The organism is Colwellia sp. MB3u-55 (assembly GCF_014076785.1).
In the GTDB taxonomy this organism is placed as follows: Bacteria; Pseudomonadota; Gammaproteobacteria; order Enterobacterales; family Alteromonadaceae; genus Colwellia_A.
On sequence record NZ_JACGUS010000116.1, the window covers coordinates 57,672 to 115,342 of the forward strand.

Genomic DNA, 57,671 nt, shown 5'->3' on the forward strand with positions numbered 1-57,671 from the left:
CAGCTCTTACCACTACCCCCTTTTTCGCCACCTACTAAAATCATCATAATATAAAATGTCCTTACCTCTTGTTGTAACATTTGCTGTTGTAACATTCGCGTCGAGGATTAATTATAGTGCAACTATTTTATTTTGCATTTTCATTTTCTAAGCGTAGTGCTAATTCAAAATAACCATTCGGTTGCTTAAGACAGCGGATCACTGTGCCATATAAATTTTGGCTATCGGGGTTGGCTACCTTAAAAACTACGGTCACTTTAGTTTGTAGTGGAATGACATGGTCGCAATCGAGCTTCAAGCCACCACGCGAAAAGTCCAAACAAGTAATTTTTCGTTGCACGGTTTGTTGCTGGTCATTTACCCAACGTATATCAACTAACTCTTTTTCCATATCTAAGCGAAAAGATTGTCGTCGCTCGTCGTCGCTGCTCTGATTGGGTTCAGGTTCGTTCATCTAAAGCTCCTTCTATTATTTATTCTTTATAATTCACCGTGTTCAGCAAAAGAGTAACACTGATTACCGGCAACAATAATGTGATCGAGTACTTGTATATCAATTAAGCTTAGTGCCTGTTCTAGTCTTTTGGTAATTTGTTTATCAGCAATGCTCGCTTCGGCAATACCCGAAGGATGATTATGCGCTAAAATTACCGCGACGGCTTTTTGTTTTAACGCCTGCTCAACCACTATTCTGGGGTAGACTGCTGCCGCATTAATAGTGCCAAAAAATAATCGTTCAAAGGTTAATACTTGATGCTGGCTATCGAGAAACATTACCGCAAAGACTTCTCTGCTTTCACCACGTAATTCACTGATCAAGTAATCTCTTGTCACCTGTGAAGAGCTTAACGCAGTACCTTTTTGCAATTGCTCGCTAAGATAACGCTTTGACATCTCCAAACACGCTTGTAACTGTACATATTTCGCCACACCTAAACCATGATGTTGACAAAACTCTTGCTCAGTTGCGCGATAGATGGCGGCAATACTGCCAAAACTTTTTAAAAGCTGCTGAGCTAGCTCAACTACATGGCATCCCTTTACTCCCGTGCGTAAAAATATAGCCAATAATTCTGCATCACTTAAACTGCTAGGTCCTTTGTGTAGTAGCTTTTCCCTGGGTTTTTCATTTTCTAACCAATCTTTTAACATCACCGCATCCTTGCAAAGCAAATTTGTAAATGGGCAAATTAATGGTATCTTATCGCCACTTACCGTTATTAAGACTAGCAGTTTATGCAAATTTTACAGGGGAAAAAAATAGTTCTGGGTATTACTGGCGGTATTGCTGCCTATAAAACGCCAGAATTAGTGCGTCGTTTAAAAGATAATGGCGCAGATGTTCGTGTAGTGATGACAACAGCGGCGAAAGCTTTTATCACCCCACTAACATTACAGGCCGTTTCTGCCAATGGCGTTTCAGACAGTTTGCTTGATAGCCAAGCAGAATTAGCTATGGGGCATATAGAATTAGCAAAATGGGCAGACTTTATCTTAATTGCACCAGCGACAGCCGACGCAATTGCCCGTATTACCTGCGGCATGGCGAATGATTTATTGACTACAATATGTTTGGCAACAAGTGCGCCAATTGCTATCGCTCCAGCGATGAATCAACAAATGTGGCATGCGGCAATAACTCAAGAAAATATTGCCAAACTTATTTCACGAAAAGTTGCCATATTTGGTCCTGGCTCAGGAGCACAAGCTTGTGGTGATGTTGGTTTAGGGCGAATGTTAGATGTTGACCCTTTGGTTAACCATGTCTGTCAATTTTTTCAACCCGCGTCGAAGATTGCTCAGGTAAATTTATCAGGTCAACGTTGGGTGATCACAGCAGGACCAACGCGTGAAGCTATAGACCCAGTTCGCTATATTTCAAATCATAGCTCAGGAAAAATGGGTTATGCCATCGCACAAGCAGCACAATTAGCGGGTGCAGAAGTACAAATAATATCGGGCCCCGTCAGTATTGCCGTTCCCCATGGTTGTAAAAAAATAGCGGTGGAAAGTGCATTACAAATGCACCAGCAAGCGCTTGAACTCGCTAAAAAAGCTGACGTTTTTGTTGCCTGTGCCGCGGTTGCTGATTATCGAGTTAGTGAAGTAGCAACGCAAAAAATTAAAAAATCAGCCGATGAAATGCAACTTGTTTTAGTGAAAAATCCCGATATTGTTGCCGATGTTGCTGCTTTATCTGTAAAACCTTTTACCGTCGGTTTTGCCGCTGAAACACAAGATGTCGCATATTATGCGCTTGATAAATTAAAAAGAAAAAATCTTGATATGATTGCTGCCAACAATGTTGCGCTGTCAGGACAAGGCTTTAATAGTGATGATAATGCCTTAACGGTTTTCTCCAATATAAATAAAACGGAACTACCGTTAGCATCGAAAAAAATACTTGCCGAGCAATTAGTACAACTAATTTCGCAACATTATATTGAAAAAAAATAAGAGAACGATTTATGACCGCAGCGCAAAAACCTAATCGCAAACAACAAATTTTAGAGTGTTTAGCAAAAATGCTAGAAACTTGTCCTGGCCAGAGAATAACGACCGCCAAACTTGCTGCTGAAGTGGGTGTATCAGAAGCTGCGCTTTATCGCCACTTTCCTTCTAAAGCGCGTATGTTCGAAGGTTTAATTGATTTTATTGAAGAATCAACGTTTTCACGGGTGAATTTAATCCTCAGTGATCACAAAGAAGCTTTGGTGCGTTGTCATCATATTTTGCATGTATTGTTGGTTTTTTCAGAGCGTAATCCTGGGATGTGTCGTATCTTGGCTGGTGATGCGTTAATGGGCGAAAACGAAAGATTACGAACACGTGTTAATCAGTATTTTGAAAAATTAGAAACGCAATTTAAACAAGTCTTACGTGAACGAAAATTGCGTGAAGGTAAGAGCTTTAGCATTTCAGAGCAAGCATTAGCAAATATTTTAGGCGCTTATGTTGAAGGAAAAATTAGCCAGTATGTTCGTTCAGGTTTTACCAAGAAGCCTAGCGAAGATTTTAATGATCAATGGCAATTTTTAATGGCGGGTAAGTAAGTTTCGCGTAAAAATGCGACGACATAACCCTGAGCAATACAGATTTCAGTAAGTTAATAACCTAATAAGTATTAAAATAAAATTAAGGAAAAAATGTGAGTGATTTATCACAGCTTCATCCCATGCATTTATGGCAGTTATTTGAAAAAATATGCAGTATTCCTCACCCTTCAAAGCATGAGCAAAAAATATCAGCTTGGATCCAAGCTTGGGCAAAAGAGCAAGGTTTAGCGGTAAAAGAAGACGCCGTTGGTAATATTTTTATTAAGAAGCCAGCTACAGCGGGTATGGAAAACTGCCAAGGTGTTATTCTACAAGCGCATATGGATATGGTTCCACAAAAAAATGCTGATACCGTTCATGATTTTTTAACCGATGCTATCAAACCTTATACGGTTGAAGAAGCCGATGGACAATGGGTTACAGCAGAAGGTACCACCTTAGGCGCTGATAATGGTATTGGCTTATGTTCAGCTTTAGCCGTTTTAGCAAGCGATGATATCGCTCATGGCCCTTTAGAAGTTTTAGTAACCATAGATGAAGAAGCTGGCATGACCGGCGCTTTTGGTTTGGAAGCGGGCTGGTTAGAGGGCGATATTCTAATTAATACCGATTCTGAACAAGAAGGTGAAATCTATATGGGGTGCGCCGGTGGTATTGACGCCGAAGCTACCTTTAAATTGATTTTTGAAGATGTTACCCAAGATTTTACTTCATTTACCTTATCTCTTTCAGGTTTAAAAGGTGGACATTCTGGGGTAGACATCGATACGGGTCGTGCCAATGCAAATAAACTTTTAGTGCGATTTTTGCTCGACGCAAGCCAAAATTTTGATTTGCGTTTAGTGGATTTAAATGGCGGTAGCTTGCGTAACGCTATTCCTCGTGAAGCTGATGCCAGCTTTGTTATTGCAGCAAAAGATGTGAGCGCTTTTAAACTTAGCCTAGACGATTATTTAGACAGGTTACGCGCAACATTAGGCAGTATTGAAACCGATATCGAGATGTTACTCATTTCACCAGAGGTTTTCGACCAGTGTTGGAGTCTTAAAACACAGTCGTTAATTTTAAACGCCCTTAACGCTTGCCCCAATGGTGTTATTCGCATGAGTGACGATATTGAAGGTATTGTAGAAACATCGCTTAACTTAGGGGTTGTTCGCTGTAAAGGGCGTAACTTTATCGCTATGTCGCTTATTCGTAGTTTACATGACGATGGTCGATTACTGGCCGAGTCTATGGTGAAGTCAGTCTTTACATTAGCAGGAGCAAAGGTTGAATTTTCTGGTGCTTATCCCGGCTGGAAGCCTAATACAGATTCAAAAATTATGAAAACCGTCCGTGATACTTACCAGTCACTTTTTAATAAAGTGCCTGAGATTATGGTTATCCATGCCGGTTTAGAATGTGGTTTATTTAAAAACGCTTATCCAAATTGGGATATGGTTTCGTTTGGCCCCACCATTAAATTTCCTCATTCACCTGATGAAAAAGTGAATGTCGAAGCCGTTGGGCTTTATTGGCAGTTACTGGTAGAAGTCTTGAAGAATATTCCAGCAAAAGCTTAGTTTTTCTGTTGTTATGTTGAAGATGTCACCTTACTTTTAATCAAGTAAGGTGCATAATTTCAACATAATACGGTTTAAATCAAAACAAGTGTTGTTAGGCTAAGGTCTAATAAACTTTTTCTGGTAAAACCGTATACTCAAAGAAGAAAGTTTTAAGGATTAACTTATGTTCCAGCCAGAAAAAATAATAGTTGCTGACGATCACCCTTTATTTAGACAAGCGTTATTAGCCGCGCTCGATGTTAAGTTTAATAAAACCCAGTGGTTAGAAGCACAGACAATCGAGCAACTTGAACAACAACTCGCTAATAATACCGACAGTGATTTAGTCTTGTTAGACTTAAATATTCCTGGCGCTCATGGTTTTAACACTTTAATTCATGTGCGTAATCATTTCCCGCAAATACCGGTAGTGATGATCTCGGCTCATGAAGATAATGATACTATTCGTAAAGCGATGGAATATGGCGCAGCGGGTTTTGTACCTAAATCGACGCCCGTTGAAACTATTATTTACGCGATTCAACAAATATTAGCGGGAGAAGTATGGGTACCAGAAAGCTTTGCTCAAGCGAGTAAAGGTGATGGTGAAAGTAATATTGCTGAGCGTGTGGCGAGTTTAACTCAACAGCAATACCGCATTTTAATGATGTTTGCCCAAGGCTTATTAAACAAGCAAATTGCTTACGACCTTAATGTCTCAGAAGCGACTATTAAGGCGCATGCTACCGCTATCTTTCGTAAACTCAATGTTCGTAACAGAACGCAAGCCGTTATTGCTATTGCACCACTGAATGTTGCTGAGCCAAATATTAATCACTAAGCGCAATTATTAACAATTATCAGTAATAGCAATGGGCTATTGCTTGTTAGTGTTCAACCCACTAATTAATCACTCGCAGCGACTTGTAAAAGCAACCATCAACAACCGCTGGTGATAACGATTACTCAGAATAATTATCTTGTAACTTCTTCGCTAGCAGTGCACTCATCATTGCGCGCAGCGCTGCTGGCTTAACCAGTTTTCTCATAAAGCCAACATCAGCTTTATGAGTTTTTTCTTCAATGTCACTATCGATAGTCGCTGTAATTAATATGGCCGGAATATAATGATTACTGCTTGCACGTAACGCTTTAATAAGGGTTAAGCCGTCTTGATTATTATTAAGCTGGTAGTCGACTAATAAAATTTCAACTTCATTTTGATGCTGTGCAAATATTGCAATTGCCTGCTCAAAAGACTCAGCCGATAGCACGTTACACTGCCAAGCACTGAGCAGTTCTGTCATGCCATTAAGTACATCAGGGTCGTTATCAATACACATTACCGTAACGTCTTTTAGACCTATTTTATTGACTGGCTGCTCAATTTTAATATTAAATTGTCGATGAGCTTTAGTGATAGCGAGTGAGAATTTACACCCTTGCTGCTCTTTTGATGTTAACGACAGCGGGTGTCCTAATAATTTTGCAAAGCTTTGGGTAATATTAAGACCCAATCCTAAACCTCTGCTGGCATGACTTGGATTGTTTTCTAGTTGAGTAAATTGCTCAAAAACAATTTTTTGTTTTTCAAGTGGAATACCTGGACCGTTGTCCAATACTTGCAGAATAACTTGCTGACCAAGAGTACGCGATCCTAATAAAACTTTACCCGGACTGGCGTAGCGAAAGGCATTGCCAATTAAGTTCTGTAAAATACGGCGTAATAAATTACGGTCTGAAGTAATCCAAGCTTTACAAGAGACCACTTTAAATTCAACTTGATATTCAGCCGCCGCCGCTGAGAATTCTTGCGCCAAATCTTTAAATAAATCATCCACTGAAAATGTGGTGAGATGGGTGGTGATATTACCGCTTTCAATACGTGCTATTTCAGCTAAGTCGGCCAGTAAGTCGTTAGCAACTTTTAAAGAATGATCGATGTTTTTGACTTGTCTTAATTGGCTTTCGCTTAAACTGCCTTGGCTACTCAAGGCTGAGGTAAATAATCTTGCAGCTTCCAATGGCTGCATTAAATCATGGCTGCAGGCTTTGAGATAGAGGCTTTTTTTAATATGTGCTTGTTCAGCCTTCTCACGAGCAGCATCTAAATCTTCATTGGTTTTTTCTAATTTTTTAGTGCGTTCGGTAATAATGGCCTCTAAATCAACATTGGTATCTTTTAATACTCTTTCAGCATTTTTATAGGCGGTAACGTCAGAAAACAACATGACAAAGCCACCACCGGGTAAAGGGTTACCTTGAATTCTGATCACTTGGCCGTCAGGGTGTTCACGTTCAGAGCTGTGAGGGCTTCCGTTTCGTAAATACTCTAAACGTTTTTCAACTTGCCGACTAATTTCACCTTCGCCGCAAAGACCACGCGAGGCGTTGTAACGAATAAGGTGCTTTATCGGGCAGCCTTTGTAAATTAACTCTTTAGGGTAAGAAAATAAATCAATATATTTATTGTTCCAAGCGACTAGTTTTAGCTCATTATCGACAATAGAAATACCGTCACTGGCGTTTTCTATTGCGCTTTGTAATAAATTTTGACTGAATTTACGCTGCTGGCTCGAAGCATCTTCAACTAATACCGCAATTTCGTCGAGGGCAATATCGCGTCCATCTAAAGCCGAAGATAAGACTAAACGTGCTGAAGATGCCCCCATAACACTTGCCAGCGTATTTTCAGTATGCAGTAATAACTGTTGATTATAATCTTGATGAGTAACCTCTTTTTTCACAACACCTTGCTTAAAGTGTTTAAAACTAATTTTTGCTTTTCCTTCGCCAACAAAGCGCGAGACAAGTACTTCTAAATCACGTTCATCAATATGGCGTTTTTTCTGTGAATTGAGTAGTTTAGGTGCTTGCCACTCTAAAAATAGCGATGCCTGTACCCGCTCTTGCACACTTTGGCGACTGACTTGTGATAATGCCCACATTACAAACATATTAATCGTTAAGCTAAGCAGGCTAACGGTGGTATTAGCCGATAATAAGCCGCCGGTAAAAGGCTGCTCGTATAAGCCAAATTGTGGAATGAAATTAAGTAATAACCACATTGAAAAACCAATTAAAATACCCGCATATACCCCGGTTAAGCTTGCTCTTCGCCAGTAAAATGCCGCAACAAGTGCTGGGGTCAATTGCGCAAAAGCTCCAAAAGCAATTTCACCTAACGAGCTTAGGGTATCGGGTGACGTCATCAAAAACACCCCGTAGCCTAGTAAAATAACTAGAAAAACAAGTGCTTTACGAATGTTAAGCAAGCGAATTCGAAATTCATCAAAATCAGTGTTTTTAGCTTTGCTAGCACGAAAAATATAAGGGAAAACTATTTCATTACTCAGCATCGTACTCAGCGCAATCGAAGAAATAATCACCATAGAGCTGGCAGCAGAAATAGCACCTAGAAAAGCAAACAGTGTTAACCAGGTTTGTTGTTGATGCCAAGGTAAAAATAAAACATAAGCATCTGAAGGGACACTATCACCCAAGAGCATTTGGCCCGCGATACCCAGTGGTGCAGCGAAAACCGCAAAAACTAATAAATAAAGCGGAAATACTTTTCGACTGAGCTTAGTATCTTTTGGGTCTTTAAGTTCAACGACCATGACTTGAAATTGTCGAGGTAAGGATAAAAATGCCGCCATGACAATAACCAACATCGCTAGCATCGACATCATATTAGGAAAGTTAAGTTGCTGCTCTAGCTGTAAACGTGCTCCTGACTTGTACCAAATGTCCATGGGTGAGTCGAAGACAAAAAAAGTCACAAAAATACCGACAGCAAGAAAAGCAAAAAGTTTGACTAACGATTCAAAAGCAATGGCGAGCATTACACCTGGGTGGCGCTCGGTAACATCGATGTGACGAATACCAAATATTACGGTGAAGCCAGCAAGTACTATGCTTGAAATAAGTCCAAAGCGCCAAGTTACTAACGTTTGTTCAGCTTGAAGTTGTTGAAAAGAATAGACAATAGCTTTTAACTGTAGAGCGATATAGGGCATGGTGCCGATTAAAGCGACGATGGTCACCATAATCGCTAGCTTGTGCGACTTACCATAACGTGAGGCGAGTAAATCAGCGAGAGAGGTTAAGTTTAACTTTAAGCTAACACGCACAATACGTTGGATAAAAGGCCAAGCAAAAACAAATAATAAAATGGGTCCTAAATAGATAGGAATATGAGAAAGAAAGTTTGTTGAGGCTTGGCCCGTAGTGCCTAAAAAGCTCCATGACGTACAGTAAACCCCTAGCGTTAGCGCATAAATAATCCCCTGACTTTTACGAACAATTTTATGACGGTATTTGTTTCCTAAATAAGCAATAAGAAAAAGCAGGCCAATATAACCAATACTCAATACGGACAATTGCCAATTAGGAAACATAATTAATCTCAATTTTTATTTTTATACTTCTACAATACCAAGCCTTTAAGCTAATTTATACAAAACTTGGTGGGTAATTAAGCGAAGTTTTTTAAGCCATTAACTTCAGAACATTGCATTTCAATAACATTACTATACAATCGCGTTCGAATATCATTCGAACGAATAAGTTAAAGAGATTTCTATGGCACCAGCACCAAAATTTAGCCTTGAAGAACAAGAGAAGTTAATTCTGTTTGCCGCGGTTACCGCAATAGAAAAAAGTAACGTATTAGATTTTTCAATGTCATCAATCGCCAAGTCTGCTGGCCTATCTATGGGATCGGTCTATAAATTTGTGCAATGTAAAGAAGACTTGCTGATTGTCTTAGCAACAAAAATGTATCAAGAAAAATATCGGGTTGTAAGTCAAGTGCTTGCATTGCCACTAACTACGCCAGAACGAATTATTGCTTTAAGCTTACTCGATTTCTCTAAAGTACAAATGTTTAGTTTTGATGATCAACTAGAAAGTATTGTTAATACCCGCTCTATTATAAAGCGATGCTCGCAACGCTGGCTTGATTATATGATTAATTGTAGTCGTGTCTGCGAGGATTCATTTAAAGCATTGTTGCAAACGGCAGTCGATACTAATGAACTACAGTCGAGTGTTAATGACATGGAGCAGATAAGTATTGGCGCATGGTCTTTAAATGTTGGTTATTTTCAAACGGTAAGATTACATCACAATAGAAACAGTAAACAAGATAGTGAAGCTCAAGAGGGTATCACTTCTTTATCAACAGACAATGTGCACATTCTTAATTTACAACGCTTTATCAACACCTTTGATTGGCGACAAAAAGTCAGTAAAGACGATATTGAAAAAATAGCTATACAGCTAACGACGTCAGAGCTTAGATAACAACATGAGAAATAATAAAGGAAATACTATGAAAATCCGTCAATGGATTCTAATTATTCTAATTTTAGTTGCAGTGGTCAGTAGCTTGTATTTTTATAAGTCATCATTACAAGCCGAAGCATCGCAGGGAGTCAATATGCCTGAGCCTTCAGCAACGGTTAATGCGACTGAAGCGGTTCGTGTCGATTATCAAGAGATGCTTAAAGTCAGTGGTGAAGTACAAGCCTTTAAATCATTATCATTAAATAATGAATTCGCTGGGCAAATCACCCTGTTAAATGCACAGTCAGGACGTCTGGTGAAAAAAGATCAGGTACTTATTGAAATTGACCATCGAGATGAAGACTCGAAGTTAATTGCCGATCAAGCACAGCTTACCTTAGCGAAAAAGACCTATAGTCGCTATCTTGTCTTAAAGAAAAACAATGAAATTAGTGCCGAACTTGTTGATCAAGCTGAAGCTGAAGTTGCATTGGCTAAGTCTGATGTAGCGTTATTAGAAACGATGATCACCAAGAAAAAACTGACTGCGCCTTTTGATGCAAAAGTGGCCATTCATAATCTTGAAATTGGGCAATATTTAGATAAAAACAGTCAAGTATTGACCTTGATTGGTATTAACGAATTTACCTGGATTGATTTTTACTTACCACAAGTTTATCAAGAGCTCGAGGTGGGATCGGTTGTTAACGTTCAACCGATGAATCAGCTTAAGTCATATCAAGCGATGATCATTGCCATTGACCCACAATTAAAACGGACTTCACGTAGCTTGAAGTATCGCGCACAAATAAAGTCTTCATTATTAGCATTGAAGCCTAATACCTTAGTCAGTGTTTATTCACCCATTGCCGCCAAGGCTTCGCTAATATCAGTACCTGATATCGCCATAACACGAGATCCACTAGGAAGTTATGTTTTTATACTTGAAGCTGAGGGTGAAGGTGCTTATCGGGCTAAAAAAGTTAAAGTGATTTTGGGCGATCGCAATGATGACCGGGTAATGGTGTTGTCAGGCCTCAATGAAGGGCAATTAATTGCTACAAAAGGTGCATTTAAATTGTTCCCACAAATGAAAGTTTATCTCGCTGAGCCTTTGTCAGCGAGTACTGCTGATAAGAAATAGCGAGTTATGATGAAAAAAACTTCAAATCCAATTTCACACAGTAAAGTATCGGTAATGGATATTTTTGTTCGCCGTCCTGTTGTCGCGTTAGTTTTGTCTATTATTATTTGTTTAGCGGGACTTTGGTCAATCAGTAAGATAGCTGTCTTGCAGTTTCCAAAGATAGAGAGTGCGTCGTTAGTTATTGATACCTATTACATTGGCGCTTCAGCTGAAGTGGTGCAAGGTTTTGTTACTGAACCGATAGAACGAGCTGCCGCAACGGTGCCCGGTGTTGAGTATGTTGAGTCTAAAACGACTTCAGGTAGCAGTAAAGTTACCGCGTGGCTCAACTTAAATGAAAATAGTACCTTAGCATTAGCGGAGTTAACTGCACGTTTAAGCCAAATTCGCTATGAATTACCCACAGGGGCGCAAGACCCCATAGTCTCAGTGAGTCGTGCAGATCGTCCTTTTGCTGTCTTCTATCTGAATGTTAATGCTAATGGTAATGACTTATCAAAAGTCACTGATTACTTAACCCGACAAGTTAATCCGGTTTTAAACGCCATAGAAGGCGTACAACGTGTTGGTATTGAAGGGGCAAGAACGCCAGCAATGCGCATCTGGTTGAATACCGAAGCGCTTGCAGTGTTTAACTTAAGTTCGACAGAGGTTTACCAAGCACTAGCAACCAATAACAGTATTGCAACTATGGGTTATGCTGAAAATAGCCGACAGCGCATTGATATTGTCGCTAACAGTCAATTAACGTCAGTGACTGAGTTTGAGCAATTAGTGGTGGCAAATATCGACGGTGCTACCATTCATTTAATTGATATTGCTCGTGTTGAAATAGCGGCAGAAGATGCCAGCGTTACGGCAAGGCTAAATGATAGTGACACGGTTTATATCTCAATTTGGCCCTTACCTGGCGCTAATGAAATTGATATTGGCGATAGTCTTTATAGTAAAATTGCCGAATTAAATAAAACATTACCTTTAGGTATGTCGATAGATTTTGCCTTCGACGGTACACTTTATATGCGTGATGCGTTAAGTGAAATTTTTATTACTTTAATGGAAACTGTTATTTTAGTCGGCTTGGTCGTTGTTTTATTAATGGGGTCATTTAGAAGTGCGATGGTGCCACTTATTACTATTCCTATATCTATACTTGGCGCGGTAGCAGCGATGTCATTTATGGGTTTTTCGCTTAACTTATTAACCGTGTTAGCGATTGTATTATCGGTAGGTTTGGTGGTTGATGATGCGATTGTGGTGGTGGAAAACGTTGCCCGTTTAATGCGCAAAGGTTATTCAAAATTTGACGCTGCTTTAGAAAGTTCACGTCAACTACTTGTTCCCATTATTTCGATGACCTTAACGTTAGCTGCGGTCTATGCTCCTATTGGATTTTTATCAGGGTTAACCGGGGTTTTATTTAAAGAATTTGCTTTTACCTTGGCTATTGCGGTCATTATTTCAGGGATTGTCGCGATTACTTTATCATCGGTGATGAGCGCACATATCTTGCCTAAAGGGGGTGAAGAGGGGTGGTTAACACGAAAAGTGAATAAACTCTTTGATAATATTCAACAGGCTTATGGTAAATTACTGCAACGTATTTTTAAGTGGCAAGGGCAGGTTTTTTTAATTGCGGCTGTGGTTTCTTTGCTTTCAGTGCCTTTTTATTTGCAATCAAAGAAAGAGCTAGCGCCTGTTGAAGATCAAGCGAGTGTGATGTTTGTCGTTATGTCACCACCTGACTCTTCATTAGCGTACAACGTTGCTCAAATGGGACCTGTGGTGGAGACCTTACAAGAGATTGAAGGTGGTTTGAAAGTTTGGCAATTACTCTTCACTTCTGGTGGCTTTGGCGGCTTAGAGTTGGTTGGTGCTGACGATCGTAATTACTCTACACAAGAACTTATTCCAGAAATGTATGGCAAATTGGCGCAAATACCCGGTTTGAATATGTTACCTATATTACCCGGTTCATTGCCAACCGCAGGGCAATTTGAAATTGAAATGGTAGTTAAATCTTCGGCATCCTATGCTGAAATGAAAAACTATGCTGATCAATTGGTGGGAGCAGCATTTGCCAGCGGTGATTTTCTTTTTGCAGACAGTGATTTAAAAATAGATTTACCCCAAGTTGAGTTACAACTAGATCGCGAAAAAATTGCTGATTTGGGGCTTAATGTTGCTGATATTAGTCAACAAATGGGCATTCTATTGTCGAGTAACTTCGTTAACCGTTTCGATGCTAACGGTAAGGCATATCGTGTTATTCCAATGGTTGATAATAATATTCGGGGTAAAACTGAAGAGATCTTAGCGTTAAATATTAAGATACCTTCGGGAGAATTAATCCCCGTTTCGGCTGTTGCTGATTTAACATGGAAAACCGTACCGCGTGAATTATCAACTTTTGCTCAGCAGGCTTCATTTAAAGTTTATGGTGGCGTTGCGCCAGGCGTTAATAAAGAACAAGCGCTATCAACACTAGAAAAAGCGGCGAGAAATATGCTACCTACAGGTTACAGTATTGACTATGCCGGAGAATCACGTCAGCTTCGCAAAGAAGGCAGTACCCTAGTGATGGTATTAGGTGTTTCATTATTGATTGTGTTTTTAGTTTTAGCGGTACAATTTAACAGCTTTAGAGACCCGCTTGTGGTGCTTTTAGGTTGTGTACCCTTAGCGTTGTCAGGAGCATTACTTTTACCTTACATTGAGTTAACCACCATTAATATTTATTCACAAATTGGTTTGATCACCTTAATTGGTTTAATCGCTAAAAATGGTATTCTCATTGTCGAATTTGCGAATCATGCTCAAATAGCTGGCGCCGATAAATTAGCGGCGGTTACAGAGGCAGCAACGACACGTTTGCGACCGATATTAATGACGACCGCGGCAACTATTTTAGGACATTTTCCTTTAGTATTGGTGACGGGAGCTGGAGCAGAAGCGCGAAACAGTATAGGTATTATTTTAGTGGCGGGTATGTTTATTGGCACACTATTCACGCTGTTTGTTTTACCTAGTTTCTATTTGTTATTTGCCGAGCGTCGACAAGCTTCAGTCGAAAATAGACCCGAGATGGCTATCGCTAAAAGCGAAGTTTAGTCAGGGGGAGTGTTGCTAGGTAAGAAAGGGCGTTACTTTATCAAGTAACGCCCTTTTTTTAGGCAACAAACGCAGTTAATACTTTAAAGTGGATCACTCGTCGCCACTGTTTCGTTGTTGAGGAATATCACTAAAGTACTGGACAAACTCTACTTCAAAGCCATTGGGGTCAAGAAAATATAAATTAGCTCGGTGTGGATGCTCAACGCCTTCTTTATGCACGTCAAAGCCCGCCTTTACTAGTCTATTTTTTATTGCTGTTAAATTATCAGTCACAAAAGCAAAATGCGCTAATCCTACTTGATGCCCCAATAAATCTCGATTTTCTTCAATACCGTTATCGTTGAAAGTAAGATATTGATAGTCGTCACCAAAGTGCACCCAATTGCGGTCTACACCAGACCATTGTGAAATGCCCTCAGCTCTTATTTTCCAATGAGGAAAGGCTGCTTGGTAAAATGTCAGTGTTTGTGGAATGTCGTTAACGACTAAATTTAAGTGTTCAATGTGCAGCATAGGTATCCTTGTTTACTAACAGTGAAGAAACGATGAAACTCAGCTCAAGCTGAAGTAAAAGGTTATTTCTAATAAGCTTAAAATTATATTATGTCAATTAAGTCCTAATGGACAGGGTGAACACTGAAGAAGTGAATTTAATCATAGACAACCTTGCTAAGTGCTGAGGTGTAAAAGTATCGAGGTTACCTTTTTATCAAAAAATAATCGTCCTATAGTCGTGGGGTGGCGTGATTAATTTGGGGACGTAATAAGATGTCGTGGCGAATGAATGTTCAGATAATGAGTTGGCTTGGTGTTAGTCATGTTATCAGTGGTTGTTATTATCAATGAATCGTTGTCATAACTACCATGACAACGATAAATCAACGACCTGCCACTTGTGGGGTTATCGGTGGTATTAGTTAAGTGTTTGCGTATAAAACTCAGAAAAATATTTACCGCCCTTAATTTCAAGGATTAAACGTAATTTGTAGCTTTGGCCTTTATCTGCAATCAAACGACCAAGTGGTGTTTCACGCTTCCAGTAATAAGGCGAGTCTTTCATGCCGAGTCGAAAGGACGTTGCTTGGTTTTCTTTATCGACGAGAAATAAAGTCGCAGTGTCGATAGGGAAAGTAGAATTTACGGTCGTTATACCTTTATCATCCATAACATTAACTTCAAATTCTCCTGATTTTAAAATACATTTTTGCTGACTAACGTCACAATGTCCAAAGGGAACTAATTCAAAAGCGCGTGCTTGACTCGCACTATTCTCTTCCCATAAATCAGCTAAGGCAAAGCCTAAAATGGTCAGGATAGGGGCAACGATAATAGCTGTTTTAGTGTGTTTGTTCATAAAGCTTCCTATGAGTATATGTTACTTCGTCATGCTGAATTTATTTCAGTTGTTTAACTTGATATCTTGAAATGAATTTAGGATGACGCCGACTTAGCTCGTTAGGTTTTAGTTCTGCAGCCCACTGAGTCAGTTTAGTTTTAATCATAATGGCCATTTAGCCCGTTCGGTGTTAAATATTATGTCTGCTTAAGCAGAAGAATTTACTCATCATATCGTAATAAGTAAATATAAAGCCCTATTTATACAAGTTAAATAGGGCTTTAGTATTATTAATCAAAAAATTGTCGTAAGACTAATTAGTGATCATGTGCTGCTGTAACACCACCGTGCGGCGTACGGAAGTTTTCAACCATTTGTTGGATATGAGCGGGTGCTGGACCTGTTACTCTTAATACAGCGAAAGCAACTGCAAAGTTAACAGCAGCGCCAACTGCACCAAAGGCATTAGGAGAAATACCAAAGAACCAGTTAGGACCCATATCACCTAGGAAAGAAGTGCCTGGGATAAACATAAAGCCTTTGTGTTGGAACACGTATAACATAGTTACACCGATACCCGAACACATGCCCCAAACTGCTGCTGGACCACTCATCTTCTTAGCAAATATACCCATCATTAGTGCAGGGAATATTGATGATGCGGCCAAACCAAAGGCTAGCGCCACCGTTCCTGCGGCAAAGCCAGGCGGATTTAAACCAAGCCAACCAGCAACCATCACTGATATTGTCATCACAATTCGACCTGCGAGTAACTCATCTTTCTCTGACATGTCAGGTGTTAAAATACCTTTCAATAAATCGTGGGAGATAGAGGAGGATATCGCTAATAACAGACCAGCGGCAGTAGACAACGCAGCCGCTAAACCACCGGCGGCAACTAAAGCAATCACCCAGTTTGGTAAGTTTGCGATTGCTGGGTTAGCAAGTACCATAATGTCACGGTCAACTTTAACCATTTCATTCGTCGCTTTATCAGCAGTGTATTGTATTTTACCATCGCCATTCTTGTCTTCGTATTGTAAAAGACCTGTTTTTTCCCAATCTTTAAACCATTGTGGACGTTCAGCATACTCAAGGTTCTGACCAGCTACGGGTTCAATAGTGTTCATTAGGTTCAAACGGGCCATTGCGCCAACTGCCGGAGCAACTGTGTATAACAAGGCGATAAAGACTAATGCGTAACCTGCAGATTGACGTGCTGCTTTAACTGAAGGTACGGTAAAGAAGCGCATAATAACGTGAGGTAAACCGGCAGTACCTATCATTAGAGATAGCGTATATGCGAACATATTTACTGAGCCGCCCATGTTGTCAGTGGTGTACTCTTTAAAGCCTAATTCAGTAACAACTAAGTCTAATTTATCAAGTAAATAAACACCACTACCGTCAGCCAACGTTGAGCCTAAGCCTAACTGTGGAATAGGGTTACCCGTTAATTGTAGTGAAATAAAGACAGCAGGAATAGTATAAGCAAAAATCAATACTATGTACTGAGCAATTTGCGTGTAAGTAATACCTTTCATACCACCCAATACGGCATAAACCCAAACAACGAACATACCGATGTAAAGGCCTAAATCGTAATCAACTTCTAGGAAGCGAGAGAAAGCAACACCCACACCTTTCATTTGACCAATGATGTAAGTTAATGACGCGATGATTAAACAAACAACGGCAACGACACGTGCTGTTTTTGAGTAATAACGGTCAAAAATGAATTCAGGTACAGTGAACTTGCCGTGCTTACGTAAGTAAGGAGCAAGTAGCATGGCCAGTAGTACATAACCACCAGTCCAACCCATTAAGAAAACTGAGCCACCATAGCCAAGGAAAGAAATCATCCCTGCCATTGAAATAAATGACGCGGCACTCATCCAATCGGCACCAATTGCCATACCATTTTGTAGTGGGGTAACACCACCACCAGCAACGTAAAAGTCACTAGTTGAACCGGCACGAGCCCACCAAGCAATACCAAAGTAAACGGCGAAAGAACCGAACACAGCAATGTATGTATAGAGTTTTAACTCATCCATTATGATTCCTCGACGTTATATTTTTTATCAAGATCGTTCATTTTTTTGGTGTACCAAAAAACTAAACCGACAAAAGTGTAAATTGAACCTTGCTGTGCAAACCAGAAACCTAGTTTGTAGCCACCGATACGTATTTCATTTAAAGGTTCTACTAATAGCAAACCGAACCCAAATGAAACGACGAACCAGATAACAAGACTTATAAATATTAGGCGCAGATTTTCTGACCAATATGTCTGTTTCTCTTCCATTATCCTCTCCTAGCAACTTAACTTATCTGGGTTTTAGCCCAGTTATTATGTGAAGCGTTTATTATTTTTTTACGCTTGATTTATCACCTGTTTTACCAATTAAGGCAGTAGTTACGTTTACTATTAATTCGGATCGCGATAAAACCAAAATCAAAATTCATAGTGAAATTTAACTATTATTGACACTAACAAGGTTTTTCGAATTGAGGTATTACACTTTAGTCTAGATTTTATACTTTAGGGTTGACGTAAGTGGGCTAAATACACTAAAAATAGCTATCTACTAAGTATGTTTTGTTAAAGGCTGAAAGAATATGGATCATGAACTCGCCGAGATTAGTGCTTTCCTTCAAGTGATTCCACCATTCGACACCATACCCGAATCGGTGATGTTACAGTTAGTTAAAGAAATAAATATTTGCTATGTAAGGGCCAAGCAACCGTTACCACCTAATGGTATCGAAGAGGCGCGTCTTTACATCTTACGCAAAGGTGCTTTGGTTTATACCGACCATAATGGTCAGTTAGTGGGAAAATATACCGAAGGTGAAATTTGCAGTGTCTTTTGTCGACCCGCACAACGCAATGAAGTGGAGGTAAATACTGAAGAAGACACTTTACTGTACAGTCTTGATTATCAAACTCTGCTGTCTTTAGTTGCAGACTACCCACAAATAGACGCTTTTTTTATGCAAACTGCTGCAGAACGTTTAAAAGGAAAAATGAGTAAGGTTAATGAAGACGCAATTATTAATTCTTCACTGATTAATAACCCGATTAGTCAATTTTATCACCAACCGGTATTAACCATTAACAGTCATCAAAGCATACAAGAAGCGGCGCTAAAAATGACTGAAAAAGATATTTCTTGCTTAGTCGTCATCGATGATAAAAAAAGTGGTGTCAGTGCACCTGTTGGTATAGTAACTGATAAAGATATTTGTCGACGTTGTGTCGCTGAAGGGTTAAGTTTTACCCAGCCAGTTAGCGAGATTATGACCACAGATATGGCAACGTTACCCGAGCAAAGTAGCGCTTATGATGCGCTTATGTTAATGATTAGCAAGCGTATTCACCACCTTCCTATTACTGGCTTTAGTGATTCTGGAGAGTATGGCGAACTAGTGGCGATGGTAACTATCACTGACTTAATGAATAATGAAGGCCATAACGCCGTCAATATCACCAGTATCATTCGTAAAGCGGCAACCATTAACGATTTGATCCGTATCAGTAAATTATTACCAAAATTACAAATTCGTATGGCTAAACTTGGCACCAGCGCTGATCATATCGGTAAAAGTATTAGCGCGATAACGATGGCATTTACGATTCGAATTATTGAAATGTCAGAAAAGATTAATGGTAAAGCGCCAGTTCCTTATGCATGGGTAGCTTGTGGTTCTCAAGCAAGGCAAGAGCAGCTTGCTCATTCTGACCAAGACAATGCTTTAATTATTTCTGATCAGCTACAACCTGAGCATGAAGCTTGGTTTGAAAACCTTGCCTCGTTTGTGTGTGATGGTCTTGCTGCCTGCGGTTTTATTCTGTGTCCTGGCGATATTATGGCTTCAAACCCTAAATGGCGACAACCACAAAAAATGTGGCATCAATATTTTGAGCAATGGGTGAATACGCCAAGCCCACAGGCGTTACTTAATGGTAGTGTCTTCTTTGATTTTGCTACAGTACATGGCGACGATTCTTTACTTAACGAAGTACGTAGCAAGCTGCTGGCAAAAACCAAAGGTAATAGTTTATTTCTCGCACACCTGTCTAGAAATGCTTTTATGCTGAGGCCACCACTGGGGTTTTTTCGGGATTTTGTGTTAATTTCTGATGGTGAGCATAAATCGAGTCTAGATATTAAGCACAATGGTATAGCGCCGATTGTTGATCTGGCAAGAATTTATGCGTTAGCCGAAGGGATCGCATCAGTGAACACTATAGAGCGGCTTAGAAAAGTAGCCGGAAGCCCTTCTATCTCTAAAGAGTCGGCGGCTAATTTAATTGATGCTTATGAATTTTTAGGTATCTTGCGTTTAGAGCACCAAGCCAATTTACTACAAGCAGGTAAAGAGCCAAATAATTATTTGTCACCAAAAAAATTATCTAAGCTCGAACGTGAACATTTAAAGGATGCTTTTAAAGTCATCAAAGCATTACAAGACAGCAGACAGTCAACGTACTAAGGTTAAATATGCTCAGCAATCACCCTTTGTTTTATTGGTTACTCGGTTATGAAACTCAACGAAAACGTGCTTGGGCGCGAGCGCCAGAAGGGGCCTTAAAAGACTTTCTTGCTGTTCGTTTTCCTGCACCTGATACACCATTAAATGATATTGAAATTTTGTCTGTTGATTTTGAAACCACTGGCCTTCATGCCCTTAACGATAAGTTACTGAGTGTTGGCTTTATTGGCGTAAAACAGCAGCAAATATCGTTAAAAGATAGCTATCATCAAATCATTAAAACGAAGGATGACCTTTGCGCAGATAACGTTATTATTCATCAAATAACCGATCAACAAAAAGAACAAGGCGCGCCATTAAAAGAGGTGGTTGAAGCCTTACTCAAAGCTTTGGCTGGAAAAGTAATGTTGGTACATTTTGCTCGCATTGAAAGACAATTTTTGCAACAAGCTTGTTTGGCACTTTATGGCGTAGTACCACCCTTTCCGATGATAGACACCCTCATGATAGCGAAGCGTCAACTTGATAAAAAGGATGTCGCTTACGACCCCTCGGAATTAAGATTGTCAACTTTGCGCCACGATCATGGTTTACCAAATCATTTTGCCCATAACGCTTTAAATGACGCTATAGCTACGGCAGAACTGTTAATGGTACAAATGAGTGAAATGTCTGATAACAACTCACTTAAATTGCACGATTTATTATTGTAATTTCGGCCCAATGAACCCATAAAAATTAACGGCAAGTAAATCTGTTAAAGGTAACGGTGATATTTTCAAGTTGACTATTATCTTTGAAAAAACACCCCTGATAACTTACTGTAGCTTTTATTTGAAATAGTTTATGGTGACCGTTTAGGCTTTATCAACTGAAGTTGATGTAGACTTAGCATTGGCTTTTATGATTTCAATATCTACTTTATCAATAAGTAATAAGACATCCGCTAATTTTTTTCTTAAATCAGCAGAGAGCTTGTTAGGGAAGCTACATTTTTTGGCGACAGAAAGTGATTCTCTGCGAATAACGATGTTAAGTAAGTTCTGAATAGAGTCGGTATTTGATAGTGCTAATGCGGGGAGTGGTTTTTCAACGGCTTGATTAAAGGTATCGTATGCTTCTTGTAATGCTACTTTTGCTTGTTTTAGTCTAGCCATGTAACCACCTATTTTATTGTTATTAAGAGCCTATTTGTATTTATCATGATTAATTAAAATACCTACGGCCCCTTCTACAATAAATAGATTTGAAAATTTGTCTAGTGTTATTCGTTAGTAATTAAACGATTGCAGTAGTGTTAACATTATTATCTTGCCTTGAACCTACAGCTAACCTTAGTTTCATGCTCTTACTTGATGATAAAATTTTAGTTGGTTAATTTCGCTTTTTTGATGATGGTAAATAATTCATCTTTTAAATGTAAACGCTGCTTTTTTTTTTGATCGAGATATTCATCAGAAGTATTTTCTGCCCCCTGTTCAATATGATGTACTTCTTGATCGAGCTCGTGATATTTTTTGAATAAGCGAGCAAAATGAGCATCATTCATTTTTAGGCTGCGTATTTCATCAGCAAATTCTGGAAACTTGTGGTGTAAATCATGTTTTCTATTATTATTTTTTATCCCTTATGTTGCGCAATTAATACAAGTTGTTGTGTAAGGTAAAGCGTGTAATCTTTCGATGTTTATTAGGGTGTCACAGCTTGCACAAACGCCATATTTTTTATTTTCTAGACGATTTAATGCGGCAGTAATATGCTTTAGTTCAGCTTTTGCTTGGTGATGAATTTCATCTAGCACTTCATCATTCTCGGTTTCGGTCGCTTGTTCGGCAAAGTCCTGTGAGCGACCTTGGTGTAAATCAGCTTCAATAGCACTTATGCGATGTTCTAGCTGAGTTTTTTTCTCTGTTAGCGAGGTTAATATTTCTTGATGAGTCATGTCATTTTCCTTTGAACGATAACGGCGATGACTTTATTTTATGACAACGTTGGCTAATTGTTTTGATTTAGCGCAAGTGCAGGCGAATAATTGGCAAATTAGGGCTGATAAATATAATGTAATGCCAATAAAAAAGACGCTGTAAGTGTCTTTTTTATTGGGTTATAAAGCTGTTTATTTAGAAAACTGAAACTCTTTGGGCGGCGTTGCTCCCATTAAATGTTCAACAAAATAATCCCAACGTTTGCGCATCATATAAGGTTCACGCGCAAAACCGTGGCCGCGATTAGGTAACATTAACATATCAAAATCTTTGTTAGCCTTAATCAAAGCTTCAACAACAATTAAAGTATTGTAAGGTGGTACATTGGTATCGGTTGTACCGTGAGCGATCAATAATTTACCTTGCAAACTGTCAACCGATAACTGGTTTGCTTGGCTGTCGTAATTGCTAATGCCCTCTTCATTTATAACTTCAAGACCATGGTATTTTTCGCCCCATTCATCAGCATAGTTACGGTTATCATGATTACCTGCCTGGGATACGGCTACTTTGTAGAAGTCTGGAAAAGTTAATAACGCACGAGTTGATGCGAAACCACCACCAGAATGGCCCCAAATACCAACGCGTGTCGCATCAATCCAATTATGACGCTTAGCTAACTGTTCAATGGCAGAAACTTGATCAGGAATACCACTGTCGCCCATATTGCCATAATAAAATTCATGGAAAGTTTTTGAGCGACCCGGTGTACCCAAGGCGTCGATTTCTATAACAATAAAGCCTAACTCAGCAATAGCTTGATTATCGCCACGAGCGCTACGAAAATGACGGCCACGAATACTACCTACTTGTGGACCTGGGTATAAATAATTAACCACAGGGTAAGATTGGCTGGCGTCAAAATTTGTTGGCTTGTACATTAAACCATAAATATCATTTTTACCGTTTCTGTCTTTAACAATAAATTCAACCGGTGCTTGCCAGCCAGACGCTTTTAATTGGCTAATATCCATGGTTTCTATGGCCAATTCTTTGTTATTACTAACGGCACGTACTCGGCTTATTTCAGCGGTTGTTGGTGTTGCTGCGCGGTCTAAAAAGTGTGTGCCGGCTTTGTTTAACGTAATGCGATGATGCTTTTTCTCGGGTGTTAATAAGGTTAACTCAGAGCCATCTTTGTTAACGCTGTAAAGATAATGGTAATAAGGGTCACTGCCTTCTTTACCTGCGCCAGTGAAAATAAGCTTACCCGTTTTTTGATTAACATGGAGTAATTCGATAACTGTCCAGTCACCTTGGGTAATTTGTTGTTTAACTTTCCCCGTTGCTAAATCTATTAGGTATAAATGTCCCCAGTTACTGCGCTGAGAAAACCAAATAGCCTCATTACTTTTTTCTAAATACTGCCAACTAATGCCATCGACACCTGATTCAAAAAAGCTTTTTTGCGTTTCTGACATAACACGCTTAACTTTACCGGTTTTAGCATCAGCAATTTTTAACGTGGCAGTTTTGTGATCGCGCGTAGAAGAAACAAAGGCAAATGTTTTACTATCGTCAGCCCAATCTATGTCTAATAGTTCGCCGTTACGTCCAGCGACATGGTCGGTGATTGTTGAACGGTGAGCATCGGGTGCCATATCAAGTGGCGTGACCTTTTTACTTTCAACGTCGATAACGACACGATGGATAGCAAATATATGTTCATCACCCGGTAACGGATACTTCCAAACGTCAATTTTTGGATGGCCAACGGCGGTTGACACTATGCCCATGTCACCTACGTTGCGGCCATCATGTTTAAAGGTGGTTAATTTTTTTGAGTCAGGCGCCCAAGTCACTACGGGAGAATCACGACGAACCCAGCCAGCATTATTGGTTGCATAGCCAAAGTCTTTAATACCGTCAGTGGTGAGTTGGCTTTCTTTATTTGTTATTAAATCACGTAACCATAGATTATGATTGCGAATAAATACGGCACGTTTACCATCAGGTGATAATTTTTCCGTACTTTTTTGGCTGAGTTCATCAAGCTGACATAAATAATGAGTTAAATCACATTGGTAACTCTTTGCCTTTACTGAAAATTTGATGTTGTTTGCAGATATAAACTCTACTTGAGTGAAAGGGAAGTTATCGTGGTTTACTTCACTATCAGTAATGCGAGCAAGTGATTCGGCTAATTTTTTATGATCGAATGCAAGAGACTTTTTCTGGCTATTAATATCAACTTTAAAAAATTTATCGCCTTCTTCAGTATGGCTGCGGTATACCAAAGTGTCATTGCTTGACCATAACGGATAATCAACAGTACCTGTTACTAACTTACTGGTATAGCTTGATAATTGTTGTTCAGCTTTTTTATAGTCGTCAACGCTTAGTTGTTTTGCCGACAACAGGGTTGGTGTCAGTGCAGAGATAATTGCAACGCCACTGGCAAGAATAAGAGATTTTCTCATCTAAATTTACCTTTTTTCATTATTAGTTATTCACTCGAGGATAATACAAGCAAAGCTATGATCAGCCTAACATTTCCTAACCGTTTCAAGTGTAATTATCGTTAAATAAACACTTTTATAAGATGAAAGAATCGTTATTAACAGGCCAAAAACATCCTCCTTTAGACTTATGTCTAATTTCTAAATAGCGATTAACGTTTTAAGTTATATCCATAAAATAAAAATAAAACGATAAAAAGTAGCCAAAAGATCGTATCTGCAGTTTTTCTGAGGCTAATACACAACAAACGGGGATAGCAAAATGTTTAACAAGAAAAAGCTTCTATTAGCAACAGGATTATTCGCACTGGCTGGCACAGCAAATGCAGCTTACGAAATTAAATTAGACAACGACGACAGTATTACTTTCGGTGGCTATATCAAAGCCGACGCACGTTACATAGACGGTACTGTTGCAGCAACTGATTATTGGTATGGTAGTGGCACAGCACTAGACAAGAGTATTTCTAACTTTGGTATTGCTGTAAATGAATCACGCATTAATACTAAATATAAACATGGTGATTTAACCGGTTTTATTGAAATGGATTTCTATGGAGACGCTGTTAGAGGAGGGGGTAATGAAATTATCTCAAATTCGTCAAACCCGCGTATTCGTCATGCATTTATTAAATATAAAGATCTATTAATTGGTGACACGTGGTCAACTTTTGTAAACACCAGTGCACTTGCAGAAGCCGCTGATTTTGGTGGTCCATTGTTATCGGCAGCTTTTATTCGTCAAGGACAAGTTCGTTACACTATGGGTAACTTTCAGGTCTCTGTTGAGAATCCAGAATCATATGGCGGTGTCAGTGGCAATGATTCTATGCCTGATGTTATTGCTCGTTACAATTTTAAAGGTGATTGGGGTAATGTCGCTATTGCCGCGGTAGCCAAACGATTACAAACCGTTGGTGGTAATGAAGAATCAGCGCTAGGTTATGGTATTTCAGGTCGCATTAATACTTTTGGCAAAGATGATTTTCGTTTTCAATTTCATGGTGGTGAAGTAGGTCGCTATATTGGCGTAACCGCATCAAAAGATTTAATTGGCGAAGAAGTTGAAGAAACAACCTCAATCAGCGTTGCATACCGTCATTTCTGGACCGAAGATTTACGAAGCACAGCCTTTTATGGTAACACCACAACAGAAGTTGCAGACTATGACCGTACACATTGGGGCGTAAATTTATTTAAAAATGTTACTCAGCAATTATCCTTTGGTGTTGAGGTAGGTAATTTTGAAATGGCAGATAAAAATGTTGATTCTGACTACTTACAATTTTCAGCAAAATACGTTTTATAAGTATACCGTCTCAGAAAAGCAAAGAATTCACACGTTTTGCGTTAGTTGACCTCCTATTCTGAGGTTTTTTGGGGAAGCTTTTGCTTCCCCTTTTTTATGTACAGGATGTACGGTATAGCGTGGTGGCATGGATGCCAAAGAACGCATATGTACAGGATGTACGGTATAGCGTGGTGGCATGGATGCCAAAGAACGCATATGTACAGGATGTCATCTTGAGACAAAAACAAGTGTCATCCTGAATTTATTTCAGGATCTAATGTTATGAATATGACAAGAAGCACAGATACTGAAACAAGTTCAGCATGACGAAGTCTTTTTTAGCATAAGTTCAGCATGACGGAGTCTTTAGAATAAGTTGGGTATGACGAGGTATTTAGAATAAATTCAGCACGACGCAGTATTTATAATACATAACCGTCATCCTGAATTTATTTAAGGATCTAGTCGTTGATACTGATAACTTCAGTATCAACATCCCCCTCTACTACTTTTTAAACTTAGCAAAGGCATCAGCAAAAGCGTTACCCATAGCGGCATTTTCACTCTTTTTAGCAGGTGGCTTTGTATTACGTTGCGGGTTTGGCTTAGCCATTTTGGGTGTGGTATTTTGTGAGCGAGGCTGCGGCTTATTCGTTTGCTGGTTTTGTTCTTGCTTGGTGGTCACTGTTTCATCTAAACGCATGGATAAGCTAATGCGTTTTCTAGCCGCATCAACTTCCATCACTTTTACTTTAACAATATCACCTGCTTTAACAATTTCACGCGGGTCGCTAACAAATTTGTCAGTCAGTGATGAAATATGTACTAAGCCATCTTGATGAACACCTAAATCGACAAAGGCACCAAAATTGGCAACGTTTGAAATAACACCTTCAAGTACCATGCCGACAGTTAAGTCATTAATGGTATTTACACCTTCTTTAAACTGTGCGGCTTTAAAGACAGGTCGAGGATCTCTGCCGGGTTTTTCTAGCTCACTAATAATATCTTTAAGCGTTAATTCGCCAATATTAATATCATTGAGATCTGCGATATTAATTTTACTCAATTGTTCACTATTACCGATTAAATCACTAATTTTGCTATTAAGGTGGGCAATGATCTTTTCAATAACTGGGTAGCTTTCTGGATGAACACCTGAATTGTCTAGTGGATTTTTACCACCTGAAATACGTAAAAATCCCGCTGCCTGTTCAAAAGCTTTTGGACCCAAACGCGCTACTTTCTTGAGTTCTTTTCTGTCATCAAAACGACCATGTTCGTCGCGGTAAGCAACGACGTTATCAGCCATCGTTTTATTTAATCCTGAAACTCGTGTTAATAGCGCAGCCGAGGCGCTATTTAAATCAACACCGACATTATTTACACAATCTTCTATGACATTGTCGAGGGTTTTACTTAGCTGGCTCTGACTTACGTCATGTTGATATTGACCAACACCAATCGCTTTAGGGTCAATTTTCACTAGTTCAGCTAATGGGTCTTGTAAACGCCGTGCAATAGAAACCGCACCACGAATGGAGACGTCTAAATCAGGAAATTCTTTTGCTGCAAATTCTGAAGCAGAATAAACAGAAGCACCTGCCTCACTGACCATCACTTTTTGTGGTTTATTTGCTTCTAAGGCTTGAATAACCTCTGCCGCGAGTTTGTCACTTTCACGTGAGCCAGTACCATTACCTATCGCGAGTAATTCAACTTTGTGTTGTTGGCATAAACTGACTAAGGTTCGTACTGATTTTTCCCAATGATTCTGTGGTGCGTGTGGGAAAATTGTCGCGGTTTGTAATAATTTACCGGTAGCATCAACAATCGCTACTTTACAACCCGTTCGCATACCTGGGTCTAAGCCCAATGTCGTTTTTGCACCAGCGGGCGCGGCCATTAATAAATCACTTAAATTGGTGGCAAAAACTTTTATCGCCCCATTTTCTGCTTGTTCACGTAAATTACCCAATAATTCAGTTTCTAAGCTTAGGCTTAATTTTATTTTCCATGCCCAGCGTACTACTTTAGTGATAAATTCTGCACCCGCCTGTCCGGTTAAACGCAGATTGTAGTGTTCACAAATAATTTGTTCAGCACTTGAGTACTGACTATCTTCTTGGTTTGGGTCTACGTTGATACTGAGTTGTAATATTTTTTCATTGCGACCACGCAACATCGCTAAAGCACGATGAGAGGGAACATTTTTTAATAATTCTGAGTGCTCAAAATAGTCGCGATATTTAGCGCCTTCTTGCTGTTTTCCTTTAGCGACAACACTGGTTAAATGCGCTTGCTTTAATAAATGCTTACGCAGCTTTTGTAATAAATTGGCGTCTTGAGCAAAACGTTCAATGAGGATATAAATAGCGCCCTCAAGGACTAATTTTTCATCGCTAAAACTTGCATCATTATTGATAAAAGTTTTTGCTTCAACTTCTGGCGTTAACGCCCAGTTATTATAAAGGTTATTGGCAAGTGGTTCTAAACCCGACTCTATGGCTATTTGGCCTTTAGTGCGACGCTTAGGTTTAAACGGCAAATATAAATCTTCTAAACGGGTTTTGTTGTCTGCGGTTTGTAATTCTTTTTCTAATGCAGGCGTTAATTTATCTTGTTGGGTGATGCTGGTAACAATGACTTTTCGACGGTCTTCAAGCTCACGTAAATAACTTAAACGTTGATCAATGTGGCGCAGATGATTATCGTCTAACCCTTGAGTAACCTCTTTACGGTAACGCGCAATAAAAGGTACGGTTGCGCCGTCATCAAGCAAGTTAATTGCTGAAGTTATCTGAGCGGTTTTAACGTTAAGTTCTGTTGCGATGAGTTCAGCAATGGTAGCCATTAATTGACGAGCCTTTTTGAAAGAATAAGTTTTAAAGCATTATGTTGCTATGGTTTGATAGCAGCATCAATTTGCTTGTTAGGTTTGTGGGTGAAGATTAATGATTGAAAAAAGAATGTTTTGTTTATCACGTTTTCGTGTGAAAAACATTAGCCAAGTTAGACCTCAGTAAGGTCACTTGGCATTCAATGGCGATGTTAGAACGCTTAATTTTCGGGTAGGTCTGTTGGTAAATCGGCAGACAACCACTGACAAATCAGGTCGTTTGCTGTTTCTAACCCCGTATATTTTAATGATGAAAAAGCTTGTACGGTAATATCAGCATTTAACGATGCTAAGGCTTTTTTAACCTGAAGCACTTCAGCACTTCTTTTACCTTGTGAAAGCTTGTCACATTTTGTTAATAACGCCAATATTGGTAAATCACTGTCCGCGGCCCATTGGATCAAGTCCATATCAAGATCTTTTAACGGATGACGAATATCCATTAAAATAACTAGGCCTTTTAAACAATCACGTTTTTCTAAATATTCGCCAAGCGCTTTTTGCCATTTCTTCTTCATTTCAATTGGAACTTTGGCAAAGCCGTAACCGGGTAAGTCAACTAAACGTCTGTTAGGTGCGACTTCAAAAATGTTAATAAGTTGCGTTCGACCTGGTGTTTTACTGACACGAGCTAAACCGCGTTGGTTGGTTAAGGTATTTAGTGCGCTTGATTTACCCGCATTTGAACGTCCCGCAAAGGCCACTTCTATACCGTTGTCTTCAGGCAAGCGACGAATATCCGGCGCACTTAAAGTGAAAGTGGCTTTACTTAAATGAATAACAGGTGATGACAAAATGGTGTCCAATAACAAATAAAAAAAGCATTATATCTTTTTTTTCTCGTGAAACAGTAAAAAGTGTCATTTTTTAAGCTTAATTTTTACTATGCTTATTACACCGTGATGATATTAGTGTAAAATGTGACTAGTTTTTATATTCATCCGTTTATTTTTTAGTGAATACTTAATCAATAGTAATAGAGCAGAGAGCCATTCAATGAATAAAATTATCTTTTCGTTAATTCTTGCCGTAACGAGTATTAATGTCGCGTTCGCAGCAACCGGAAATGTTGATACAGGTAAAAGTAAAGCCGCTATGTGTAGTGCTTGTCATGGTGCTAATGGTATTGGCACAAGTGATGCGTTTCCTAACTTAGCGGGTCAACATGCTGCCTATATTGTTAAACAACTACAAGCATTTAAAAGTGGTACACGTGTCAACGCTATGATGGGGTCAATGGCTGCTGGCTTATCTGATCAAGATATGACTGATATTGGTGCTTACTTCTCAAGTTTAGATAGAAGTGGCGCAATCGTTTCAGTTGAACTTGATAGCATGTATTCAGCCCCGACTGCCGTAGTAGAAACTGTAGCTTATGTTGGCAATGCTAGTGCCGGTAAGAGTCTTTACGAATTAGGTGACGCTTCACGTAATATTGCTAGTTGTATTGGCTGTCATGGGAAAGAGGGCAATAGTCAGGTACTAATCAACCCTAATTTAGCCAATCAACATGCCCAATATATTGAAAAGCAATTACATGCTTTTAAAGATAAAACGCGTATTAACTATGCAATGAATCAATTTGCTGGTGCGATGACCGATGAAGATATTGCCGATATGGGCGCTTATTTTTCTGATACCAAGGCCGTTGCTCATGTAAAGTCCAAACGTGTGACTAAGGTCGCGGTTATTACGGAAGAAGCGATTGCTGGAAAAGCAAAGTCAGCGATGTGTAGTGCTTGTCACGGTGTGGACGGTAATAGTTTAGTGCCTATGTATCCAAAATTAGCAGGACAACATGCGGAATATACGGCTAAACAACTTAAAGAGTTTAAATCTGGTGCGCGTGAAAATGCGGTAATGGCAGGTATGGCGGCAGCTTTGTCTGAGCAAGATATGGCTGAATTAGGCGCATATTTTGCCAGTCAAAAACCAACGCCAGGTAATGGCAAGGGCTCTGAACTAGGGCGAAAACTATACTTTGGTGGAGACACAGCTCGTGGTATTACCGCTTGTATCGCTTGTCATGGCGCAACGGGTAAAGGTGTTGCAAAAGCTGGTTTCCCTGTTGTTGCTAATCAAAGTGTTGAATACCTAACTGCACAGTTAATGAGTTTTAAAGCCGGTGAACGCTATAATGATCGTAATGGTATGATGCGAAATATAGCTAAACGTTTGAAGAAAGATGACATTGATGCATTAGCGCAATACATGTCTTCAATGAAATAAAACACGGTTAAAGGAATATTTTTAAAAAAGCAGCTTAATAAGCTGCTTTTTTATGCCTGTTAAGTGATCAATAAATTAGTGCGATGGGTATAACTTGTGTAAACTGTTTGATATTGAAGACTGCAATGCCTAAGGTAATCACCTTACCTATCATTGCTAGCCACATTTAATTATCTACATATAGAGAGCTCATTGATGAAAAGAATACTACTAAGCTTGGTTTTATTAGGAACAAGTGCACTAAATATCAGCTATGCTGCCCAAGGCAATGTTGATGCCGGTAAAACAAAATCTGCAATGTGTGGAGCATGTCACGGTGTTGATGGTAATAGCTTAGTACCTATGTATCCTAGTCTGGCTGGGCAAGGTAGTCGTTATATCGCGAAACAATTAGCTAACTTTAAAACTGGGCTAACTTCGGGTGGAAAAGAAGGTCGTGTTAATGCAATTATGGGTGGTATGTCCATGGCATTGAGCGAACAAGATATGCTTGACTTAGGTGCTTATTATAGTGCACAACCTGTAAAGTATGCGGGTGGAGAAACCAGTAATGTTGGCAAAAAACTATATTTTGGCGGTGACCTAGAGCGTGGAATTACCGCTTGTATTGCTTGTCATGGCGCTGATGCAAAAGGTATGTCACAAGCTGGTTTCCCGGCTCTGGCAGGACAAAATGCAATGTACTTAACTGCTCAGTTGGAAAGTTTTCGTTCGGGAGCTCGCTACAATGACAATAATGGCATGATGCGAAATATTGCGATGAAACTAGAAGATGCAGATATTGCCGCCTTAGTGCAGTACATGGCGACGATAAAATAGTCGCTTATAACGCATGTAGTCCTGAACATTGTCTTTATTTGCCATTCATGGCACCAAGACATACCGTTCATCCTGAACATAAAGCAGCTTAATAAGCTGCTTTTTTATTGGCTAAGATACGTTAATGTCGTAGACTAAAATAGATATTATTAGTTGGTAATTTGTTGATTTTAAAGGTGAGGGTAATTATCTTGATGAAACAGGGTCTTTAGTGAAAAATCATTCAGTTATTAATAATATGATTGCTTGTCATCAATGCGATTCGTTATTACCTATGCCGTATTTATTAGAAGGACAAAATGCTTTCTGCGGTTGTTGTGGCGCGATACTGTTTTCAAAGAAGAGGGATGCGATTAATCGAACCCTTGCTGTCGCCATTGCTGGGTTATTGTTTTTCCCCCCAGCGGCATTATTACCTATTATTGGCATCGGCGCAGCAGGTCTTTACAACGATGCCTCTCTGGTTGACTGTATTACACTTTTAATCGATAGTCGCAATTACGTACTCGCCTTTGCTGTTTTTATGTTTACCATTGCTATCCCTGTAGTGAGGCTGATCGCGGCCTTATATATTTCATGGTGCATAAAGTTTCAGAAAATTAAACCTTCGTTGTTAGTGTTTTTTCGCTCTTATCATGTTTTAGATACTTGGACGATGCTTCACGTATTTTTACTGGGTGTTGTTGTCTCTATGTATAAACTTTCTTCAATGGCTGATATGACGATTGATGGTGGGTTAATTAGCCTAATATTCCTGTTGTTATGTTCAACATTGGTGTCGGTCACAATAGATCAGCACAATATATGGCATGAGCTGGAGAAATCTCTTGAGCAATAAAGCCCTTGCCGCAGGTTTAGGCAGTTGCCCAAAGTGTCATAAGCTCAATGTTATGCATAGCGAGCGACAAGTCTGTTCACGTTGTTTAACGCTATTTTCTGCTCGAAAACCTAAGAGTTTTGAATACACGCTAGCTTGGACCATTGCCGCATTAGTGATGTTTATTCCGGCTAATATCTATCCTATGATGGTTTTTTATACTTTCGGCAAACCCGAAGCCTCAACCATTTTGGAGGGTATTGCCATTTTTATTCAAATAGGGATGTTGCCAGTAGCGGTCATCATTTTTATTGCTAGCTTTGTAATACCTTTAGGGAAAATAATTGGGTTATTTACCTTGATGTACAGCACCAAAAGAAAAACACAATTGTCGTTAAAACAACAAGGAAAATTATATTATATTGTCGAATTTTTAGGACCATGGTCAATGCTCGATGTATTCGTGGTGACGGTTATGGCAGCGGTTGTTAACTTAGGCTTTTTATCTAGCATTGAACCAGCAGTTGGTATTACCTACTTTACCTTAATGGTGGTTTTTACCATTTTTGCCGTGGAAAACTTTGATCCGCGATTATTATGGGATAACTATCAGAAGCATAATCATCAGTCACTTTCTGAAAAAACATATAACAATACGGATGTCCCTCATCATGACAAATAAAACTATTCTTGCCGAATCAAAATCCATGATTAAAAGTCGAGAAGGTATTTCTGCTATCTGGTTAGTGCCTATTATTGCGTTGTTGTTTGTTGCTTGGTTAATTATAAAAGCTGTTTCTGACCGAGGCACGTTTATCACTGTTCAGTTTGAAAGTGCCAGTGGTATTGTGGTTGGTAAAACTCAAGTTCGCTATAAAGGACTTACCACAGGTATTGTACGTCACGTTGAAGTATCTGAAGACTTACAGAGTGTTATTGTAGAAATTGAAATGATTTCAAGCTCGAAAAAAATGTTGACTGATAAAACACGTTTTTGGTACGTGACTGCCGACGTTTCATTTCAAGGAATTACCGGATTAGACACTTTGTTATCAGGGAGTTATATAAATGTGATACCTGATATTGAAGAAGAAGGTATAGCAAAGAGTCATTTTATTGCTTTAAGTGAAGAACCGGTATTAGATCAAGCAATGCCAGGTTTACATGTATCATTAACAACAAAAACCTTGGGTTCATTAGGCAAAAAATCACCGGTTTTATTTAAACAAATTACCGTCGGTTATGTCGCTGGATTTAACTATGAGGCAACTTCTGATCTGATCAATATTAACCTTTTTATTGAACCTGAGTACGCTAACTTAGTAAAAGAAAACTCGCGTTTCTGGAATACCAGTGGCGTAACAGTATCGGGTTCATTAACTAGTGGCGTTACTGTTCATACCGATTCGTTGGCTTCTGTTGTTGCTGGAGGTGTGGCTTTTGGAAACTCTGATTATGAAGCGGTTATGGGACCGGCTATTAATGGCCAAAATTTCACCTTGTATTCTGATTATGAAACCGCCAATATGGGCCATGAAATTCAGTTAATGTTAAACTGGAATTCAGGTATAGATCGCGATGCAGCAATTATGTATCAAGGGTTAACATTAGGAAAAATTACCGACTTTACTCGTATTGATCCCGAAGAAAGGATCATCGAAGCCAGTGCTATTATCAATCCTCGTATCATTCCCTATTTAACCAGTGGTTCGCAGTTTTTTGTTATAGCGCCCAATTTGGACTTAGGCGGCGTTACAAACTTACATACATTAATGTTAGGCGCGCACATTGGTATTCGTCCATCAGTTGATGGTAAACCGTTAAATAAATTTAACGTCTATAATCAAGAGCCTGCCTACCAATATAGCGAACCTGGGTTACATTTAGTGTTAAAAGCACAAGATGTTGGTTCCTTAACCATAAGCTCTAATATTTATTATAAACAGCAAAAAGTAGGTACTATTCAGGCAATTGAAAATATTGGTCCGAGTGAGTTTTTAGTACACATCTTCATTGAACCTAAATACAAAAGCTTTGTTTCTAGTGATAGTCACTTTTGGAACGCCAGTGGTTTGCATATTTCAGGTGGCTTACAAAATTTTGATATACAAGCGCAATCTATTCAGTCGATGTTAGCGGGCGGTATTGCTTTTGACTTAGGAGATAATAATGAAAAATTAGCACCTAAGAATGGTGATGATTTTCAGTTATTTATTGATAAAAATGTGGCTAAACAACGTTCAACATTTAACCTGTATACGAATAGTGCCCATGGTTTAAGTACCAAAACTCGTATCATGCTAAGGGGTGAAGAAATTGGTTCTGTTCATAAAGTCATTCGCCAGCAAGACCAAGTTACCCTTCAGGTTGGGGTCTTAGCCGATTATGAATATATTCTACGAGAAAACAGTCAGTTTTGGCTCGTTAATGCCGACTTGTCTTTGTCAGGAATGACAAATACTGATGCTTTATTTGGCGGGGCGTATATCAGCGTTAACGTTGGAGAGGGTGAAAAAGCCCATGATTTTATTGTCACTGACTTACCACCGGCAAAACACTTATCATCAAAAGGACTACAACTTTCGCTAAAATCAGAGCAAGGGAATGTCGTTAATCCTGGCAGTCCGATTAGCTTTAGAGGCATAGCTGTAGGACAAGTGGATAATGTCTCTCTCGATACCACAGGTAATAACGTTGAAATAAATATTACTGTTGATGAAGAATACCGACATTTAGTTTCAAATTTTACCCGTTTCTATAACGCCAGTGGTGTAACAATAAGTGGTGGTCTAGGGAATTTTATTGTTAAAACAGAATCTGCTGATGCGATATTAAAGGGGGGGATCAGTTTTATAAACCCAGAAATAAAGCCTGAGCAAGACACCGTTGAAGAGGGAGAGAAATTTACCTTATTTGATAATGTTGAGTATGCAAAATTAGCGGGCGTTGCCATAGAAATTCATTTTAGTGATGTTGAGGGCTTGAAAAACAATTTAAAAATAAAATATCAAGATCAACAAGTTGGCTTAGTTTCTCGGATCAAATTTGATCAGCAAGGATTTGGCGCGACCGTTTATGCTTTTTTAAATGACAGTGGTCAAAAGTTTGCGGTTGCAGACTCAAAATTTTGGTTTGCTAAACCAGAGCTTGCTCTTGTGGGCTCAGTAAATGTTGGCGCTATTCTAGAGGGGGGCTTTATTGGATTAATGCCAGGTAAAGGAGAAATAAGTCATCGCTTTGAAGCCAAAGCGATTATGCCTGTAACAACAACGCTTCCTTCAGGGTTAAATCTTTCATTAAGTGCAAAAACCTTAGGTTCAGTAAGAACAGGCAATCCTGTGCTCTATCGACAAGTTAAAGTTGGTCGGGTAATTGGTGTCGATTTATCACCTACCGCCGACACCGTTAATATCTATATTAATATTTATCCACGTTATGCGCCTCTAGTAAGCCAAAGCAGTCAGTTTTGGAATACCAGTGGTATTCGTATTGATGCGGGGCTTTTTTCAGGGATCAATATAGACTCAGAATCTATAGAAACACTGCTTGCCGGTGGAATAGCTTTTGCGACACCTGAGGTTGACGTTAATGAAACTTTTCAGTCAGCAGAGCAAGGACAACTATTTAAGTTAGCACAAGATGTTGATGACGATTGGCATAAGTGGCAACCTAAAATTGAATTGTCGCAATAAGAACAAGAGATACCATCATTAACTTTGTTCAATACACTGTCGGCGATAGCGTTAAGGAAAAGCCGTAAATTTGGTCTAAAGTTATAATTTATTGTCTATTTGTTAATAATTGTAATATTAAAGTTCATATAATTGGCCACAAACCAACAGGTAACGAATTTGCATGACTCATGCTATTAAGCATGAAGACAATATTAACTCATTATAATAATACAGTGGAATAACCTATGGAAAATGAATTCCCCAGCGCTAATAAAGAGCTAACAAACTCTAATCGTATTCAAGTGATGGACTTACTTCGTGGTTTTGCATTAATCGGCATTATTATGATGAATATCGAATGGTTTAATCGCCCGGTTAGCGCATTAATGAGCTTCGATTACAGCCTTACTGGCTTCGATTGGGCATCAAGTTGGTTAGTTAAAGTGTTTGTTGAAGGCAAATTTTATAAATTGTTTTCAATACTTTTTGGTATGGGCTTTGCCATCATGCTAGTTAGAGCGCAAGAGGCAGATCGTAAATTTGGCGTATGGTTTACCCGACGCATCTTGGTATTATTTGTTTTTGGTATGGCGTATTTAATTTTTCTTTGGGGTGGCGATATTATTCATGACTATGCGGTAGGAGGTTTGCTTTTACTGGGTTTTGTTTTACTTTTACGCACTAAAAAATTAGCACGATTTAATACCCCCGCTACGTTCGCAAAAGTGGGTTTTCGCTATTACTGATGCCGTTATTGGTTTCAATGTTTGCCGCTCTTTATTTCGGTGTTACCCGTGATAACACCGAAATAACCAACGATCGGCAACAGGAAATCATCATTAATCAGCAGCTTGATGTGTTACTACAACAAGAAAAAGATAATCCAAAAGAAATATGGGTTAATAAAAATACAGAGATTGAAGAAGAAAGTACCCTAACAGCAGCGAGTGGAGCAGTAATCGAGGGTGATGTTGAAGCATTAGAAGAAAGAGAAGAAGCTGTAGAAGAAGTCGATGAAGATAGCATGACCGACGAAGAGCTTATTACTTATAAAGCTCAACAACTTTTTGAACGAAAACAAAACTGTACGCAAGATGAAGCAAAAGAAACAGCAGCTTTTACGCAAACTAGCTATATTGAAGCAACTAAGTACCGAGCTAAAAGCGCCGTTGAAGCTTTAGGTAACACGCCAACCTTTGCCTTCTTTGTTTGTTTACCGCTTTTCATGGTGGGCTATTGGTTAGTCGCTAGTGGCAGAATGAAAAACCCACAACAACACCAAAGTTTCTTTAGTGTTGTGTGCTGGGGCGGATTGAGCATTGGCCTACTGTTAAGTATTGCTGGAACTTTTATTAGCCTACACCCAGTGACAAAAAGTGCTATCGAAGTGAGAGCGGGTGGACAAACTATTTTTTACTATGGGCAGTTTATTCTCTGTGCCGGTTATATCGGGCTGTTTGTAAAATTAGCCAGCAAGGCTTGGTTTATCAAAGGTTTTTCATGGTTGGCACCGTTAGGAAAAATGGCGCTTACTAATTACATCAGTCATTCTATTATCTTAACGACAATTTTCTATGGCTATGCTGATGGTATGTTTGGTCAAATAGCCCGCGGACAACAAATGCTTATTGTTGTCGCGGTGATTTTTGCCCAAGTTGTTTTTTGCACGCTCTGGTTGAAGTTCTTTAGGTTTGGCCCGTTAGAATGGTTATGGCGCTCAATTACGTACATGAAATCGCAACCACTACGCTTAGAACAAAAGCTTAATACAAGTATCGCCTCTTAGGTTTTACTAGGAAAAATCACTGCATAATATGCTGGAATTGTTTAACTGCGATTTCAGCATTTTCACTTTCAGTGATTGCAGTAACAACCGCTATGCTGTCAACACCCGTCTGCCAAACACGTTCTGCTCGTTGAAGATTAATGCCGCCAATGGCTACAACTGGAATATTGCTCGCTAATTTCAATAGCTGTTGTAAGTTCTCTACCCCTTGAATTTGTCCGCTCATATTTTTAGTTTTAGTTGGAAATATAGCGCCAATCGCTAAATAAGAGGGTTGTAATTGTTGTGCTAATAAAAATTCATAACAACCATGAGTACTAATTCCTAAGTGTAAACCTGACTGTTGAATCCTAGTTAAATTAGCATTTTGTAAATCTTCTTGGCCGATATGCACACCGTAAGCACGATGTTTTATAGCTAATTGCCAATAATCATTAATAAACAAGCGCGTTTTATACGGCTGACTAATGGCTATGGCTGCAATGATTAGCGCTTCAAGCTCGATGTCAGTCTTATTTTTCAGCCGCAGTTGAATAATGTTTAAGCCTAATGGTAATAAACGTTTTAACCAATAAAGTGAGTCAACCACAGGGTAAAGCCCAAGCTTAGTATCCGATAGTGCCAACGATGGAAAAGGTGGTAACGCCTGATATTTCTTGACTAGGTTGGATGATATTCTAGGGAAAAAGTCAGCATTATTAGGCCAATGGGTTTGTTGAAATGCGCCATAATAATCGGGTTTTTTAATGCTAGCAGTTACCGATTTAGCTAAACCTTGATTAATAAATGCTTTTGTTAAGGTAAAGGCATCACGTAATAAATAGCCGTGTGCTAAAAAAGCCGTTACTGCGCTAGCGAAGGAGCATCCCCCACCATGACTGTAAGAGGTATTTATTCGCGGTGAAGAGAGTTGATAGCTTATCGATGATTGTTCAACGTGATGTAAACAATAGTCATCACTGATTTGTAAACCATCATTGTCTAACACGGCACTGTGCCCACCTTTTACGATGACGCTGGCGACGCCTAATTCGGAAATTTTTATTGCCAGCTCAACGGGGTCAAGTGTCAATAAGTTTGATAATTGTTGCGCTTCCATCAAGTTGGGAGTAATAACATCCACATAGTGGAACAATAGGGTTAAATCTTCTCGCTCTAGTGTCGAAAAACTACCACCGACGCTCGCTTGGCCAACGGGGTCAAAAACGACACTTATTTTTGGGTAGTTAGCTTTAAAACCTGCTAATAATTCGGTTAACCATGTGACTTGTTCAAGATTGGCTATTAAGCCAATCTTAATGACACTGGGTGGTTTATCATCAATTAATACCTTGGCTTGTTGTTGTAATGTCTCGCAAGCGACCGGATTTATCGAGATAAGGTGGTTAGCGTTCTGTACGGTATTAGCGGTGATCAAATGACAAACTTCAACACCTAAGGCATGACCTGTTTTTATATCGGCGGCAATGCCCGCACCACCTGAGCAATCACTGCCAGAAATCGTCCATACAATTGGTTTTTCTTTAACACTTTCTGTCATAGGTTTATCCTTATTGCCTTATTGATGCCAAAAAGGTGTCTCTAAGGTTGGCGTTGATCGTCCAGATAGTCGGTTTTTGTTTAACACTTTCTGTCATAGGTTTATCCTTATTGCCTTATTGATGCCAAAAAGGTGTCTCTAAGGTTGGCGTTGATCGTCCAGATAGTCGGTTTTTGTTTAACACTTTCTGTTATAGGTTTATCCTTATTGCCTTATTGCCTTATTGCCTTATTGATGCCAAAAAGGTGTCTCTAAGGTTGGCGTTGATGGATGAGCGGTTTGTCGTTGCTGCATTACACCCGCCATGTATCCTTGCTCGCCAGCGACAATAGCTTGTGCGAAGGCTTTTGCCATCAGCACCGGACTATCTGCCAAGGCAATTGCAGAATTTAATAATACGGCGTCGTAACCCATTTCCATGGCTAAACAAGCATCTGAGGGTTTACCAATACCCGCATCTAAAATGAGAGTTGCATCTGGAAGCCGCGAACGAATTGTTGCTAAATTATAAGGGTTCATTAGACCCTTACCTGTGCCTATTGGCGATGCCCAAGGCATGATCACCTGACAACCTAAGTCATATAGACGCTGGCATACTACTAGATCATCGGTGCAATAAGGCAGCACTTTAAAGCCCTCATTTAACAACTGTTCGCTGGCCTTTAATAGCTCGATAGGGTCCGGTTGTAAATTATAGTCATCACCGATAACTTCTAATTTTATCCAATCCGTTTGAAAAATTTCACGGCTCATTTTTGCCAAGGTTACCGCTTCTTTAGCTGTTTTACAGCCCGCTGTATTGGGTAATAAAAAACCCTGAGTCTCTTTAACAACCTCTTGAATATATCGCCAAATTTTTGTACCTGACTGTTGCGCAGGGTTCTGGCGTTTTAACGACAAGGTAACAATTTTTGAGCCACTGGCTAATATCGCTTGTTTCATGATCTGTGGCGAAGGATAAAGTGCGCTACCAATTAATAAACGACTATTAACCGCTTGTCCGTATATCATTAGCTCGGTTGAAAAGGCCATCATTAACCACCCTGAATAGGAAACAGTATATCGATACTATCCCCTTGATTAATTATGGTTTTTTGATAATCAGCTTTACCAACAAAGTCACCATTAAGAGCCACAGCAAAACTTTGTTTTTGTTGCTCTGGCGTTAAATAATGCAGTAATGCTATTGATATATTGGGGGTTAGACTGGCAATGGTGATTGCTTGTCCATTGATAAAATAGGTTGTTATAGCTGCTTTAGTATTCATTGATGGCTAACCACTTATGATAAGGAGATTCTGTTAATGAGCGACGCTCGAAAAAATGCGCAACGGTAAACTCTAACTGCTTTAACACAACCGGCGCAATAAGGTAGCCGTGGCGAAACAATCCATTGACCTGGATAAGCCGATTTTGTAGTGAGATTTTAGCTTGGTTATCACTAAAAGCTGGTCTTAACTGGCTAATATGTTGACGAATATTGGCTTCAGCAAATCCAGCATGGACACTATAAGCCGCGCTGAGTAATTCCATTGAAGAACGTACCGTCATTGGCGCGCAGTCTTCACTTTCGATTTCAGTTGCTCCCACGACATAAAAGCCGTTAGTTTTAGGGGCAATATATAATTGATAGCGAGGGTGCATTAAACGAATAGGCCGGGTAATATTGACTTCAGGGGCAAATAATTGAAATATCTCACCTCGTACTCCTCGTAAATCTTTTAAGGGGGCTGCGGTGTTTTCGCCTGCAGTGTTGCGTGCGCCTGCACCGCGACAGTCAATGGCTAAATCAGCAGCAATAATATGCTTTGACGTGTTAGTTTGCTTATTGCCTTTGTCGCCTAGTGGGCTATCCTCATGGTATGTCACTAAACAGGTCGATTTTTGCTGTTCAATGTTAACGACAGGTGCACTTTCTAACCAAGTAACGCTACTTTTTTCTAGCTGCTTTTGCAGGGCTTTTAGTAATTTACGATTACCTATTTGACCTTCTTCAGGTAAAAACAACCCGTGATTAAAGCGATGAGCTAATTCGGGCTCAAGGGCAAGTATTTGTTGGCGATTCAGTTGCTGTAGCTGATGTTGCGGATAATGATTTTTGATATAAGCCATGAAACGCTGATAATCGCCTTGGTCTTGCTCATGGCTAACCATTAAGGTGCCTGCTTGTTGAAAATAAGTGTAACTGTCTAATTTAGCAAGAATATCAGGCCAAAGCACTAATGACTCAAAGCCCATTTCAACAATATTACGATCGCTATGCATAGCTTCACCTAGCGGCGTTAATAAACCGGCAGCAGCATAAGCGGCACTTTGGTGGCCTTGTTTATTATCTTTATCAATCAAGGTCACTTGATGACCTTGATTAACCAAAGACAATGCCATTAAACGACCCACTAACCCTGCGCCAATAACAACGATATTGGCACAGATTTGAGTAGGTTTAGGGATCTGCTTAGAAATAGTCATCGGCTGACTACTTCACCTGATGGTAAATTTCACTACCGGTCGCTTTAAATTCAGCCGACTTTTCAGCCATGCCTTGTGCTATATCGGTTGGCGTTGCATCTAAAACAATCACTTCGTCAAGTAACTGTATTTCTATTTTATTGCTGGCTTCAAGACCTGCGGCATAATCACGTACTTCCTGAGATATTTTCATCGAACAGAATTTTGGCCCACACATAGAGCAGAAGTGGGCAACTTTACCCGATTCTTGTGGCAAGGTTTCATCGTGATAAGCCTTGGCTCTTTCAGGGTCTAAACCGATATTAAATTGATCGTACCAACGAAATTCAAAGCGTGCTTTGCTCATCGCATTATCGCGAATTTGCGCCCCCGGATGACCTTTTGCTAAATCGCCGGCATGGGCTGCAATTTTATAGGTCATTAAACCTTCTTTAACATCTTCTTTATTGGGTAAGCCTAAATGTTCTTTAGGAGTGACATAACAGAGCATGGCACAACCGTACCAACCAATATTAGCGGCGCCAATACCCGAAGTAATATGGTCATAACCCGGTGCAATATCAGTCGTTAACGGACCTAACGTATAAAAAGGAGCTTCACCACAATGTTTAAGTTGCTCGTCCATATTTGCTTTGATCATATGCAGTGGCACATGCCCGGGACCTTCAATTATCGTTTGAACATCATGTTGCCAAGCAATTTTAGTTAATTCGCCTAAGGTATGTAATTCGGCAAATTGTGCTTCATCATTGGCATCAGCAACCGAGCCAGGGCGTAAACCGTCGCCGAGTGAAAACGAGACATCGTATTGCTTTAATATTTCACAAATATCTTCAAAGTGGGTGTATAAAAAATTTTCTTTATGATGCGCTAAGCACCACTTTGCCATAATTGAGCCACCACGTGAGACAATACCGGTAACACGCTTAGCGGTCATTGGAACATAGCGTAATAATACACCGGCATGAATGGTAAAATAATCAACACCTTGCTCGGCTTGTTCGATAAGGGTATCGCGGAAAATTTCCCAGGTTAAGTCTTCTGCCACGCCATTTACTTTTTCTAGTGCTTGATAGATAGGTACCGTACCAATGGGCACTGGTGAATTGCGCATGATCCATTCGCGGGTTTCATGAATATTACGGCCGGTTGATAAATCCATTACCGTGTCTGCGCCCCACTTGGTTGACCAAACCAGTTTTTCTACTTCTTCTTCAATGGAAGATGTCACCGCCGAATTACCAATATTGGCATTTACTTTAATTAAAAAATTACGGCCAATAATCATCGGCTCACATTCTGGGTGGTTAATGTTTACCGGAATAATTGCTCGGCCACGCGCGACTTCATCTCGGACAAACTCTGCGGTAATTTGCGCTGGAATACTGGCACCAAATGACTGACCTTTATGTTGTAGTAGTAAGGTTTTATCTTTGACCTCCTCACGTTTTAAATTTTCACGAATGGCAATATATTCCATTTCAGGGGTAATGATCCCTTGGCGAGCATAGTGCATTTGGGTAACGTTTTGACCTTTTTTAGCGACACGCATTTTAGGTAAGTGTTCAAAGCGTATTGCGTCAACACCATCGTCAGCTAAACGTTGTTGAGCATAAGTAGAGCTATTTGATGTTAATAGCTCAACATCACCACGACTATCAATCCAACTTTCACGCAGGCGAGGGATACCTTTGTGTACGTCTATATCGACACTTTCATCGGTATAAAAACCTGAGGTATCGTAGACGCAAAGTGGTTCATTTTTTTCGTAGGTTGGCTTATCTTTGTTACCCGCTAATAAAGTATCAGACAAGGTGATTTCACGCATACCTACCTTGATATCGTGGATTTTACCTTGCACATAAACTTTTTTAGAATTTGGGAATGATTGATCTGAAACGTTTTTTAAAAATGTTTCAGCTTGTTCGCGACGTTCTCTGCGAGTGAGATTTTTAGCTGGTTTGGTCATTATGCTGCCTTTTAATAAGTTGCATTTTGTTATAAATGCAGTAATAAAAAGACGAAGTGTAGAGTGAGGAAAAAATAAAACGGAATAAATATTAATGCTTTAACCGCTATATTTTACCTTGTTCCCTTACGCAGATATTAATCTGATCAGGTTCTACGGATCCCGCTTTCGCGATCTCAGCTTTGAATATTTCTTTAGAAATAATCTCAGCACTCCGACAAGTAATTATGGTGATTCTATCGTATTAGTTTCAAAATACGCAATCATAATGTTGTATTTAGTTATAATTAATTTTTTAGATAACAATGTGAGTGGTTGATAGACCTTACCCTTTTTAGGGTTCACAATTTATATTACACAATGCTAGTATATTGTGTACGAGAGAGTGTTAGGACAATAACAATGATAAAAAAACGGATAACGACTTCACTTGCTGGCTTAGTTTGCGCTATGGTTTTTGCTGGGCATGTTAGCGCGAGTAATTGGCAACAAGAAAGTGGCAAGATAACGCATCAAGAACAATTACGTGGCTCAATAACACTAGAAAGAATGTGGTGGGATCTAATTCATTATCATCTTAATGTAAAAGTTGACCCTGAAACTAAGCTTTTTTCAGGTAAAAACATCATGACTTATAACGTGCTAGCTAAAGGTGAACGTTTACAAATAGAGCTACAAGCGCCAATGAAGCTTGAGAAAGTGCACCAAAATGGTAAAGCGCTTGAAGTAGAGCAAGATGGCTATTCTTATTTTATCACCCCAGCCAGTAAGCAAGAAATAGGCTCAGAGCAGAAGATAACTATGTACTTCTCTGGACAGCCCGTTACCGCAAAAAACGCCCCATGGGATGGTGGTATTACTTGGAAGAAAGACAGTAATGGTCTCGACTTTATTGCCACTTCAAATCAAGGCATTGGCTCTAGTATTTGGTGGCCAAATAAAGATCATCCTGCCGACGAGCCCAACAACGGCGTATTAATCAGTGTTGAGGTGCCAGAACATTTAATGGATGTGTCTAATGGCCGATTAATTAAAGTTGAACACAATAAAATTGATAAAACAAAAATTTATCATTGGCAAGTTGTCAATCCTATCAATAATTATGGGGTCAATATTAACATTGGTGACTATGTTCATTTTGGTGAAAAGTATCAAGGTGAAAAAGGTCAGCTTGATATGGACTACTATGTTTTACGGGAAAACTTAGCGAAAGCAAGAAAACAGTTTAAAGAAGCAAAACGAACCATTGAAGCGTTCGAGCATTGGTTTGGTCCTTATCCGTTTTATGAAGACAGTTATAAACTGGTGGAGGCACCATATTTGGGGATGGAACATCAAAGTTCGGTGACTTATGGTAATGGTTATCAAAATGGTTATTTAGGACGTGATAGAAGTAGCACTGGCCCAGGATTGTTATTTGATTTTATTATTGTCCATGAATCAGGCCATGAGTGGTTTGCCAATAACATCACCAATAAAGATGTTGCCGATATGTGGATCCATGAGAGCTTTACCAACTATTCAGAAAGTCTATTTTTAGAGTATCATTTTACCAAAGAGCAAGCTTTTGAATACGTTCGTGGTCAACGGATGAATATTGGTAATCAATCCCCTATTATTGGCGAATATAATGCTAATCGCGGTGGTTCTGGTGATATGTACGATAAGGGTGGCAATTTGTTGCATACCATTCGCCAAGTGATTAATAATGATGAAAAATGGCGAGAAATACTCCGTGGATTAGGTAAGGTTTTTTATCATCAAACAGTGACTACCCAAGATATTGAAAACTACATTAGCACACAATCAGGTATCGACTTAAGTAAGGTCTTTGATCAATATTTACGTGATATACGTATTCCCACTTTCGAATATTTTATCAAAGATAAAGTGATGAAAATTCGTTGGGGTAACGTGGTTAAGGGGTTTGATATGCCGTTACGCGTCACTATTGCCGGTAAAGCACAGTGGCTAGCACCAACAGCAACTTGGACTACTGTTGAACTTGAGCAGGAAAACCCAAATATAGCCGTTGATGCTAACTTTTATATTTCGACGCTTAGTGTTTTAGGTCATTAGTTTTAAAAATTAACGATATAAAATTAAAAAGGAGAGCTTATTGCTCTCCTTACACGTCAACGGTCAGTTAAATATTGCACTTAAAAAGCGTATTTAAAACCAACAGAAAGTAATTTAGTACCGTCATACGTTTCATAAGAGGCTTCAACGCTCACTTTTTTATTGAGGCTATAACCAACACCAGCACCGATGCCAAATTCCCATGAATCATCAGACGCTGATTCTCCACGGTAGCTTGCTTTGAGGTCTAAGTTTGCATAAGACGGCATTACATAAACATATGCGCGATTGTTGAAGTCATATTGACCACGCAAAGATAAAGCGAGTAAGCTTTCTACTTTAATTTTAGCACCGTAAAGCGAGTCGTCACCAACACCAGTACCGAGACGAAGTTCAGGCATCAAGTAAAAATTTTTCGCTGAATTTTCAATTTTATATGCCACTGAGCCATAGATAAAGTTCAAAGAGATATCGTCGCCATCAGAGCTATCAGATAACTGACCGAATCCACCGCCCACTTGCCAATCAGCAGCTACGGCTGTTAGAGATAGACTGAAAAGAGTGAGTGCGATAGCGGTTTTCTTAAACATAATAAATCCTTTATTTTATTTGGGTTAACTTTAGGTTAAATTAAGGTGAAAATTTCGCGGCAGAGCTTAACACCAAGATATTTTTTGTTCAATAATCTTTAATCAATTATGGTCTGGTACTTGGCAACTAATAAAATCAGTGGCAATATTTAACGATAAATAAACATTTTTTTATCTCTTCAAAGCCTTATTCTCTTGGACTTACAGGACTATTATTGTGGGTATTTTTTTTACCGGTTGCAAAAAGTTATGCAATAAAAAGTGAGAGCACAGCAAAGCTATGTCAGCGCTCGCCATCATCATGCCTAGTAAAAGTTAATATTGAATTAACCCAAGTACAGCCGAAAAGCCGTATTTGGTTTAGCTTAATGCAATTTAAATTGTCCTCACTATTTATTTTGCAACACAGTGATGAGCTTTACCAAGAAACAAAGCGTTGGATAGACGAGGAAGATCTACCGATCCCTTTTCAAGTCACTCTTTACATGTATTATGCTAAATCTCTACTTAGTCATGGCGACTTAGCAGAAGGTAAGCGTTATATTTATAAAGCAAAAGCACAATTAGCAACAATGAATGAAGTCTATCCATCTCCAATTAAACTTATTGAAATTGCCAACATTACAAATGTTTATTGGCGAGCTACCTGAAGCCTATGAGTCACTTATTGCTTTAAAAGATAAATATAAAAACAGCCGTAATCCGCAGTTTATGATGGAACTTTTCGGTCATTTAGGTCATGTTGCTAGGCAACTTGAATTGCATGATAAAGCGATTGCCCACTGGTATGCAACCGTTCCTTGGAGTTATAAATATGGTAATGAACAACAAATAGCGACAGTACATTTTAATTTAGCGCAAGCACAGCAACATGCAGAACAATTATCATTAGCTGAAAAAAGTTGCAGGGCGGTGATAAAGAACAAGCCGAGGAGTTATTACTGGCTATTAACGAAGAACTCTTAGCACCCAACCTGTTATTAAAGCTCAATGACCTTAAAGGTGAATTATAAAAACCTTTAAGGGGGAGTAGATAAAAAGCACGCTGCAAAAAGGTTTGTAAATCCTTATGGTGAATATCTCGCTTTCATAGTACAGCCCAATTTATTAATTGGGCTAAAATAATTTTATCCATTTCAATAGGCTGTTATTCCTGATATTTATCCACTATCATTGTCTTTAAAGAATGTAATCAGGTAATTCATATGTCAGCAGTTACGCAAAAAACAAACACCATCAAATCTAAAGCCGCAATTGCTTGGGGGCCAAATAAACCCTTAACAATTGAAGAAATTGATGTAGAACTTCCTAAAAAAGGTGAAGTTCTCGTTAAAATTATCGCTTCAGGCGTTTGTCATACAGATGCTTTCACGCTTTCAGGTGAAGATCCTGAAGGAATATTTCCAGTGATTTTAGGGCATGAAGGTGGTGGGATTGTTGAAAAAATAGGTGAGGGTGTCACCAGTGTTGCGGTTGGCGATCATGTTATTCCTTTATACACACCCGAATGTGGTGAGTGTAAATTCTGTAAATCAGGTAAAACCAATCTGTGTCAAAAAATTCGCGAAACCCAAGGTAAAGGCTTAATGCCTGATGGCACCTCGAGATTTTCATTAAACGGTAAAGTTATATTTCATTATATGGGCTGTTCTACTTTCTCTGAATATACCGTTTTACCTGAAATATCTTTAGCAAAAGTGAACCCTAAAGCACCGCTTGAAGAAGTGTGCTTATTGGGTTGTGGGGTAACTACCGGCATGGGCGCAGTCATGAATACGGCGAAAGTTGAAGTAGGCGATACCGTGGCTATTTTTGGTTTAGGTGGTATTGGCTTGTCGGCTATTATTGGCGCTGCTATGGCGAAAGCAAGCCGCATTATTGCGATTGATATCAACGAAAGTAAATTTGAGTTAGCTAAAAAACTGGGTGCAACAGACTGTATTAATCCCAAAGATTACGACAAACCTATTCAAGACGTTATTGTTGAATTAACCGATGGCGGTGTTGATTACTCTTTTGAATGTATCGGTAATGTTAATGTGATGCGTTCGGCCTTAGAGTGTTGTCATAAAGGCTGGGGTGAGTCTATTATTATTGGTGTTGCTGGCGCAGGGCAAGAAATTTCAACCCGCCCATTTCAACTGGTTACCGGTCGAGTATGGCGTGGTACTGCCTTTGGTGGTGTAAAAGGTCGTAGCGAGTTACCTGAATATGTTGAACGCTATCTTGCCGGTGAATTTGCTTTAAACGACTTTATTACCCATACCATGTCGTTAGAAAAAATTAATGAGGCCTTTGAATTAATGCACGAAGGTAAGAGCATTCGTAGTGTTATTCATTTTTAAACATCCATAAATATCTAAAAGTTGAACCATAATGTTAGAGAAAATTAGCAGTAATAAAATGTTTGGTGGCGTTCAAGAGCATTTTCAACACCATGCTGAAAGTCTAAAATGTCCGATGCGTTTCGCTATTTATTTACCTGAAGGTGCCAGTAAGCATTCACCAGTGCCGGTTTTATACTGGCTTTCAGGACTGACCTGTACCGATGAAAACTTTGTACACAAATCAGGGGGGCAGCGCATGGCATCAGCACTCGGTATAGCCATTGTTTGCCCAGATACCAGCCCGCGTGGAGCCGGTGTTGCCGACGATGAAAACCAGTCTTACGATCTAGGGTTAGGTGCGGGTTTCTATATAAATGCCACCCAGAAACCTTGGTCCACACATTATAAAATGTATGATTATATTGTTAATGAATTGCCAGCGTTAATTGCAGAAAATTTTCCGGTATCAAGTAAAAAATCGATCAGTGGTCACTCAATGGGGGGGCATGGCGCGCTAACTATAGCGCTAAAAAATCCTGATAAATATTGTTCGGTATCTGCCTTTAGCCCTATCGCTAATCCAATTAATAGCCCTTGGGGACAAAAAGCGTTTAGTGCTTATTTAGGTAATGATAAAGTCTTATGGCAACAACATGATGCAAGCGTGTTGATGAAAGCAAGTACACAGCATATACCGGCATTGGTTGATCAAGGTTTAGCCGATGACTTTTTGCAAGAGCAACTTCAGCCAGAATCATTGATTTCAGCGGCGTTGAGTAATAACTACCCACTAATACTTAACCAACATCAGGGATATGATCACAGTTACTTTTTTATCGCCAGTTTTATTGAAAGTCACTTGTTTTTTCATGCGAAACATTTGGGGCAATCTTAATGTTTACTGTTATTTCACCTGAACATTTTAAGACTATTCCATGGAAAAATGGCCAAGGTGAAACTATTGAATTAGCGATTAATGACGGCGGTACTTTAGCTGACTTTATTTGGCGCTTGAGTATGGCGAATGTTGTTGAAGATGGGGTCTTTTCTGATTTTTCAGGTTATCAGCGTAGTCTCATTCTCATTGCCGGTAAGGGTATTAATTTACAACACGATAATCGTAAAACTGATCAGTTGAATAATATCCTTGATGTCGCCAATTTTGATGGGGGTTGTCGAACCGTTGGACATTTACCTGCTGGCGAAATTACCGATTTTAATATTATTACAGATAAAGAAAAGTGCTCGGCCGTTGTGGAAACCTTGCTAGCTCGACAAACAGTTGAACTTAAAGCTGCAGACTTATGCTTTGTTTACAGTTTGTCGGGTCAATTCCAGTTAACGTCATACCAAAATCACCAAATAATAAAGGCAGGGCATTTATTGAAATTGAATACCCTTAAAGTAGGGGAGATGACGATTACCGGTCAAAAGCTGATTGTGGTTTATTTAATGTTAAACACTTAGGAAAAATTTAGTAACAGCAGGTGTTTATCGCTGAAAAGAGTCATTTAAACTTTTATTTCAGCGGTAATATTTTTTTTGTTTTAGAGTATGAACATACTAATAAAAATCCAATGCACAGGACGTTAAAATGAAAGCACACCATTTAGTCAAAATATTCGCCTTGTTGCTGATATTCTCACCGTTTGCTAATGCTGAGAATACTGCTGACAATAGCCGTAAGTTACCTATCGACGAAAGCTCAACCACGAAACATAGTACCAAGGTTAACGGTAACAAATTCGACTACACTGCCACTACAGGTACTCAACCCGTATGGGACAGTGAGGGTAATCCAACCGCCAGTTTGTTTTATACTTATTACCAACGCAGCGATGTTAAGAATAAAAGCGCACGACCTTTATTAATTTCTTTTAACGGTGGCCCAGGTTCAGCATCGGTTTGGATGCATGTTGCCTACACCGGCCCACGTGTTTTAAATGTTGATGACGAAGGATATCCATTGCAGCCTTACGGTGTTAAGACCAATGACTATTCAATTTTAGATGTTGCCGATATTGTTTTTGTTAACCCAGTTAATACGGGTTATTCACGAGTTTTACCCGACAAAGAGGGCAAGATGCCTTCGAAAGAACAACAAAAATCGATGTTTTTTGGTGTCAATGCCGACATCAAGTATCTAGCCGACTGGGTAAATACTTTTGTGACCCGGAATGAGCGCTGGCGTTCACCAAAATATTTAATCGGTGAAAGTTATGGTACTACCCGTGTTTCAGGCTTAGCGTTAGAACTACAATCACGTCAGTGGATGTATCTAAATGGCGTGATTCTTGTGTCGCCAACCGATATTGGCATTAAGCGCGACGGACCGGTAAAGGCCGCAAATCGCTTACCTTATTTTGCAGCTGCTGCCTGGTATCACCAAGCACTAAAGAGCGATTTACAGCAAAAAGACTTATTAGATATTTTGCCTGAAGTTGAAAAGTTTACTATTGAGCAATACATACCTGCACTCGCTAAAGGTGGCTTTATTAGCCCGGCAGAAAAACAGGCGATAGCTGAAAAAGTCTCTTATTATTCAGGACTTTCGGTCACTGAAGTATTACGCAGTAATTTAGATATTAGCGCTTCCTATTATTGGAAAGAACTATTACGTGATCGTGAGCAAACAATTGGTCGTTTAGATTCACGTTACTTAGGTATTGACGAGAAAACAACCGGATCACGTCCTGACTACAATGCGGAATTAACGTCATGGTTACACAGTTTCACGCCCGCCATTAATTACTATTTACGTGAAGAGTTAAACTATAAAACAGACATTAAATATAATATGTTTGGTGATGTACATCCGTGGGATCGCACTAACAATAATACCGGTAAAAACTTACGTTTAGCGATGGCACAAAACCCTTATTTAAATGTTATGTTCCAAGCAGGTTACTACGATGGTGCGACTAACTATTTTGATGCTAAGTACACTATGTGGCAGTTAGATCAAAGTGGTAAAATGCAAGACCGCTTGTCTTTTAAAGGCTACCGCAGTGGTCATATGATGTACCTTCGCTATGAAGATTTAAAAGCGGCGAATGATGATATTCGTCAATTTATTAAAGCATCTTTACCTGATAATAAACAAGCCGCTAAATATAAAGCTGCTTCGCCACGATAAATTATCTTAGCACTTAAAAGGAAGCCGATTAAGTTATCATTTACAACTTAATCGGCTAATATGTTATTCCTCTTCATCTACTTCTTTAAATCTTTTTGCCGCATCATTTTTCTTATAAACCTGCTCCATAATAGGTTCAAAAGAGTTAGGATGGATATTACCAATAATATTGACAAATACCGCCTCATTATCTGAAAGTGACAGTACAACTAAACCATCAATTACTTCACCGTTTGACTTGATGAACATCAGTGAGTAATCAGTTGATTCATCATCATTCATTCTTACTACATGTTGCCAACCATCGGCACGTAAATTATCTTGAGTTTCAATGAAATTATCTTTAAACAACTCACTGTTTTTTTCAACGTTATAAACACTTATACGAACACCATCTACGTCATCCAATAAAGCATCAATTTCTGGGTCTTCATCAGTATCAATAACCCAACGTGCTGTGCCAATAGCTAATGGACCTAAAGACAAGTTTATTTCGCTGTCAGCTCGCCACCAATAAGGTGATTCAATATCGGCATAGCCAGCATGACTGTGAAGTCCCCCTGCGGTAATGCCACAACCGGTTAAGAAAAAGCTTGCTGCAACTGCTAATAGCAAGGTCACTTTCTTTAAAAAATAGTGAGATAGTTTCATGGTTTACTCGTTATTTTAAGTCAATATCAATGTTAAGTGATTTGGTTACTTTATTAATTTGTGCCGGGTCTATTTCACCAACAATGTTAATAAATACCGCTTCACGACCGTCTTTATCACTTTTATTGTTAATAACCATAACGACTAAACCATCCATAAGGTCATCTGTGATTTTGGTGAATACTCGTACCTTTTCATCTTCTTCATTGACCGAGACAATAGGTAACCAGTTTTTAGATTGAATATCTTTGCTGACTTTTGCAATTAAATCTATTGCCGGTTGATCGCTACCTTTCATATTATAGATTTGTACACGAACGGCTTTTAACTTGCTGATTAATTCTGATGCTTCTGGATCAGACAGATTAATTTTGCTAATAAAACCTAACATGGTTTTATTTAAATTAACCATCACTTTAGGTTCACCATAAACTGAGTTAAGGCTGGCAAAGTCTACATAACCTCGCTCTTTGGTAATGTCGTCGGCAAAAGCTGAACTGCTCATTAATAATGATGAACTAAATAAAATAAGTGCTGATAATAATTTTTTCATGATGTTTCCTTAAAATGATTAAGCGGTTTAAATAAACCTTGGTTCAATGGTTGTTGTATATTTTCGTCAAATGTTTGCTTTATTTGCTCTGTTGATATTTTTTTAGCGAATGATATATATTGCAAAGCGATTGCTAACTCTTGTTCTGCATGTTGTATTTCTGCCAGTGATGGCTGTTTATCTATAGGATCACTTAGCATATGGGTGTTGAGTAAAGCGACAGCGGTAACTGTTGCGGCTAACGCACTGAGTTTTTTCCAGCCAGGCGTAAAGTAGCCAAAAATCACATGACTGCTTGTTTCAGTTTTGCTAATGCCTTGTAACTTGTTTTTCAAATCAGCTGATAAAGGCTGCAAACCTATGTCATTTAAATGTTGTTCAATATGTAACGCTGTTTCCAACTCAGCAATTTGTTGGTTACTAAGTTGTTCATTAGTTGATTCACTGCTCTCGTACAATACTCTTGCTAGCACACGGGTGTCAGCTGAAAGGTCATTGTTCGCTAAAAAATCATCTAATGGTTTCTGCCATGATTCTTTATTATTCATGGGTATACCCCTTTAAATTATTTCGCAATTCACGTCGTGCACGATGTAAATAGACTTTTACTTGGCTGGTGGTTAAGTTAAGTGATTTCGCCGCAATACTTTGGCTGTTTTGTTGTACATCACATAACATAATCAACGAACTATAGGGTTCGTTTAAACAAGCAATCGCCTCGCTTAACCAACGACTTAATTGTTGGTGCTGTAAATTCCCTGCCGGTTCTTCATGTTTTTGTGTCACTTGATGCTCTTCTTCAACTTGGCTGAATTCCTTACGCTTACGCAATTTATCAATACAAGCATTACGGGTTACCGTAGAAAGCCAAGCCGATACTTTTTCAATATCTACTTGTTGGATGTTATTCCATAAACGCGTAAAAACATCTTGTGTAATATCTTCCGCTTCATGTTTATCACGTAAAATATACAAAGCTAACGAATAGATTCGTTGCTGATGTTGTTCGAGTATTTTATTAAATTTATTTCCTTTCATAGTTATAATTACGCACTACTTTGCGAAAGGTTACAAATTAAGTATCTTATTTTTAATTTATTATTAAAAAGAGTCGCCAAAGTGATTGGTATGATAAGTAGATTCAATATAACTAATAGGGTAGGGTTTCTTGAAATAAATTGGTTAATCAATGTGTTATTGTTAAAAAATCAATCTGCGGATAAAGTGATATTAAGTTAAAAAATTTTTATGAATAAGCATAATTGAGTCGATTAAAGACAATTTTTAGTGATCGCAATTATAATTGCGACAGGTGATTTTTATATTTTATTGAATTTTAGGCATAAAAAAACCGATGAAAACAAGTTCATCGGCTGGATAGCTTTGGGGAAGCTAAAATATAAAATTATTACAACAGGTGCTCACTAAAAGAGAACAAAAGCATTATAGAGTAACAACTCTATAAGTGTAAAGTAAAAAGTGAAGTAATTACTCAGTTTTTTGTTTTTTTCGGTTTTTGGTGCTTTTAGTAGTTAATCTTGTCGGGAATGAGAATATTCGCGGTATTCTCATTTAGGGGGAGATTCTCATTTATATACATCAATTGAGATCATAATTTCATTCCCTGCTTGTAATGCTCTAGAGCCAATAGCAGATGACCCTAAAGTCAGTCAAATTAACCTATTTTCAGGTAGTCATTTTCTTTAGCTCTAACTTTTATTCTGGTGTTTCAATAACCTTTGCTCTAGAAATGCAAGTCATTACTTGGTTCTATGCAATTCAGTTGAAGTATATTTTAAACTACTATATACGATAGTGTTATCAACAACATCAAAACCATAGCTGTCGCCAAATGGGTGTGTTTCTATTATTTTTTTTGGTTGATTAATATTCGATATGTTCAATACTTCTGTATTATTTGGAATTTGGTATAACTTGCCATTGTTAATTTTTGTATCACGATTAACCGGGTGATTAATTTGACCAATATACGTAGGTAGCTGCATATCTGAAAGCATGAGCTTAATTGTTGTTTGATGAAGCTTTCTTTCGTTATCTACTAGGAATATCTCTACTTCTTTATGATTATCTATCAAAATGCTTTGCCAATGACTTGCTAGTGTTTTTAGCGCTTCACCCTTTTGGTTGTAAAATGTAATAAGTGACTGATCAACGTCATGGTGAGTAACGGCAATCACATTTTTGCTTACCCAAACGGCTGATCGAACTCTGTTGTCGAGGTGAATTGTGCTTGGCTTTGATGTATTAGGCGTTTTTTTCAATTCGAAAATGTGTACTCGGTTTGCTTCTGTTGCTAATAACTTCGTGTCATCAAAAGAAATATCTAAATTACCGAATACTTTGTAGTTTTCGAATGCCGATATTGCTCGGGGGCTATTGTCACCTTGCTGAACGTAAATTTGCGCTTGTCCATCTCTTTTTGAAACAAAGGCAAGTGCAGGTTCGCGGTGAAACAGCTTAGGTAACATGTCGTATACCGTCGAATTATTAATTGAATACTCGCTCTTTGTTAACCAATCAATGCTGAAGTTTCTGATATTAGTTCGATAGATTAAATTTTTGCCATCAGGGATCCGTGCCATATCACAGCATAGATACTCACTTGAGCTTATTGTTATGGCTGGCTTTTGTTTTTTTACCGAATTTATTGCCATTAGTTTCTGAGCTGGTGGAGGTGTTGTGTAAAAAACACCTTCACCATCATGTTGCCATATAGCGTTACGAACAATAGCTGCGAACGTATGGTAGTGCCTTTGTGCATAGTTTTCTATATTCAGTTGGTAAAGCGATGATGAGTCATCATAATTCTTAGACAGCAGTAATATGCGGGTTTGCTGGGGGTTAATATCGAGTCGGCTTAAGATAGCGTTGTCATTTATATTAAGTGGTACTTGTTCAATACCGGGTTTAAAGAAGTTGAAGCTATAAAGCGCGGGGTTATTATGTCCGGATGATTTTGCAATCATAAAGAACTGGTTGTTTTTTATGGCGGCTATATCATAAATTCGCCAATTATTTATGTTGACCATGCTTTGGCTTAATAAGTGAAGTTTGTTAGCAACTACTTGCCCGCGCATTATCTGCTTTTTACCTTTGTTGCGCACCAACAATACAATTTCATTACTATTTTCCCATTGAACTATTTGGTCAATATGTTCAAAGCTGTGCAGTATTTCGCTTAACTCGTTGCTGTTAAGTGCTTTTATCCATAATTTATCTATACCGGCTTGGCGTGTTAAAAAGGTTAAGGTTTTTCCATTTTGGGCAATAAAAGGTGAAAATTTATTTCCAGCCATGCGCGTTAATGTCTGTATATCGGTGGCATTTTCTTTATCAATCGCGGTGTTTGAAAACAAATACTTCCAGCTAAGCAGCGATAAAACGATTACAGCAATGACGAGAGAAAAAGTTAATAGGTGAAACTTAGCAGACAATTTTTTGAGCGATGAATTTGGCAAATTAGTTTTAGCATTGCGCTGTGAATTGTTTTTTTGATGACTTTCCGATTGAGTTACGGGACAAATAAAACGATAACCTAACTTAGGCACGGTTTGAATAAATGTTGGAGATTTCGCGTTATCATTTAAAGATTTACGTAAACTGGCAATTAATTTATTGAGAGTGTTTTCACTTACGATCGAGTTTTTCCAAATTTTTGTTAGTAGCTCTTCACGTGAAATTACCCGATCAGTATTCACACAAAAGAAACATAGTACTTCGAACATTTTTGGATCAATTGAGATAACTTGTTCTTGGTAAAATAATTCTACGGTGTCGATTGATAATCGAAATTGACCAAAATAATACTGCATTTTCACGCTACTCAGAATTTTTCTAAGAGTATATTGCCACCTAACTGATATCAATACCATGGCCAGCGTTTTTAGTTTTTACCTGTTTCGTGCAAAAACCAACCAATGCCACATATTTACCACTATATTTTCACCCTTTATTCATTACTTAAGGCAGTAGAACCCTTAACTTGTATTGCAATTAAACACGATTATCAGGAAAACAAATGAACATTCTAAAAATTATATTAATAACATTATGTTTTTGCCTATCTATAGTAAATTCGAACGCTAACGCGCAAACGATAACTTATGGTGATGGTGAGTTATTTCAAGGAAAATATGGCAAGTTGTATTTTGAAGCGGAGGGACAAGGAACACCTGTAGTCTTAATTAATGGTGGGCCAGGAGCGGGTCATGCAGTTTTCTTAGGTTGGTTTGATTTTCTACTGAAGAATGGTTACCAAGTTGTCTACTTTGACGAAACGGGACGAGGTCGAGCCACAAGGGAAGTAGTAGGTAAAGCGTTAACTCCCCAAATGGGCGTAGATGATTTAGAAAGTTTGCGACTGCACTTAAAAGCAGACAAGTTAATTT

The 57,671-nt window shown here is 38.9% G+C and carries 50 protein-coding genes and 1 riboswitch (2 of these 51 cut by a window edge); of the genes, 25 read left to right on the forward strand and 25 right to left on the reverse strand.

The window, feature by feature from the left end; genetic code table 11:
• The 3 genes from H4J66_RS12290 to radC form a co-directional block, all read right to left on the reverse strand.
• Positions 1-47, reverse strand: partial view of an AAA family ATPase gene (locus tag H4J66_RS12290; RefSeq protein WP_070375418.1) — the start only. The gene continues 622 nt to the left of window position 1, outside the view; the window shows 47 of its 669 coding nt (coding positions 1-47); it begins with the start codon at positions 45-47; its stop codon lies off the left edge, out of view.
• A gap of 80 nt (positions 48-127) precedes the next feature.
• Positions 128-454 (reverse strand): PilZ domain-containing protein, encoded by a 327-nt coding sequence (locus H4J66_RS12295; RefSeq protein WP_182175088.1) that lies wholly within the window; start codon positions 452-454, stop codon positions 128-130.
• 26 nt (positions 455-480) lie between these two features.
• Positions 481-1,155, reverse strand: a complete 675-nt coding sequence (gene radC, locus H4J66_RS12300) for a RadC family protein (protein WP_182175091.1) — start codon at positions 1,153-1,155, stop codon at positions 481-483.
• Between the two features lie 81 nt (positions 1,156-1,236).
• Here radC and coaBC point away from each other — a divergent pair, with 81 nt between their 5' ends.
• From coaBC to H4J66_RS12320, 4 genes are all read left to right on the forward strand, one after another.
• On the forward strand, positions 1,237-2,457 hold the full coding sequence (gene coaBC, locus H4J66_RS12305; RefSeq protein ID WP_182175094.1) for a bifunctional phosphopantothenoylcysteine decarboxylase/phosphopantothenate--cysteine ligase CoaBC: 1,221 nt from the start codon (positions 1,237-1,239) through the stop codon (positions 2,455-2,457).
• A gap of 11 nt (positions 2,458-2,468) precedes the next feature.
• Positions 2,469-3,053, forward strand: coding sequence for a nucleoid occlusion factor SlmA (slmA, locus tag H4J66_RS12310; RefSeq protein WP_182175097.1), 585 nt, complete (start codon positions 2,469-2,471; stop codon positions 3,051-3,053).
• A gap of 95 nt (positions 3,054-3,148) precedes the next feature.
• Positions 3,149-4,621 (forward strand): aminoacyl-histidine dipeptidase, encoded by a 1,473-nt coding sequence (locus H4J66_RS12315; protein WP_182175100.1) that lies wholly within the window; start codon positions 3,149-3,151, stop codon positions 4,619-4,621.
• A 166-nt stretch (positions 4,622-4,787) separates the two neighbouring features.
• The gene (locus H4J66_RS12320; protein WP_070375424.1) at positions 4,788-5,444 is read left to right on the forward strand and encodes a response regulator transcription factor; all 657 of its coding nucleotides are present in this window, start codon (positions 4,788-4,790) and stop codon (positions 5,442-5,444) included.
• A gap of 121 nt (positions 5,445-5,565) precedes the next feature.
• Here the strand turns inward: H4J66_RS12320 and H4J66_RS12325 are convergent, their stop codons facing one another.
• The gene (locus tag H4J66_RS12325) at positions 5,566-9,003 is read right to left on the reverse strand and encodes a PAS-domain containing protein (RefSeq protein ID WP_182175115.1); all 3,438 of its coding nucleotides are present in this window, start codon (positions 9,001-9,003) and stop codon (positions 5,566-5,568) included.
• 184 nt (positions 9,004-9,187) lie between these two features.
• Here H4J66_RS12325 and H4J66_RS12330 point away from each other — a divergent pair, with 184 nt between their 5' ends.
• From H4J66_RS12330 to H4J66_RS12340, 3 genes are read left to right on the forward strand one after another with little or no spacing between them, the layout of a single operon-like run.
• Positions 9,188-9,910, forward strand: coding sequence for a TetR/AcrR family transcriptional regulator (locus H4J66_RS12330; protein WP_182175118.1), 723 nt, complete (start codon positions 9,188-9,190; stop codon positions 9,908-9,910).
• 28 nt (positions 9,911-9,938) lie between these two features.
• Positions 9,939-11,036, forward strand: a complete 1,098-nt coding sequence (locus tag H4J66_RS12335) for an efflux RND transporter periplasmic adaptor subunit (RefSeq protein ID WP_182175121.1) — start codon at positions 9,939-9,941, stop codon at positions 11,034-11,036.
• 6 nt (positions 11,037-11,042) lie between these two features.
• On the forward strand, positions 11,043-14,150 hold the full coding sequence (locus tag H4J66_RS12340) for an efflux RND transporter permease subunit (protein WP_259368506.1): 3,108 nt from the start codon (positions 11,043-11,045) through the stop codon (positions 14,148-14,150).
• A 93-nt stretch (positions 14,151-14,243) separates the two neighbouring features.
• On the opposite strand, the gene H4J66_RS12345 is transcribed toward H4J66_RS12340, so the two are convergent.
• The 4 genes from H4J66_RS12345 to H4J66_RS12360 all read right to left on the reverse strand — a co-directional run bounded on the left by H4J66_RS12345 (position 14,244) and on the right by H4J66_RS12360 (position 17,797).
• Positions 14,244-14,666, reverse strand: coding sequence for a VOC family protein (locus H4J66_RS12345; RefSeq protein WP_182175124.1), 423 nt, complete (start codon positions 14,664-14,666; stop codon positions 14,244-14,246).
• Between the two features lie 400 nt (positions 14,667-15,066).
• Positions 15,067-15,507, reverse strand: a complete 441-nt coding sequence (locus H4J66_RS12350) for a hypothetical protein (protein WP_182175127.1) — start codon at positions 15,505-15,507, stop codon at positions 15,067-15,069.
• Between the two features lie 299 nt (positions 15,508-15,806).
• Positions 15,807-17,546, reverse strand: coding sequence for a sodium:solute symporter family protein (locus H4J66_RS12355; RefSeq protein ID WP_182175130.1), 1,740 nt, complete (start codon positions 17,544-17,546; stop codon positions 15,807-15,809).
• On the reverse strand, positions 17,546-17,797 hold the full coding sequence (locus H4J66_RS12360) for a DUF4212 domain-containing protein (protein ID WP_070375432.1): 252 nt from the start codon (positions 17,795-17,797) through the stop codon (positions 17,546-17,548). Before H4J66_RS12360 ends, H4J66_RS12355 begins: the two co-directional genes overlap by 1 nt.
• Before the next feature lie 314 nt (positions 17,798-18,111).
• Here H4J66_RS12360 and H4J66_RS12365 point away from each other — a divergent pair, with 314 nt between their 5' ends.
• Together H4J66_RS12365 and H4J66_RS12370 are read left to right on the forward strand one after the other, a co-directional pair.
• Complete coding sequence (locus H4J66_RS12365) at positions 18,112-19,989, forward strand: putative nucleotidyltransferase substrate binding domain-containing protein (RefSeq protein WP_182175132.1); 1,878 nt, start codon at positions 18,112-18,114, stop codon at positions 19,987-19,989.
• 8 nt (positions 19,990-19,997) lie between these two features.
• The gene (locus tag H4J66_RS12370; RefSeq protein ID WP_182175135.1) at positions 19,998-20,702 is read left to right on the forward strand and encodes an exonuclease domain-containing protein; all 705 of its coding nucleotides are present in this window, start codon (positions 19,998-20,000) and stop codon (positions 20,700-20,702) included.
• Between the two features lie 144 nt (positions 20,703-20,846).
• On the opposite strand, the gene H4J66_RS12375 is transcribed toward H4J66_RS12370, so the two are convergent.
• From H4J66_RS12375 to H4J66_RS12390, 4 genes are all read right to left on the reverse strand, one after another.
• Entirely contained in the window at positions 20,847-21,146 is a 300-nt protein-coding gene (locus H4J66_RS12375; protein ID WP_070375435.1) for a hypothetical protein, read from the reverse strand.
• A 209-nt stretch (positions 21,147-21,355) separates the two neighbouring features.
• Positions 21,356-21,538: a YdcH family protein gene (locus tag H4J66_RS12380; RefSeq protein ID WP_182175138.1), complete on the reverse strand. Its 183-nt coding sequence runs from the start codon at positions 21,536-21,538 to the stop codon at positions 21,356-21,358.
• 78 nt (positions 21,539-21,616) lie between these two features.
• A complete protein-coding gene (locus H4J66_RS12385; RefSeq protein WP_182175141.1) occupies positions 21,617-21,931 on the reverse strand; it encodes a TraR/DksA C4-type zinc finger protein in 315 nt (104 codons plus the stop codon).
• Between the two features lie 174 nt (positions 21,932-22,105).
• On the reverse strand, positions 22,106-24,394 hold the full coding sequence (locus tag H4J66_RS12390) for a DPP IV N-terminal domain-containing protein (protein ID WP_182175144.1): 2,289 nt from the start codon (positions 24,392-24,394) through the stop codon (positions 22,106-22,108).
• Between the two features lie 301 nt (positions 24,395-24,695).
• Here H4J66_RS12390 and H4J66_RS12395 point away from each other — a divergent pair, with 301 nt between their 5' ends.
• Complete coding sequence (locus tag H4J66_RS12395) at positions 24,696-25,742, forward strand: DcaP family trimeric outer membrane transporter (RefSeq protein ID WP_182175147.1); 1,047 nt, start codon at positions 24,696-24,698, stop codon at positions 25,740-25,742.
• Positions 25,743-26,229: 487 nt separating this feature from the next.
• On the opposite strand, the gene H4J66_RS12400 is transcribed toward H4J66_RS12395, so the two are convergent.
• The gene (locus tag H4J66_RS12400) at positions 26,230-28,578 is read right to left on the reverse strand and encodes a Tex family protein (RefSeq protein WP_182175148.1); all 2,349 of its coding nucleotides are present in this window, start codon (positions 28,576-28,578) and stop codon (positions 26,230-26,232) included.
• 206 nt (positions 28,579-28,784) lie between these two features.
• The gene (yihA, locus tag H4J66_RS12405; RefSeq protein ID WP_220463295.1) at positions 28,785-29,417 is read right to left on the reverse strand and encodes a ribosome biogenesis GTP-binding protein YihA/YsxC; all 633 of its coding nucleotides are present in this window, start codon (positions 29,415-29,417) and stop codon (positions 28,785-28,787) included.
• Positions 29,418-29,619: 202 nt separating this feature from the next.
• Here yihA and H4J66_RS12410 point away from each other — a divergent pair, with 202 nt between their 5' ends.
• The 7 genes from H4J66_RS12410 to H4J66_RS12440 all read left to right on the forward strand — a co-directional run bounded on the left by H4J66_RS12410 (position 29,620) and on the right by H4J66_RS12440 (position 37,948).
• Positions 29,620-30,852, forward strand: coding sequence for a cytochrome c (locus H4J66_RS12410; RefSeq protein WP_182175151.1), 1,233 nt, complete (start codon positions 29,620-29,622; stop codon positions 30,850-30,852).
• A 195-nt stretch (positions 30,853-31,047) separates the two neighbouring features.
• A complete protein-coding gene (locus H4J66_RS12415) occupies positions 31,048-31,671 on the forward strand; it encodes a cytochrome c (protein ID WP_182175154.1) in 624 nt (207 codons plus the stop codon).
• 211 nt (positions 31,672-31,882) lie between these two features.
• Entirely contained in the window at positions 31,883-32,509 is a 627-nt protein-coding gene (locus H4J66_RS12420) for a paraquat-inducible protein A (protein WP_182175157.1), read from the forward strand.
• Positions 32,499-33,170, forward strand: a complete 672-nt coding sequence (locus H4J66_RS12425) for a paraquat-inducible protein A (protein ID WP_182175160.1) — start codon at positions 32,499-32,501, stop codon at positions 33,168-33,170. The genes H4J66_RS12420 and H4J66_RS12425 overlap by 11 nt, the downstream gene beginning before the upstream one ends.
• Positions 33,160-36,180: a PqiB family protein gene (locus tag H4J66_RS12430; RefSeq protein ID WP_182175163.1), complete on the forward strand. Its 3,021-nt coding sequence runs from the start codon at positions 33,160-33,162 to the stop codon at positions 36,178-36,180. The genes H4J66_RS12425 and H4J66_RS12430 overlap by 11 nt, the downstream gene beginning before the upstream one ends.
• Before the next feature lie 227 nt (positions 36,181-36,407).
• On the forward strand, positions 36,408-36,908 hold the full coding sequence (locus H4J66_RS12435; protein WP_182175166.1) for a DUF418 domain-containing protein: 501 nt from the start codon (positions 36,408-36,410) through the stop codon (positions 36,906-36,908).
• Positions 36,908-37,948, forward strand: a complete 1,041-nt coding sequence (locus H4J66_RS12440; RefSeq protein ID WP_182175169.1) for a DUF418 domain-containing protein — start codon at positions 36,908-36,910, stop codon at positions 37,946-37,948. The genes H4J66_RS12435 and H4J66_RS12440 overlap by 1 nt, the downstream gene beginning before the upstream one ends.
• A gap of 16 nt (positions 37,949-37,964) precedes the next feature.
• Here H4J66_RS12440 and thiE read toward each other — a convergent pair whose 3' ends face one another.
• The 5 genes from thiE to thiC form a co-directional block, all read right to left on the reverse strand.
• On the reverse strand, positions 37,965-39,488 hold the full coding sequence (gene thiE, locus H4J66_RS12445) for a thiamine phosphate synthase (RefSeq protein ID WP_182175172.1): 1,524 nt from the start codon (positions 39,486-39,488) through the stop codon (positions 37,965-37,967).
• A gap of 228 nt (positions 39,489-39,716) precedes the next feature.
• Positions 39,717-40,520, reverse strand: coding sequence for a thiazole synthase (locus tag H4J66_RS12450; protein ID WP_182175499.1), 804 nt, complete (start codon positions 40,518-40,520; stop codon positions 39,717-39,719).
• 2 nt (positions 40,521-40,522) lie between these two features.
• Complete coding sequence (gene thiS / locus H4J66_RS12455; protein ID WP_182175175.1) at positions 40,523-40,756, reverse strand: sulfur carrier protein ThiS; 234 nt, start codon at positions 40,754-40,756, stop codon at positions 40,523-40,525.
• Complete coding sequence (locus H4J66_RS12460) at positions 40,746-41,957, reverse strand: FAD-dependent oxidoreductase (RefSeq protein ID WP_220463296.1); 1,212 nt, start codon at positions 41,955-41,957, stop codon at positions 40,746-40,748. The genes thiS and H4J66_RS12460 overlap by 11 nt, the downstream gene beginning before the upstream one ends.
• A gap of 7 nt (positions 41,958-41,964) precedes the next feature.
• Positions 41,965-43,926: a phosphomethylpyrimidine synthase ThiC gene (thiC, locus tag H4J66_RS12465; protein ID WP_182175178.1), complete on the reverse strand. Its 1,962-nt coding sequence runs from the start codon at positions 43,924-43,926 to the stop codon at positions 41,965-41,967.
• A 105-nt stretch (positions 43,927-44,031) separates the two neighbouring features.
• Positions 44,032-44,153, reverse strand: a riboswitch (TPP riboswitch).
• 175 nt (positions 44,154-44,328) lie between these two features.
• Here thiC and H4J66_RS12470 point away from each other — a divergent pair.
• Positions 44,329-46,005: a M1 family metallopeptidase gene (locus H4J66_RS12470; protein WP_220463297.1), complete on the forward strand. Its 1,677-nt coding sequence runs from the start codon at positions 44,329-44,331 to the stop codon at positions 46,003-46,005.
• Positions 46,006-46,085: 80 nt separating this feature from the next.
• Here H4J66_RS12470 and H4J66_RS12475 read toward each other — a convergent pair whose 3' ends face one another.
• Positions 46,086-46,595 (reverse strand): outer membrane beta-barrel protein, encoded by a 510-nt coding sequence (locus tag H4J66_RS12475; protein WP_182175181.1) that lies wholly within the window; start codon positions 46,593-46,595, stop codon positions 46,086-46,088.
• Between the two features lie 215 nt (positions 46,596-46,810).
• Here H4J66_RS12475 and H4J66_RS12480 point away from each other — a divergent pair, with 215 nt between their 5' ends.
• From H4J66_RS12480 to H4J66_RS12505, 6 genes are all read left to right on the forward strand, one after another.
• Positions 46,811-47,245, forward strand: coding sequence for a hypothetical protein (locus tag H4J66_RS12480; protein WP_182175184.1), 435 nt, complete (start codon positions 46,811-46,813; stop codon positions 47,243-47,245).
• Positions 47,208-47,561 carry a hypothetical protein gene (locus H4J66_RS12485; protein ID WP_182175187.1) on the forward strand — a complete coding sequence of 118 codons (354 nt, stop codon included), beginning with the start codon at positions 47,208-47,210 and terminating at the stop codon, positions 47,559-47,561. The genes H4J66_RS12480 and H4J66_RS12485 overlap by 38 nt, the downstream gene beginning before the upstream one ends.
• 239 nt (positions 47,562-47,800) lie before the next feature.
• The gene (locus H4J66_RS12490) at positions 47,801-48,940 is read left to right on the forward strand and encodes an S-(hydroxymethyl)glutathione dehydrogenase/class III alcohol dehydrogenase (protein WP_220463298.1); all 1,140 of its coding nucleotides are present in this window, start codon (positions 47,801-47,803) and stop codon (positions 48,938-48,940) included.
• Positions 48,941-48,971: 31 nt separating this feature from the next.
• Positions 48,972-49,817 (forward strand): S-formylglutathione hydrolase, encoded by an 846-nt coding sequence (gene fghA, locus H4J66_RS12495; RefSeq protein WP_182175190.1) that lies wholly within the window; start codon positions 48,972-48,974, stop codon positions 49,815-49,817.
• Positions 49,817-50,389: a HutD family protein gene (locus H4J66_RS12500; RefSeq protein WP_182175193.1), complete on the forward strand. Its 573-nt coding sequence runs from the start codon at positions 49,817-49,819 to the stop codon at positions 50,387-50,389. The genes fghA and H4J66_RS12500 overlap by 1 nt, the downstream gene beginning before the upstream one ends.
• 127 nt (positions 50,390-50,516) lie before the next feature.
• A complete protein-coding gene (locus tag H4J66_RS12505) occupies positions 50,517-52,058 on the forward strand; it encodes a S10 family peptidase (RefSeq protein WP_182175195.1) in 1,542 nt (513 codons plus the stop codon).
• A gap of 63 nt (positions 52,059-52,121) precedes the next feature.
• Here the strand turns inward: H4J66_RS12505 and H4J66_RS12510 are convergent, their stop codons facing one another.
• The 5 genes from H4J66_RS12510 to H4J66_RS12530 all read right to left on the reverse strand — a co-directional run bounded on the left by H4J66_RS12510 (position 52,122) and on the right by H4J66_RS12530 (position 57,095).
• Positions 52,122-52,709 carry a DUF4252 domain-containing protein gene (locus H4J66_RS12510; RefSeq protein ID WP_182175198.1) on the reverse strand — a complete coding sequence of 196 codons (588 nt, stop codon included), beginning with the start codon at positions 52,707-52,709 and terminating at the stop codon, positions 52,122-52,124.
• 10 nt (positions 52,710-52,719) lie between these two features.
• Positions 52,720-53,262, reverse strand: a complete 543-nt coding sequence (locus H4J66_RS12515) for a DUF4252 domain-containing protein (protein WP_182175201.1) — start codon at positions 53,260-53,262, stop codon at positions 52,720-52,722.
• On the reverse strand, positions 53,259-53,810 hold the full coding sequence (locus tag H4J66_RS12520) for a hypothetical protein (protein ID WP_182175204.1): 552 nt from the start codon (positions 53,808-53,810) through the stop codon (positions 53,259-53,261). Before H4J66_RS12520 ends, H4J66_RS12515 begins: the two co-directional genes overlap by 4 nt.
• Positions 53,803-54,300, reverse strand: coding sequence for an RNA polymerase sigma factor (locus H4J66_RS12525; protein ID WP_182175207.1), 498 nt, complete (start codon positions 54,298-54,300; stop codon positions 53,803-53,805). The genes H4J66_RS12520 and H4J66_RS12525 overlap by 8 nt, the downstream gene beginning before the upstream one ends.
• Before the next feature lie 722 nt (positions 54,301-55,022).
• Positions 55,023-57,095, reverse strand: coding sequence for a winged helix-turn-helix domain-containing protein (locus tag H4J66_RS12530; protein WP_182175210.1), 2,073 nt, complete (start codon positions 57,093-57,095; stop codon positions 55,023-55,025).
• A 206-nt stretch (positions 57,096-57,301) separates the two neighbouring features.
• On the opposite strand from H4J66_RS12530, the gene H4J66_RS12535 reads away from it, so the two are divergent.
• Positions 57,302-57,671, forward strand: partial view of an alpha/beta fold hydrolase gene (locus H4J66_RS12535; RefSeq protein WP_182175214.1) — the 5' portion only. The gene runs 632 nt beyond the window's last position; 370 of the gene's 1,002 nt are visible here — the first part of the coding sequence; its start codon is at positions 57,302-57,304; the stop codon falls past the right edge of the window.

What these genes read in the sequence shown, in the direction of transcription:
- fghA (WP_182175190.1), top strand. Translation starts at nt 48,972, where the DNA reads ATGTTAGAGAAAATTAGCAGTAATAAAATGTTTGGTGGCGTTCAAGAG.
- H4J66_RS12385 (WP_182175141.1), bottom strand. Translation starts at nt 21,931, where the DNA reads ATGACTCATCAAGAAATATTAACCTCGCTAACAGAGAAAAAAACTCAG.
- H4J66_RS12410 (WP_182175151.1), top strand. Translation starts at nt 29,620, where the DNA reads ATGAATAAAATTATCTTTTCGTTAATTCTTGCCGTAACGAGTATTAAT.
- H4J66_RS12475 (WP_182175181.1), bottom strand. Translation starts at nt 46,595, where the DNA reads ATGTTTAAGAAAACCGCTATCGCACTCACTCTTTTCAGTCTATCTCTA.
- H4J66_RS12460 (WP_220463296.1), bottom strand. Translation starts at nt 41,957, where the DNA reads ATGACTATTTCTAAGCAGATCCCTAAACCTACTCAAATCTGTGCCAAT.
- H4J66_RS12515 (WP_182175201.1), bottom strand. Translation starts at nt 53,262, where the DNA reads ATGAAAAAATTATTATCAGCACTTATTTTATTTAGTTCATCATTATTA.
- H4J66_RS12470 (WP_220463297.1), top strand. Translation starts at nt 44,329, where the DNA reads ATGATAAAAAAACGGATAACGACTTCACTTGCTGGCTTAGTTTGCGCT.
- H4J66_RS12370 (WP_182175135.1), top strand. Translation starts at nt 19,998, where the DNA reads ATGCTCAGCAATCACCCTTTGTTTTATTGGTTACTCGGTTATGAAACT.
- H4J66_RS12345 (WP_182175124.1), bottom strand. Translation starts at nt 14,666, where the DNA reads ATGCTGCACATTGAACACTTAAATTTAGTCGTTAACGACATTCCACAA.
- H4J66_RS12380 (WP_182175138.1), bottom strand. Translation starts at nt 21,538, where the DNA reads ATGAATGATGCTCATTTTGCTCGCTTATTCAAAAAATATCACGAGCTC.
- H4J66_RS12500 (WP_182175193.1), top strand. Translation starts at nt 49,817, where the DNA reads ATGTTTACTGTTATTTCACCTGAACATTTTAAGACTATTCCATGGAAA.
- H4J66_RS12350 (WP_182175127.1), bottom strand. Translation starts at nt 15,507, where the DNA reads ATGAACAAACACACTAAAACAGCTATTATCGTTGCCCCTATCCTGACC.
- H4J66_RS12335 (WP_182175121.1), top strand. Translation starts at nt 9,939, where the DNA reads ATGAAAATCCGTCAATGGATTCTAATTATTCTAATTTTAGTTGCAGTG.
- H4J66_RS12525 (WP_182175207.1), bottom strand. Translation starts at nt 54,300, where the DNA reads ATGAAAGGAAATAAATTTAATAAAATACTCGAACAACATCAGCAACGA.
- slmA (WP_182175097.1), top strand. Translation starts at nt 2,469, where the DNA reads ATGACCGCAGCGCAAAAACCTAATCGCAAACAACAAATTTTAGAGTGT.
- H4J66_RS12510 (WP_182175198.1), bottom strand. Translation starts at nt 52,709, where the DNA reads ATGAAACTATCTCACTATTTTTTAAAGAAAGTGACCTTGCTATTAGCA.
- H4J66_RS12330 (WP_182175118.1), top strand. Translation starts at nt 9,188, where the DNA reads ATGGCACCAGCACCAAAATTTAGCCTTGAAGAACAAGAGAAGTTAATT.
- H4J66_RS12295 (WP_182175088.1), bottom strand. Translation starts at nt 454, where the DNA reads ATGAACGAACCTGAACCCAATCAGAGCAGCGACGACGAGCGACGACAA.
- H4J66_RS12325 (WP_182175115.1), bottom strand. Translation starts at nt 9,003, where the DNA reads ATGTTTCCTAATTGGCAATTGTCCGTATTGAGTATTGGTTATATTGGC.
- thiC (WP_182175178.1), bottom strand. Translation starts at nt 43,926, where the DNA reads ATGACCAAACCAGCTAAAAATCTCACTCGCAGAGAACGTCGCGAACAA.
- H4J66_RS12435 (WP_182175166.1), top strand. Translation starts at nt 36,408, where the DNA reads ATGGAAAATGAATTCCCCAGCGCTAATAAAGAGCTAACAAACTCTAAT.
- H4J66_RS12450 (WP_182175499.1), bottom strand. Translation starts at nt 40,520, where the DNA reads ATGGCCTTTTCAACCGAGCTAATGATATACGGACAAGCGGTTAATAGT.
- H4J66_RS12390 (WP_182175144.1), bottom strand. Translation starts at nt 24,394, where the DNA reads ATGAGAAAATCTCTTATTCTTGCCAGTGGCGTTGCAATTATCTCTGCA.
- H4J66_RS12415 (WP_182175154.1), top strand. Translation starts at nt 31,048, where the DNA reads ATGAAAAGAATACTACTAAGCTTGGTTTTATTAGGAACAAGTGCACTA.
- H4J66_RS12400 (WP_182175148.1), bottom strand. Translation starts at nt 28,578, where the DNA reads ATGGCTACCATTGCTGAACTCATCGCAACAGAACTTAACGTTAAAACC.
- H4J66_RS12430 (WP_182175163.1), top strand. Translation starts at nt 33,160, where the DNA reads ATGACAAATAAAACTATTCTTGCCGAATCAAAATCCATGATTAAAAGT.
- thiE (WP_182175172.1), bottom strand. Translation starts at nt 39,488, where the DNA reads ATGACAGAAAGTGTTAAAGAAAAACCAATTGTATGGACGATTTCTGGC.
- H4J66_RS12520 (WP_182175204.1), bottom strand. Translation starts at nt 53,810, where the DNA reads ATGAATAATAAAGAATCATGGCAGAAACCATTAGATGATTTTTTAGCG.
- H4J66_RS12490 (WP_220463298.1), top strand. Translation starts at nt 47,801, where the DNA reads ATGTCAGCAGTTACGCAAAAAACAAACACCATCAAATCTAAAGCCGCA.
- H4J66_RS12530 (WP_182175210.1), bottom strand. Translation starts at nt 57,095, where the DNA reads ATGCAGTATTATTTTGGTCAATTTCGATTATCAATCGACACCGTAGAA.
- thiS (WP_182175175.1), bottom strand. Translation starts at nt 40,756, where the DNA reads ATGAATACTAAAGCAGCTATAACAACCTATTTTATCAATGGACAAGCA.
- H4J66_RS12375 (WP_070375435.1), bottom strand. Translation starts at nt 21,146, where the DNA reads ATGGCTAGACTAAAACAAGCAAAAGTAGCATTACAAGAAGCATACGAT.
- H4J66_RS12340 (WP_259368506.1), top strand. Translation starts at nt 11,043, where the DNA reads ATGATGAAAAAAACTTCAAATCCAATTTCACACAGTAAAGTATCGGTA.
- H4J66_RS12320 (WP_070375424.1), top strand. Translation starts at nt 4,788, where the DNA reads ATGTTCCAGCCAGAAAAAATAATAGTTGCTGACGATCACCCTTTATTT.
- H4J66_RS12395 (WP_182175147.1), top strand. Translation starts at nt 24,696, where the DNA reads ATGTTTAACAAGAAAAAGCTTCTATTAGCAACAGGATTATTCGCACTG.
- H4J66_RS12365 (WP_182175132.1), top strand. Translation starts at nt 18,112, where the DNA reads ATGGATCATGAACTCGCCGAGATTAGTGCTTTCCTTCAAGTGATTCCA.
- H4J66_RS12355 (WP_182175130.1), bottom strand. Translation starts at nt 17,546, where the DNA reads ATGGATGAGTTAAAACTCTATACATACATTGCTGTGTTCGGTTCTTTC.
- coaBC (WP_182175094.1), top strand. Translation starts at nt 1,237, where the DNA reads ATGCAAATTTTACAGGGGAAAAAAATAGTTCTGGGTATTACTGGCGGT.
- H4J66_RS12505 (WP_182175195.1), top strand. Translation starts at nt 50,517, where the DNA reads ATGAAAGCACACCATTTAGTCAAAATATTCGCCTTGTTGCTGATATTC.
- H4J66_RS12360 (WP_070375432.1), bottom strand. Translation starts at nt 17,797, where the DNA reads ATGGAAGAGAAACAGACATATTGGTCAGAAAATCTGCGCCTAATATTT.
- H4J66_RS12440 (WP_182175169.1), top strand. Translation starts at nt 36,908, where the DNA reads ATGCCGTTATTGGTTTCAATGTTTGCCGCTCTTTATTTCGGTGTTACC.